The organism is Mesorhizobium sp. M8A.F.Ca.ET.165.01.1.1 (assembly GCF_004792065.1).
Lineage (GTDB): Bacteria > Pseudomonadota > Alphaproteobacteria > Rhizobiales > Rhizobiaceae > Mesorhizobium.
In genome coordinates this window covers 113453-166804 of record NZ_SRTH01000010.1, presented here as the reverse complement: position 1 = coordinate 166804, position 53352 = coordinate 113453, and the positions used below count along the sequence as shown (strand labels likewise).

Annotated in this window: 61 protein-coding genes and 1 tRNA gene (1 of these 62 running past the window's edge); 29 read left to right on the top strand and 33 right to left on the bottom strand. The window is 63.2% G+C overall.

What is annotated here, in order from left to right:
- Window positions 1-91: 91 nt before the first annotated feature.
- Window positions 92-520 (top strand): DUF6481 family protein, encoded by a 429-nt coding sequence (locus EN808_RS24200; protein ID WP_127873285.1) that lies wholly within the window; start codon window positions 92-94, stop codon window positions 518-520.
- 163 nt (window positions 521-683) lie between these two features.
- Here EN808_RS24200 and sugE read toward each other — a convergent pair whose 3' ends face one another.
- Complete coding sequence (sugE, locus tag EN808_RS24195) at window positions 684-998, bottom strand: quaternary ammonium compound efflux SMR transporter SugE (protein ID WP_127873286.1); 315 nt, start codon at window positions 996-998, stop codon at window positions 684-686.
- A gap of 200 nt (window positions 999-1198) precedes the next feature.
- Entirely contained in the window at window positions 1199-1324 is a 126-nt protein-coding gene (locus EN808_RS37655) for a hypothetical protein (RefSeq protein ID WP_127278273.1), read from the bottom strand.
- 251 nt (window positions 1325-1575) lie between these two features.
- Between EN808_RS37655 and EN808_RS24185 the strand changes: the two genes are divergently transcribed.
- Both EN808_RS24185 and EN808_RS24180 read left to right on the top strand, forming a co-directional pair.
- Window positions 1576-2535, top strand: coding sequence for a cation diffusion facilitator family transporter (locus tag EN808_RS24185; RefSeq protein WP_135917065.1), 960 nt, complete (start codon window positions 1576-1578; stop codon window positions 2533-2535).
- Between the two features lie 114 nt (window positions 2536-2649).
- Window positions 2650-3054 (top strand): GFA family protein, encoded by a 405-nt coding sequence (locus EN808_RS24180; RefSeq protein ID WP_135917064.1) that lies wholly within the window; start codon window positions 2650-2652, stop codon window positions 3052-3054.
- A 245-nt stretch (window positions 3055-3299) separates the two neighbouring features.
- Here EN808_RS24180 and EN808_RS24175 read toward each other — a convergent pair whose 3' ends face one another.
- Window positions 3300-4553, bottom strand: coding sequence for a DNA recombination protein RmuC (locus EN808_RS24175; RefSeq protein WP_135917063.1), 1254 nt, complete (start codon window positions 4551-4553; stop codon window positions 3300-3302).
- Between the two features lie 103 nt (window positions 4554-4656).
- Here EN808_RS24175 and def point away from each other — a divergent pair, with 103 nt between their 5' ends.
- From def to truA, 4 genes are read left to right on the top strand one after another with little or no spacing between them, the layout of a single operon-like run.
- Window positions 4657-5187, top strand: a complete 531-nt coding sequence (gene def / locus EN808_RS24170; protein WP_135917062.1) for a peptide deformylase — start codon at window positions 4657-4659, stop codon at window positions 5185-5187.
- 5 nt (window positions 5188-5192) lie between these two features.
- Complete coding sequence (gene fmt / locus EN808_RS24165) at window positions 5193-6146, top strand: methionyl-tRNA formyltransferase (protein WP_135917061.1); 954 nt, start codon at window positions 5193-5195, stop codon at window positions 6144-6146.
- The gene (locus EN808_RS24160; protein WP_127280837.1) at window positions 6143-6649 is read left to right on the top strand and encodes an N-acetyltransferase; all 507 of its coding nucleotides are present in this window, start codon (window positions 6143-6145) and stop codon (window positions 6647-6649) included. Before fmt ends, EN808_RS24160 begins: the two co-directional genes overlap by 4 nt.
- 23 nt (window positions 6650-6672) lie before the next feature.
- Entirely contained in the window at window positions 6673-7422 is a 750-nt protein-coding gene (gene truA, locus EN808_RS24155; RefSeq protein ID WP_127873290.1) for a tRNA pseudouridine(38-40) synthase TruA, read from the top strand.
- Between the two features lie 30 nt (window positions 7423-7452).
- Here the strand turns inward: truA and EN808_RS24150 are convergent, their stop codons facing one another.
- Window positions 7453-8085 (bottom strand): transporter, encoded by a 633-nt coding sequence (locus EN808_RS24150; protein ID WP_135917060.1) that lies wholly within the window; start codon window positions 8083-8085, stop codon window positions 7453-7455.
- 5 nt (window positions 8086-8090) lie between these two features.
- Entirely contained in the window at window positions 8091-9284 is a 1194-nt protein-coding gene (gene dapE / locus EN808_RS24145) for a succinyl-diaminopimelate desuccinylase (RefSeq protein WP_127873291.1), read from the bottom strand.
- Between the two features lie 124 nt (window positions 9285-9408).
- Between dapE and EN808_RS24140 the strand changes: the two genes are divergently transcribed.
- A complete protein-coding gene (locus EN808_RS24140) occupies window positions 9409-10452 on the top strand; it encodes a 2-dehydropantoate 2-reductase (RefSeq protein WP_135917059.1) in 1044 nt (347 codons plus the stop codon).
- Here the strand turns inward: EN808_RS24140 and EN808_RS24135 are convergent.
- The 4 genes from EN808_RS24135 to dapD form a co-directional block, all read right to left on the bottom strand.
- Window positions 10352-11128, bottom strand: a complete 777-nt coding sequence (locus tag EN808_RS24135; RefSeq protein ID WP_135917058.1) for a hypothetical protein — start codon at window positions 11126-11128, stop codon at window positions 10352-10354. The two genes, EN808_RS24140 and EN808_RS24135, sit on opposite strands and share 101 nt — an antisense overlap.
- A gap of 75 nt (window positions 11129-11203) precedes the next feature.
- Complete coding sequence (locus EN808_RS24130) at window positions 11204-11587, bottom strand: DUF805 domain-containing protein (RefSeq protein WP_245458575.1); 384 nt, start codon at window positions 11585-11587, stop codon at window positions 11204-11206.
- Complete coding sequence (locus EN808_RS24125; RefSeq protein ID WP_127276048.1) at window positions 11580-11942, bottom strand: DUF805 domain-containing protein; 363 nt, start codon at window positions 11940-11942, stop codon at window positions 11580-11582. The genes EN808_RS24130 and EN808_RS24125 overlap by 8 nt, the downstream gene beginning before the upstream one ends.
- A 73-nt stretch (window positions 11943-12015) precedes the next feature.
- Window positions 12016-12870, bottom strand: coding sequence for a 2,3,4,5-tetrahydropyridine-2,6-dicarboxylate N-succinyltransferase (gene dapD, locus EN808_RS24120; RefSeq protein ID WP_135917057.1), 855 nt, complete (start codon window positions 12868-12870; stop codon window positions 12016-12018).
- 143 nt (window positions 12871-13013) lie between these two features.
- On the opposite strand from dapD, the gene EN808_RS24115 reads away from it, so the two are divergent.
- Complete coding sequence (locus EN808_RS24115) at window positions 13014-13859, top strand: LOG family protein (RefSeq protein WP_135862990.1); 846 nt, start codon at window positions 13014-13016, stop codon at window positions 13857-13859.
- A gap of 123 nt (window positions 13860-13982) precedes the next feature.
- Here the strand turns inward: EN808_RS24115 and EN808_RS24110 are convergent, their stop codons facing one another.
- Window positions 13983-14687: a pyrimidine 5'-nucleotidase gene (locus EN808_RS24110; protein ID WP_135862578.1), complete on the bottom strand. Its 705-nt coding sequence runs from the start codon at window positions 14685-14687 to the stop codon at window positions 13983-13985.
- A 162-nt stretch (window positions 14688-14849) separates the two neighbouring features.
- Between EN808_RS24110 and EN808_RS24105 the strand changes: the two genes are divergently transcribed.
- The 3 genes from EN808_RS24105 to EN808_RS24095 are packed head-to-tail and all read left to right on the top strand — an operon-like array spanning window position 14850 to window position 17418.
- Window positions 14850-15611: a GGDEF domain-containing protein gene (locus EN808_RS24105; RefSeq protein WP_127276044.1), complete on the top strand. Its 762-nt coding sequence runs from the start codon at window positions 14850-14852 to the stop codon at window positions 15609-15611.
- Window positions 15608-15982, top strand: coding sequence for a hypothetical protein (locus EN808_RS37120; protein WP_245511989.1), 375 nt, complete (start codon window positions 15608-15610; stop codon window positions 15980-15982). Before EN808_RS24105 ends, EN808_RS37120 begins: the two co-directional genes overlap by 4 nt.
- Window positions 15979-17418, top strand: a complete 1440-nt coding sequence (locus tag EN808_RS24095) for a GMC family oxidoreductase (RefSeq protein ID WP_135917056.1) — start codon at window positions 15979-15981, stop codon at window positions 17416-17418. The genes EN808_RS37120 and EN808_RS24095 overlap by 4 nt, the downstream gene beginning before the upstream one ends.
- Window positions 17419-17493: 75 nt before the next feature.
- Here EN808_RS24095 and EN808_RS36405 read toward each other — a convergent pair whose 3' ends face one another.
- Window positions 17494-17661: a hypothetical protein gene (locus EN808_RS36405; RefSeq protein ID WP_189524160.1), complete on the bottom strand. Its 168-nt coding sequence runs from the start codon at window positions 17659-17661 to the stop codon at window positions 17494-17496.
- A 95-nt stretch (window positions 17662-17756) separates the two neighbouring features.
- On the opposite strand from EN808_RS36405, the gene EN808_RS24090 reads away from it, so the two are divergent.
- The gene (locus EN808_RS24090) at window positions 17757-18248 is read left to right on the top strand and encodes a MarR family transcriptional regulator (RefSeq protein WP_127276042.1); all 492 of its coding nucleotides are present in this window, start codon (window positions 17757-17759) and stop codon (window positions 18246-18248) included.
- 18 nt (window positions 18249-18266) lie between these two features.
- On the opposite strand, the gene EN808_RS24085 is transcribed toward EN808_RS24090, so the two are convergent.
- The 3 genes from EN808_RS24085 to EN808_RS24075 all read right to left on the bottom strand — a co-directional run bounded on the left by EN808_RS24085 (window position 18267) and on the right by EN808_RS24075 (window position 21376).
- Window positions 18267-19235, bottom strand: coding sequence for an amino acid ABC transporter permease (locus EN808_RS24085; protein ID WP_127276041.1), 969 nt, complete (start codon window positions 19233-19235; stop codon window positions 18267-18269).
- Window positions 19232-20536, bottom strand: coding sequence for an FAD-binding oxidoreductase (locus tag EN808_RS24080; RefSeq protein WP_135917055.1), 1305 nt, complete (start codon window positions 20534-20536; stop codon window positions 19232-19234). Before EN808_RS24080 ends, EN808_RS24085 begins: the two co-directional genes overlap by 4 nt.
- A 75-nt stretch (window positions 20537-20611) precedes the next feature.
- Entirely contained in the window at window positions 20612-21376 is a 765-nt protein-coding gene (locus EN808_RS24075; protein WP_245525121.1) for a transporter substrate-binding domain-containing protein, read from the bottom strand.
- Between the two features lie 255 nt (window positions 21377-21631).
- On the opposite strand from EN808_RS24075, the gene EN808_RS24070 reads away from it, so the two are divergent.
- Window positions 21632-22237 carry an Lrp/AsnC family transcriptional regulator gene (locus EN808_RS24070; protein WP_245511988.1) on the top strand — a complete coding sequence of 202 codons (606 nt, stop codon included), beginning with the start codon at window positions 21632-21634 and terminating at the stop codon, window positions 22235-22237.
- A gap of 105 nt (window positions 22238-22342) precedes the next feature.
- Here EN808_RS24070 and EN808_RS24065 read toward each other — a convergent pair whose 3' ends face one another.
- Complete coding sequence (locus EN808_RS24065) at window positions 22343-22975, bottom strand: TetR/AcrR family transcriptional regulator (protein ID WP_135917053.1); 633 nt, start codon at window positions 22973-22975, stop codon at window positions 22343-22345.
- Between the two features lie 103 nt (window positions 22976-23078).
- Between EN808_RS24065 and EN808_RS24060 the strand changes: the two genes are divergently transcribed.
- Window positions 23079-23483, top strand: a complete 405-nt coding sequence (locus EN808_RS24060; RefSeq protein ID WP_135917052.1) for a VOC family protein — start codon at window positions 23079-23081, stop codon at window positions 23481-23483.
- 102 nt (window positions 23484-23585) lie between these two features.
- Here EN808_RS24060 and phhA read toward each other — a convergent pair whose 3' ends face one another.
- Entirely contained in the window at window positions 23586-24422 is an 837-nt protein-coding gene (gene phhA / locus EN808_RS24055) for a phenylalanine 4-monooxygenase (protein WP_135917051.1), read from the bottom strand.
- 140 nt (window positions 24423-24562) lie between these two features.
- Between phhA and EN808_RS24050 the strand changes: the two genes are divergently transcribed.
- From EN808_RS24050 to EN808_RS24040, 3 genes are all read left to right on the top strand, one after another.
- Entirely contained in the window at window positions 24563-25039 is a 477-nt protein-coding gene (locus EN808_RS24050) for an Lrp/AsnC family transcriptional regulator (protein WP_135882734.1), read from the top strand.
- Window positions 25040-25147: 108 nt separating this feature from the next.
- Window positions 25148-26716, top strand: coding sequence for a magnesium-protoporphyrin IX monomethyl ester anaerobic oxidative cyclase (gene bchE / locus EN808_RS24045; RefSeq protein ID WP_135917050.1), 1569 nt, complete (start codon window positions 25148-25150; stop codon window positions 26714-26716).
- Window positions 26717-26793: 77 nt separating this feature from the next.
- The gene (locus EN808_RS24040; RefSeq protein ID WP_135917049.1) at window positions 26794-27252 is read left to right on the top strand and encodes a RidA family protein; all 459 of its coding nucleotides are present in this window, start codon (window positions 26794-26796) and stop codon (window positions 27250-27252) included.
- A gap of 26 nt (window positions 27253-27278) precedes the next feature.
- On the opposite strand, the gene argB is transcribed toward EN808_RS24040, so the two are convergent.
- The 3 genes from argB to EN808_RS24025 form a co-directional block, all read right to left on the bottom strand.
- Window positions 27279-28172, bottom strand: coding sequence for an acetylglutamate kinase (argB, locus tag EN808_RS24035; RefSeq protein WP_127276050.1), 894 nt, complete (start codon window positions 28170-28172; stop codon window positions 27279-27281).
- Window positions 28173-28331: 159 nt separating this feature from the next.
- Window positions 28332-29831 carry an amidase gene (locus EN808_RS24030; RefSeq protein ID WP_135917048.1) on the bottom strand — a complete coding sequence of 500 codons (1500 nt, stop codon included), beginning with the start codon at window positions 29829-29831 and terminating at the stop codon, window positions 28332-28334.
- Between the two features lie 109 nt (window positions 29832-29940).
- Window positions 29941-30369, bottom strand: coding sequence for an SgcJ/EcaC family oxidoreductase (locus EN808_RS24025; RefSeq protein WP_135917047.1), 429 nt, complete (start codon window positions 30367-30369; stop codon window positions 29941-29943).
- Between the two features lie 183 nt (window positions 30370-30552).
- Here EN808_RS24025 and EN808_RS24020 point away from each other — a divergent pair, with 183 nt between their 5' ends.
- The 4 genes from EN808_RS24020 to msrB all read left to right on the top strand — a co-directional run bounded on the left by EN808_RS24020 (window position 30553) and on the right by msrB (window position 33320).
- Window positions 30553-31092 carry a sigma-70 family RNA polymerase sigma factor gene (locus tag EN808_RS24020; protein WP_127280228.1) on the top strand — a complete coding sequence of 180 codons (540 nt, stop codon included), beginning with the start codon at window positions 30553-30555 and terminating at the stop codon, window positions 31090-31092.
- Window positions 31089-31811, top strand: a complete 723-nt coding sequence (locus EN808_RS24015) for an anti-sigma factor (protein ID WP_135917046.1) — start codon at window positions 31089-31091, stop codon at window positions 31809-31811. The genes EN808_RS24020 and EN808_RS24015 overlap by 4 nt, the downstream gene beginning before the upstream one ends.
- Before the next feature lie 219 nt (window positions 31812-32030).
- Window positions 32031-32588 carry a fasciclin domain-containing protein gene (locus EN808_RS24010; RefSeq protein ID WP_135917045.1) on the top strand — a complete coding sequence of 186 codons (558 nt, stop codon included), beginning with the start codon at window positions 32031-32033 and terminating at the stop codon, window positions 32586-32588.
- Between the two features lie 228 nt (window positions 32589-32816).
- Complete coding sequence (gene msrB, locus EN808_RS24005) at window positions 32817-33320, top strand: peptide-methionine (R)-S-oxide reductase MsrB (protein ID WP_135882740.1); 504 nt, start codon at window positions 32817-32819, stop codon at window positions 33318-33320.
- 222 nt (window positions 33321-33542) lie between these two features.
- Here the strand turns inward: msrB and EN808_RS24000 are convergent, their stop codons facing one another.
- Complete coding sequence (locus EN808_RS24000) at window positions 33543-35099, bottom strand: DHA2 family efflux MFS transporter permease subunit (RefSeq protein WP_245520811.1); 1557 nt, start codon at window positions 35097-35099, stop codon at window positions 33543-33545.
- Window positions 35100-35212: 113 nt separating this feature from the next.
- Window positions 35213-36403 carry an HlyD family secretion protein gene (locus EN808_RS23995; RefSeq protein ID WP_135917044.1) on the bottom strand — a complete coding sequence of 397 codons (1191 nt, stop codon included), beginning with the start codon at window positions 36401-36403 and terminating at the stop codon, window positions 35213-35215.
- 128 nt (window positions 36404-36531) lie between these two features.
- On the opposite strand from EN808_RS23995, the gene EN808_RS23990 reads away from it, so the two are divergent.
- Both EN808_RS23990 and EN808_RS23985 read left to right on the top strand, forming a co-directional pair.
- The gene (locus EN808_RS23990; RefSeq protein WP_135862562.1) at window positions 36532-37251 is read left to right on the top strand and encodes a TetR/AcrR family transcriptional regulator; all 720 of its coding nucleotides are present in this window, start codon (window positions 36532-36534) and stop codon (window positions 37249-37251) included.
- Between the two features lie 147 nt (window positions 37252-37398).
- A complete protein-coding gene (locus tag EN808_RS23985) occupies window positions 37399-38220 on the top strand; it encodes a tetratricopeptide repeat protein (RefSeq protein WP_245525120.1) in 822 nt (273 codons plus the stop codon).
- Window positions 38221-38260: 40 nt separating this feature from the next.
- On the opposite strand, the gene EN808_RS23980 is transcribed toward EN808_RS23985, so the two are convergent.
- The 4 genes from EN808_RS23980 to EN808_RS23965 all read right to left on the bottom strand — a co-directional run bounded on the left by EN808_RS23980 (window position 38261) and on the right by EN808_RS23965 (window position 40826).
- Window positions 38261-38962: a hypothetical protein gene (locus tag EN808_RS23980; RefSeq protein ID WP_135917043.1), complete on the bottom strand. Its 702-nt coding sequence runs from the start codon at window positions 38960-38962 to the stop codon at window positions 38261-38263.
- A gap of 72 nt (window positions 38963-39034) precedes the next feature.
- Complete coding sequence (gene yihA, locus EN808_RS23975; RefSeq protein ID WP_127278556.1) at window positions 39035-39694, bottom strand: ribosome biogenesis GTP-binding protein YihA/YsxC; 660 nt, start codon at window positions 39692-39694, stop codon at window positions 39035-39037.
- On the bottom strand, window positions 39691-40329 hold the full coding sequence (locus tag EN808_RS23970; protein WP_167531531.1) for a CatB-related O-acetyltransferase: 639 nt from the start codon (window positions 40327-40329) through the stop codon (window positions 39691-39693). Before EN808_RS23970 ends, yihA begins: the two co-directional genes overlap by 4 nt.
- Before the next feature lie 122 nt (window positions 40330-40451).
- Entirely contained in the window at window positions 40452-40826 is a 375-nt protein-coding gene (locus tag EN808_RS23965) for a hypothetical protein (protein WP_245525119.1), read from the bottom strand.
- A 116-nt stretch (window positions 40827-40942) separates the two neighbouring features.
- Here EN808_RS23965 and EN808_RS23960 point away from each other — a divergent pair, with 116 nt between their 5' ends.
- Genes EN808_RS23960 through EN808_RS23950 form a run of 3 tightly spaced genes read left to right on the top strand, consistent with a single transcriptional unit; the run spans window position 40943 to window position 44236 of the window.
- Window positions 40943-41407: a MarR family transcriptional regulator gene (locus EN808_RS23960; protein ID WP_135917042.1), complete on the top strand. Its 465-nt coding sequence runs from the start codon at window positions 40943-40945 to the stop codon at window positions 41405-41407.
- On the top strand, window positions 41400-42692 hold the full coding sequence (locus EN808_RS23955) for an HlyD family secretion protein (RefSeq protein WP_135917041.1): 1293 nt from the start codon (window positions 41400-41402) through the stop codon (window positions 42690-42692). The genes EN808_RS23960 and EN808_RS23955 overlap by 8 nt, the downstream gene beginning before the upstream one ends.
- On the top strand, window positions 42689-44236 hold the full coding sequence (locus tag EN808_RS23950; protein WP_135862558.1) for a DHA2 family efflux MFS transporter permease subunit: 1548 nt from the start codon (window positions 42689-42691) through the stop codon (window positions 44234-44236). The genes EN808_RS23955 and EN808_RS23950 overlap by 4 nt, the downstream gene beginning before the upstream one ends.
- Window positions 44237-44433: 197 nt before the next feature.
- Here the strand turns inward: EN808_RS23950 and EN808_RS23945 are convergent, their stop codons facing one another.
- The 4 genes from EN808_RS23945 to rpmH form a co-directional block, all read right to left on the bottom strand.
- Window positions 44434-44994 carry a fasciclin domain-containing protein gene (locus EN808_RS23945; protein WP_135917040.1) on the bottom strand — a complete coding sequence of 187 codons (561 nt, stop codon included), beginning with the start codon at window positions 44992-44994 and terminating at the stop codon, window positions 44434-44436.
- Between the two features lie 171 nt (window positions 44995-45165).
- A complete protein-coding gene (gene yidC / locus EN808_RS23940; RefSeq protein ID WP_135862554.1) occupies window positions 45166-46986 on the bottom strand; it encodes a membrane protein insertase YidC in 1821 nt (606 codons plus the stop codon).
- Between the two features lie 14 nt (window positions 46987-47000).
- Window positions 47001-47354: a ribonuclease P protein component gene (gene rnpA, locus EN808_RS23935; protein WP_127278550.1), complete on the bottom strand. Its 354-nt coding sequence runs from the start codon at window positions 47352-47354 to the stop codon at window positions 47001-47003.
- A 14-nt stretch (window positions 47355-47368) separates the two neighbouring features.
- Window positions 47369-47503, bottom strand: coding sequence for a 50S ribosomal protein L34 (gene rpmH / locus EN808_RS23930; protein WP_008833937.1), 135 nt, complete (start codon window positions 47501-47503; stop codon window positions 47369-47371).
- A 278-nt stretch (window positions 47504-47781) separates the two neighbouring features.
- Here rpmH and EN808_RS23920 point away from each other — a divergent pair, with 278 nt between their 5' ends.
- On the top strand, window positions 47782-49269 hold the full coding sequence (locus tag EN808_RS23920; protein ID WP_127873310.1) for a HAMP domain-containing sensor histidine kinase: 1488 nt from the start codon (window positions 47782-47784) through the stop codon (window positions 49267-49269).
- A 268-nt stretch (window positions 49270-49537) separates the two neighbouring features.
- Window positions 49538-49614 (top strand) — tRNA-Arg (locus EN808_RS23915).
- Between the two features lie 256 nt (window positions 49615-49870).
- Here EN808_RS23915 and EN808_RS23910 read toward each other — a convergent pair.
- From EN808_RS23910 to EN808_RS23895, 4 genes are all read right to left on the bottom strand, one after another.
- Window positions 49871-50710 (bottom strand): DUF3313 domain-containing protein, encoded by an 840-nt coding sequence (locus EN808_RS23910; RefSeq protein ID WP_135917038.1) that lies wholly within the window; start codon window positions 50708-50710, stop codon window positions 49871-49873.
- A gap of 226 nt (window positions 50711-50936) precedes the next feature.
- Window positions 50937-51566, bottom strand: a complete 630-nt coding sequence (locus EN808_RS23905) for an isoprenylcysteine carboxylmethyltransferase family protein (protein WP_189524159.1) — start codon at window positions 51564-51566, stop codon at window positions 50937-50939.
- Between the two features lie 103 nt (window positions 51567-51669).
- Entirely contained in the window at window positions 51670-52944 is a 1275-nt protein-coding gene (locus EN808_RS23900; protein WP_127278791.1) for an ATP-binding protein, read from the bottom strand.
- A gap of 1 nt (window position 52945) precedes the next feature.
- Window positions 52946-53352: the 3' portion of a response regulator gene (locus tag EN808_RS23895; protein ID WP_127278796.1), read on the bottom strand. 280 nt of this gene lie beyond the right edge of the window; 407 of the gene's 687 nt are visible here — the last part of the coding sequence; the start codon falls outside the window, past its right edge — the gene reads right to left on this strand; it ends in the stop codon at window positions 52946-52948.

Sequence of the window (53352 nt, the reverse complement as noted above, 5' to 3'; positions counted from 1 at the left end):
GGAATTTCATGGCTGCCATACCGTTTTGGCGCTTGAACTCCCGGTTTTCACGCGTATGTAAGCCTCGCGAATAGACTTCAAGGAAGTGGACTTGGCTATCTACAGGGAAAAAGACATTTTCGAGCGGCGCAATGCCGCGACCGAGGCAAAGAAGGCGCTTCTGGAGCGCTTCAAGTCAAAGCCGGCAGCAGACGATCCCGCGGTGCTGGCACGACAGGCCGAACGCAAGGCAATTCTTGCGGCACGTGAGATCCGCGAGGCCGAAAAGGCCAAGCTGAAGCAGGAAAAGCTGGCGCGCGAGGCGATCGAGAAGGCCGAGCGTGAGGCAGCAGCTGAAGCGGCGCGCATTGCCGCCGAAGAGGCAGCGGAGGCGGAAGCAAAGCTTCGGGAGGCTGAAGAGAACGAGCGTATTGCTCGCTTGCTTGCCGATGAAGCCGAGCGCAAGGCAAAGCGCGACGCGCGCTACGCAGCACGCAAGCAGCGCACCGGCAGGACTCCTCCCGGCTTTACGGGTCGCTAAGAGCGCACTCGCCTCGACGGATGACCAACAAGGGACGCGCCAAGGCGCGGCCCTTTTTTCGCTTGTCCATGTCGCCGACCGGAAGCCCCTGCATCCGGGATGTCGGCTTGGACATCCGGGGATATCGGCTCGGTCGATGTCGCCCGCCGGCGGACAAGGCCGTTCAGGCCGCGAATTTCAGCCCCATGATGCCGCAGACGATCAACGCGATGCAGCCGAGCCTGATCGCCGTGGCGGGCTCGCCCAGCAGCCAGATGCCGAGCAGCGCCGTGCCGACGGTGCCGATACCGGTCCATACCGCATAGGCGGTGCCGACAGGCAGCGCCTTCAGCGCCAGGCCGAGCAAGGTGAGGCTGACGATCATCGACGTGACCGTGAGCACGGTTGGAACCAGCCTGGTGAACCCGTCGGTGTATTTGAGGCCGATTGCCCAGCCGATTTCGAACAGGCCGGCGAAAAACAGAAAAGTCCAGGACATCGCAACGCTCCATCGGAGCATCCAGGCTTCCGGCCTTGGCTGCTCACTCGACAATGGCGGGTCGTCCCGGCCGAATTTTCGGAAAGTGCGAGGTCGTCCCCGCGCCATCGATATAGGGCTGTCCGAATGCCCGATCAACACGTGCCGGCGGCATTGTCGAATGCCGCCGGTGAAATCCCGCCGCGCCGGGTTGCCGGGACTTACTTTTCCTTGAGCCTCATTGCCTTGACCGGCGGCGCCTTCAGGGCCGGAGCGGCTACAGGCTTCTTGGCGTCTTTCTTCGGTTTGCGGGCTTCCTTGCCTGCCTTCATCGCACCTTTAGCCATGATTCGTTCCTCCAGTTGCGGGAAACGGAGTGAAACAAGACAAGCGTCTCTAGGCAAGGGGCTGTTTCCGTCCCGCCACCACTGCCAGTGCCCGTATCAACCGCTTTTCCGGCCCCCAATGGCCTCGGGCGGGCAACGCCGAGGCCTGAACGGATCGACGGGTTATGCGTTCAGGATGGATATGGAGCTTCAGCGCGCGGGTGGCTAAGCTCCCCGGCACAAGCTCGCGAGTATCGGAGGCGGCGAGGAAGATGGCAGGGCACGGCGGCTCCAGAACGGTCATCTATGCGGCGCTTGCCGGCAATCTCGCCATAGCGCTGACCAAGTTCGCCGCCGCCTTTTTCACCGGCAGTTCGGCAATGCTGTCGGAAGGCGTGCACTCGCTGGTCGACACCGGCAATGGCGGCCTGCTGCTTTACGGCATGCACCGCGCCGCGCGCCCTGCGGACAGTACGCATCCGCTCGGCCATGGCCGCGAACTCTATTTCTGGAGCTTCATCGTCGCCCTGTTGGTCTTCGCGCTGGGCGCCGGCGTGTCGTTCTACGAGGGCGTCGTCCACATCTTGGCGCCGGAGCCGGTCTCCAACGTCAAGGTGAACTATATCGTTCTGGGCCTGTCCTTCCTGTTCGAAGGCAGCTCCTGGCTGGTGGCACTGAAGGAATTCCGCAAGCAGAAGGGAAGGCAAGGCTGGCTGCGGGCCGTGCAATCGAGCAAGGACCCAAGCGTCTATACGGTGCTGTTCGAAGACAGTGCCGCGCTGCTCGGCCTGACCGTCGCCTTTGCCGGCATCCTGGCGGCGGAGATTTTCGAGATGCCCGAACTTGACGGCGCCGGCTCGATCGGCATCGCGCTCATCCTCGGCGCGACGGCAATCTTCCTGGCGCGTGAAAGCAAGGGCCTGCTCATCGGCGAGCCGGCCTCACCCGAGGTGCAGAGGAAGGTACTGGCGATCGTCCAGCAGGATCCGGCGGTGCAGCGGGCGAACGGTGTGCTGACGGTGCATATGGGACCGGAAGAGATCGTTGCCGCCCTGAGCGTCGAATTCGAGGACCATCTGGCGGCGCCGGAGATCGAGGCCTGTGTCGAGCGCATCGAGGCGCGGCTGAAGAAGGAAATGCCTGAAATCGCGCGGCTGTTCGTCAAGCCGCAGACGTCAGGCACCTGGGAAAAGCGGCGCAAGGTGATCGAATCCGCGTCAGGAGAAAGTTGAGCATGACCCCGAAACCCTCTTCGTGATCATGCCCTGGCCTCTGGACCAGCGCCGCGCCGTTGCCTCGCATCCCCGCGTCGCTAAGATCAGCCGATCGATTTTGGAGGAATGACGATGAAGATAGACGGCGGCTGTCATTGTGGTGCCATCACCTACGAGGCGGAGGTCGACCCGGAAAAGACCTCGATCTGCCACTGTACCGATTGCCAACAGCTGACCGGTACGGCCTTTCGCGTCACCGTTCCCGCGCCGCAGGATCACTACCGGATCACCAGGGGCGCGCCGAAAATCTATATCAAGACCGTGGCGAGCGGCGCCAAGCGCGCCCAGGCTTTTTGTGCCGACTGCGGCTCGCACCTTTATGCGACATCGGTCGGCGACGGTCCGAAGGTCTATGGGATCAGGGTCGGGACCTCGCGGCAGCGTCAGGACCTGGTCCCGAGACACCAGAAATGGCACCGGTCGGCGCTGCACTGGCTTCCGGAATTCGAGGGCATGACGACGGTGGAAGAGCAGTAGGGTTAGTAGGCTCCCACAAGACCTCTGCGATTAGCGAAGCCTCCTATCGCTTCGTCATCCTCGGGCTTGACCCGAGGATCCATGCCGTGACCTTGCCGAAGGATGCCGTGGAACGGAATTCTGCACTGTTGCGGCGCGCCGCGGTCGCGGCATGGATTCTAGGGTCTGCGCGCGTCGCTCCGCTCCTTGCTCCGCCCTAGAATGACGATGGGATAGACGCTTCGCTAATCTCTGGCGTCGAGCGACTACTCTCCATCTTCGACAACCCTCAGCCTCAGCTGTCCCGTCTTGGAATCAGCCACGCGCGGTGCGGCCTCCACCTTGGCGGGGGCGCCGTGTGGGACGTCGGGCTCGCCTTCTCCGAACTCCAGCGCCTCGATCTTCTGGCCGCGCTTGGTCACTTTCGAGGTCGAGACGAGGATGTCTTCGATGTCCTTGGCCGACTGGCCGAAATGGCCCTGCAATTTGCGCACCCGCTCGTCGACGCGCTGGACATCTTCCATCAGCCTGATGACTTCGCCCTGGATCAGATGCGCCTGCTCGCGCATGCGGGCATCCCTGAGGATCGCCTGGATGACCTGGATCGACAGCATCAGCAGCGAAGGCGAGACGATGATGACGCGGGCGCGGTGCGCCTTCTGCACGACCGCCTCGAAATTCTCATGGATTTCGGCGAACACCGATTCCGACGGCACGAACATGAAGGCCGTGTCCTGCGTCTCGCCCTGGAGCAGGTATTTTTCCGAAATGTCGCGAACATGGACCTCGATGTCGCGGCGAAAGGCCTGGGCCGCGACCTTCTGCAGGTCGGCGCCGTCGGCGGCGCGGATGGCATTCCATGCTTCCAGCGGAAATTTGGCGTCGATGGCAAGTGACGGCGCGCCGTTCGGCATTTTCACCAGGCAGTCCGGCCGGCTGCCGTTCGACAGCGTCGCCTGGAATTCATAGGCCCCATGCGGCAGGCCGTCGGCGACGATCGCCTCCATGCGCGACTGGCCGAAGGCGCCGCGGGTCTGCTTGTTGGAGAGGATCGCCTGCAGCTGCACGACCTGGCCGGCCAGCGACTGGATGTTGCCTTGCGCGGTGTCGATGACCGCCAGCCGCTCCTGCAGTTTCGCCAGGCTCTCATGCGTGGATTTGGTCTGCTCGGTCATGGTCTGGCCGATGCGGCCGGTCATGGCGTCGAGGCGCTGGCCGATCGATTGCGTCAATTCGGCCTGCCGGGCGCCGAACACTTCGGCGATGGCCCCCATGCGGCCCTGCATTTCAGCCTGCGACTGCAAAATACCAGCCATGCGTGTCTCGGCGTCGCGGGCATGGTCGGCGGCCTCCGCGGCGGCGACCCCGCGCGCCTTGGCCGACCGCCACAGCGCAACGACGAGCGCCACGAACAAGCCGAGAAACAGCAAGGCGCCGAAGGCCAGCGCGTGACCCAGCGTGATTGTCGAGGCGCCGAGCCGTACGACAGGCTCCGAAAAGATGGTGCTGAGATCATTCATGTGGACAGCATAGCCGATTCGGCGGGCTGGCACAGATCAAAACGTGAACGAGGCTCAGGCGCACCGGTTGACGCCTTTCCTTGGAGGTCTTAGGTGAAACGCCATGCCGATCAAGCCGCTCATCATCCTTCCCGACCCCATCCTGCGCCAGGTTTCCAAGCCGGTGGAGCGCGTCGACGCGTCCTTGCGCAAACTGGCCGACGACATGCTGGCGACCATGTATGACGCGCCCGGCATCGGGCTGGCGGCAATCCAGATCGGCGAACCGCTGCGCATGCTGGTGATCGACCTTGCCAAGGAAGACGAAACGCCGGCGCCGCATGTCTTCATCAACCCGGAGATTCTCGAAAGCGCCGACGCGCGGTCGGTCTACGAGGAAGGCTGCCTGTCGATCCCGGATTACTATGCCGAGGTCGAGCGCCCGGCTTCGGTGCGGGTCAAATATCTCGACCGCGACGGCACGCTGCAGGAGATGGAGGCCGAGGGCCTGATGGCGACCTGCCTGCAGCACGAGATCGACCACCTCAACGGCGTGCTGTTCATCGACCATATCTCCAAGTTGAAGCGCGACATGGTGGTGAAGAAGTTCAGGAAGCTCGCCAAGGACAAGGCGCCAGGCAAACTGGTGGGATAGGGGAAATGCCCCTTCGTGTCATCTTCATGGGTACGCCGGGGTTTTCGGTGCCGACGCTGCGCGCCATTGCCGAAGTGGGACATGATGTCGCCGCCGTCTACACGCAGCCGCCGCGCGCCGCGGGCCGGCGCGGGCTCGAGCTGACGCCGTCGCCGGTGCAGCGCGAGGCCGAGCGGTTGGGTATCGAGGTGCGCACGCCGGCATCGTTGAAAGGCGAGACCGAACAGGCCGCCTTTACAGCGCTTGGCGCCGATATCGCCGTGGTCGTCGCCTATGGTTTGCTTCTGCCCAGGGCGGTTCTGGAGGCACCCCGGCTCGGCTGCATCAACGGCCATGCATCGCTTTTGCCGCGCTGGCGCGGCGCCGCCCCCATCCAGCGGGCCATCATGGCAGGAGACCTGGAAAGCGGCATGATGGTGATGCGCATGGAGGAGGGCCTGGACACCGGACCGGTGGCATTGCTTGAAAAATGCGCCATCGACCCCGATATGACAGCCGGCGATCTGCATGATCGATTGATGAGCGTTGGCGCTGCCCTGATGGTGGAAGCGCTGGCACGGCTGGAACGGAATACCCTGACATTTACCGCGCAAGCGGCCGAAGGGGTGACTAACGCCAGGAAAATCGATAAATCCGAGACGCGCGTGGACTGGACGCGGCCTGCGGCCGATGTCCACAATCACATTCGTGGCCTGTCGCCCTTTCCCGGCGCCTGGTCCGAAATTGAATTTGGCGGCCGCATGGAACGGCTGAAACTGCTTCGCTCGACGCTGTCCGAAGGCCTGTCGCCTTCGGAAGATTTGGGCGAGTCGGGAGGAATTCTCGATGACCGGCTGACGGTCGCCTGCGGAAAAGGCGCGATCAGGCTGGTCGAAGTTCAACGTGCGGGCGGAAAGCCCGCCGCCGCGTCGGAATTCCTGCGCGGAGCCAAGATCGAAAAAGGACTGAAATTCTCATGAGCATGATGTCGATACGCGCGGCGACGCCGCGGGACCGCGAGGCCATCCGCCTCGTCGAGGAACACGCTTTCGGCCAGCAGGCGGAGGCCGGACTGGTCGACGCGCTGGTGACCGGCGGTGATGCCGTCGTCGAACTGGTGGCGGAAGAAGACGGCCAGGCCGTTGGCCACATCCTGTTTTCGCGCCTGTTCGTGCAGAACGGCGGCAAGAGTTTTGCCGCCGTGGCGCTTGCCCCGCTGGCGGTGGAGCCGTCTTTTCACGGCTCCGGCATCGGTGGCGCGCTGATCCGCGAGGCCCATATCCGGCTCAAGGACGCTGGCGAGACACTGGCCGTTGTGCTTGGTGATCCGGCCTATTACGGCCGTTTCGGCTATAGCCACGCCCGGGCTGAAAAGTTCGACAGCGAATACCAAGGCGAGGCGCTGCAGGCGCTGGCCTGGGGCGACGCACCCGAAGCCGGCAGACTGGTCTACGCCTCCGCCTTCACCGCTCTCGCCGCCTAGGCGAGAGCGTATAGCCGACCGGCATGCCGCGTTTTCGCCTCGACATCGAATATGACGGCAGCCTGTTTGCCGGCTGGCAGCACCAGGCCGATCAGCCTTCGGTGCAGCAGGCGATCGAACAGGCGATCGAGAAATTCTGCGGCGAGGCGGTCCGGCTGCGCGCCGCCGGCCGCACCGATGCCGGCGTGCACGCCACCGCGCAGGTGGCGCATGTCGACCTTGCCAAGGCGTGGCCCGACGACAAGGTGCGCGATGCCATCAATGCGCATCTGCAGGCGGCGGGCGCGCGCATTGCCATCCTGAAAGCTGCAGTCGTTTCCGACGACTTCGATGCCCGTTTCTCGGCCACCGGCCGGCACTATCTCTACCGTGTCCTCAATCGGCGCGCGCCTTCGGCACTGGAACAGGGCAAGGTGTGGTGGGTGCCGAAGCGGCTCGATGCCGCCGCCATGCACGAGGCGGCGAAGCTCCTGCTCGGCCGGCACGACTTCACCACTTTCCGCTCCACCCAGTGCCAGGCCAACAGCCCGGTCAGGACGTTGGAGCGGCTCGATGTCAGCCGAACGGGTGACGTGATCGAGGTGAGAGCCTCGGCGCGGTCCTTCCTGCACAACCAGGTGCGCTCCATGGTCGGCTCGCTGAAGCGGGTCGGCGACGGCGGCTGGACATCAGGCGACCTCAAGGCCGCGCTCGAGGCGCGAGACCGCGCCGCCTGCGGCCAGGTGGCGCCGCCCGATGGGCTTTTCCTGATAGGCGTCGATTACCCCGGATAGACACCAACTCTGCCCTGGTAGAACCGGGCTCTACCCCGGATAGAGTCCCGAGAGGCTCTGAGCCCCGACATCGTCTGGCACGGCGATGCCGAGCAGCATCTGCAGCCCGAACAGCACCAGCAGCGAAGCGATGAACATGCCGACGAAAACGGCGGTGCCGATGGCCGCGCCCTTGCCGATCGTGGCATTGGTCATGCGCCAGGTCAGCACCATCGACAGGGAAAATAGGAGCAGCGACACAAGGCTCGAGACCTGGCTTGTCGATGACAGGAAAAGCCTGATCAGCGCCGAGGGCAGCATCAGCCAGGCGGTGATGGCCGAGGCCCAGTTGCTGGCGACGACATAGTGGACGAAGCGCCCGCCAATGCCGGCGCGCGGCGCCACCAAGGCGAGCGCGACCAGCGGCAGCACCCAGGAGCCGATATCGACCGTCGCCAGCCGCACCAGCATGGAGAAGCGGCCGGCGAAGGCATCGGGATCGCCGATCTGGTTGGCGATGCCGACCCAGCCGACGATCAGCGCCGGAGCCGCGATGATGATGGCGAAGAACGAATTCCAGAAGCCGTCGGCCGACAGGTCGAGCAGGCGCAGCCCATCGGCCTTGCCGAGCATCAGCCGCCAGGCGCCGGTCAGCGAAGCTTGGGTTTCGTCCGCCGAAAGCATGCCGGTCAGCCCTGTCCGAACCAGTCGTCGATGAAGCGCTGGTAGATTCGCGTCAGCGTTTCCAGATCGGCAATGGCGACGCGCTCGTCGACCATGTGCATGGTCTTGCCGACCAGGCCGAATTCGACCACCGGGCAATAATCCTTGATGAAGCGCGCATCCGATGTGCCGCCGGAGGTGGACAGCGCCGGCTTTTTGCCGACCACCGCACCAACGGAGCCGCTCAGCGTCTCGACCAGCCTGTCGTCGCGGGTCAGGAAGACATGGCTCGGCCGGTCGCGCCAGACGAGGTCATAGTCGACCGGCGTCTTCTTGCCTGGCCTGTACTTCTTGCGCCCCGCCGCCTGATCGAGGCGGTTGTGGATTTCGGCCTGGACCGTCTCGGCCGTCCAGCTGTCGTTGAAGCGGATGTTGAAGGTGGCGGTCGCCTTGGCCGGAATGACGTTGGTGGCCGGGTTGCCGACATCGATGGAGGTCACCTCCAGATTGGTCGGCTGGAAATCCTTCGTGCCCTTGTCGAAGACCGGGTGCAGCAAGGCATCCACCAGGCTCATCAGGCCGCGCACCGGATTGTCGGCAAGCTGCGGATAGGCGGCATGGCCCTGGCGGCCATTGACGGTGATGCTGCCCGACATCGAGCCGCGCCGGCCGATCTTGATCATATCGCCAAGCGTGTCCGGATTGGTCGGCTCGCCGACGATCGAGGCGTCCCATTTCTCGCCTTTCGATGCGGCCCATTCGAGCAGCTTGACCGTACCGTTGATGGCAGGCCCTTCCTCGTCGCCTGTGATCAGCAACGACACCGAGCCCTTCGGGCCGCCATTTGCCTCGACATGGCGCGCCACCGCGGCGATGAAGCAGGCAATGCCGCCCTTCATGTCGACAGCGCCGCGGCCATACATCTCGCCATTGGCGATCTCGGCGGCGAAAGGCGGGTGCGTCCAGGCGGCTTCGTCGCCGACAGGCACCACGTCGGTATGGCCCGCGAACATCAGGTGCGGGCCGTTGCCGGAGCGCCGTGCATAGAGGTTCTCGATATCCGGCGTGCCCTCCTCCGAGAACACTGGCCGGTCGACCAGGAAGCCGAGCGGTTCCAGCATCGCCTCCAGCGCGCTCAGCGCGCCGCCTTCGGCTGGTGTCACCGAGGCACAGCGGATGAGAGAGGCGAGGTTTGCGGCGGGATCAGTCGGCAGCGTCATGGCAAAAGCGATAGTCGAAAGCGAAAGGCCTGTCACGGCCAGACGTAGGGGCCAGCCCCATGGCCGACGATACCGCCGACATTATGGTTTTCATGTCGTATAGTCGACCGATGCGGAGCAAGAGATGGAAAACGGGGAAAAGAGGATCGTCATTGCCGGCGCCGGCAGCATTGGCTGTTATGCCGGCGGCTGCCTGGCACTCGCCGGGCGGCAGGTTGTCCTGCTCGCCCGACCGCGCATCGAGGCAGCGCTGCGGCAGGGCGGATTGCGCGTCAGCGACCTCAAGGGCCGCGATCGACTGATCAAGCCGGAATCGTTCGCCGTCACCGTGGATCCCGCTGTCGCCTTGCCGGTGGCCGATGTGATCCTGGTTACAGTCAAGAGCGGCGCGACGCAGGATATGGCGGCCCTAATCAAGGCCCATGCCCGTCCCGATGCCGTGGTGGTGAGCCTGCAGAACGGCGTCGACAATGCCGACAGGCTGCGCGCGGCGCTTGGCCGGCAAACGGTGCTGGCCGGCATGGCGCGGTTCAATGTCGTGCAATCGCCGGACGGCGAACTGCCGCTGCGCGTCCACCGTGCCAGCGACGGCAAGGTAATGGTTGAAGATGGGGACGCCGGCCTTGCCGGCCTTCTCGACGTCGAAGGCCTCGCCGTCGAAGCGCATGGCGACATGAAGGCCGTGCTGTGGGGCAAGCTTCTGATGAACCTGAACAATGCGCTGGTGGCGCTGTCGGGCCTGCCGCTGGCGACCGAACTCGCCGACAGGCGCTGGCGGCTGATCCTCGCCGGCCAGATCGATGAGGCTCTCCGGGCGATGAAGGCCTCGGGCATCGAGCCGGCGCGCATCGCCGGCCTGCGCCCTGCGCTGCTGCCGAAGGTGCTCAGGCTGCCCGACTGGCTGTTCAAGCTCTTGGCGCGGCGCATGCTGGCGATCGACCCCGAGGCGCGTTCGTCGATGTGGGATGATCTGCGGCGCGGCCGGCCGACCGAGATCGACGACCTGCAGGGTGCTGTCTTGCGGCTCGCCGAAAAAGCCGGCACGCAGGGGCCGACGGTCCAGCGGGTCAGCGCCTTGGTGCGCGCGGCGGAAGCCGAGCGGCTTGGCTTGCCGGGCCTAGTGCCGGAGAAGGTTCTGGCGCCGCCGGCCGGCCGTCGATCAACGTGATCTTCTGCCAGATCTTGCGCGACAGGTTGGACGCCAGGTTCTCGATGTCGTTGACGCCGTCGATGACGACGGCGTCATTGACGGACTGGGCGAACAGCGCCGCGATCTTGCCGGTGATCGACAGCATTTCGGAGCAATAATCGAGATAGCGCGCGAGATCGGCGGCATTGGTGATGCGGGCCGGCGAATGTGAGGTCGGCTTGAAACTGGCCGACAGCGCCGCCGGATCCTTGGTCAACTGGTGCATGTCGATGACGTGGATCAGCGAACGCAGGCCGTGCAGCTGGCGAAACACCTGCTTGCGCTTGATGCGCTCCTCTGTGCGGATCAGGGCAAGGAAACCGAGTACGGCGAGGATGATCATGTTGATCGTGGCTTCGATGCCTTGCACCGACTGCACCGCGTCGTCGGCCTGGGAGATGTGAATGAGCGGCAAGATGGTGCCGACGAACAGGAAGATCAGCGCGCCCGCGATCACGGCGGCGACGATGATGCCGCGCAGCCACCAGATCGGCGCTTCCAGTGCCTTAGCGGCCTTGGCCAGATCGCGCGACAGCGACACCAGTTCGGCGGCGACGCCGCGCAGCCCGGCGTCCGGGAAACGGTCGGCGACGCGGCCTTCAAGCCGCTCGGCGGTTTCGATGATCAGTTTCGGATCAAGCGTGCGGTAGCGCATGGCGAGATATCCGATCGGTCCCTAGAACATGATGCCGAAAAGTGCGGAGCGGCTTTCGGACGACATCATGCCTCTCTATCTCTTCGATTCAGCCGGCTCGTTGGTGCGCCGGCCATAGCGGTTGGGCCCAGGCTGCCCTGGAAACAGGCACAACACAAGGAAGGCGACGATCGAGACGACCGGCACGAACAGGATCAGCGCGGCAATGCCCGGCTTGTCGAGGTCGTGCAGACGCTTCACCGCCAGCGCGATGTTCGACCACAGCGAGGCGATGAAGGCGATGAAGAAGATGAACGACCACATATTGCTCTCGGCCGAGCCCTCCGGCACCAGCGTGAAGCGGTACAGCGGGAACGCCTGGATGATGGCGACGAGCAATCCGCCGAGAAAATAGGCCGCGCGGCTGACGCGGCCCGATGTCTTGAAGAAAAGCCAGTTGAGATCCGATCTTTCAGGCAAGCGGGTCCGATCCATATTGGTTGGCACCCTTGGTGCCTTCGAGGATGCCGAGTTCGACCAGCAGCCAGATGCCGCCGATGAAGGGTACGAGGCCGATCAGCGTCCACCAGCCCGACTTGTTGCGGTCGTGCCAGCGTTTGGCATAGAGGGCAATCGCGAAATAGATCGATGCCAGCGCGAAGAGGATGCCGATGATGCCGATCTGGGCACCGCTGGCGGTGGTGAAACGCGTGCCGAGGATCGCATCGAGAATGAAAGCGATAATGCCGATCACGATGAATACGCCGATGCCGGCCCAGAACTTGGCTCGGTTGATGCGGCCATCAAAGCTTGTGAGCAGATACTTCCAGTCCATGTCACCCCCTCCATGTTGAACCAGCGCGACCGATCGTCGCGCCGGCGGAAGGTGCGCCTGACCGGGGCAAAGATCAATCGCGCAGCAATTCGTTGATCGAGGTCTTGGACCGGGTCTTGGCGTCGACCCGCTTGACGATGACGGCGCAATAGAGACCTGGGCCCGGTTCGTTGTTTGGAAACGGCTTGCCCGGCATCGATCCAGCGACGACGACGGAATTCGGCGGCACCTCGCCATAGAAGACCTCGCCGGTGGCGCGGTCGACGATCTTGGTCGACTGGCCGATGAAGACGCCCATGCCGAGCACCGAGCCCTCGCGCACGATGCAGCCCTCGACCACTTCGGAACGCGCCCCGATGAAGCAATTGTCCTCAATGATGGTGGGACCGGCCTGCATCGGCTCCAGCACGCCGCCGATGCCGACGCCGCCCGAAAGGTGGACATTCTTGCCGATCTGGGCGCAGGAGCCGACAGAAGCCCAGGTATCGACCATTGTGCCGCTATCGACATAGGCGCCGACATTGACGAAGGACGGCATCAAGACGGCGCCTGGCGCCACATAGGCCGAACGGCGCACGATCGACGACGGCACGGCGCGGAAGCCCGCCTTTTCGAAGTCGACGGCGCTCCAGCCGTCGAACTTGGACGCCACCTTGTCCCACCACACGGCCTCGCCGGGGCCACCCTTGATGATCTCCATCGGATTGAGCCGGAAGGAGATCAGCACGGCCTTCTTCAGCCACTGGTTGACGTGCCATTTGCCGTCGGTCTGCCGCTCGGCGACGCGGGCGGTGCCGCGGTCGAGCAGGTCGAGCGCCGACTGGATGGCGTCGCGCACCTCGCCGCGGGTCGCGGTCGAAATGGCGTCGCGTTCCTCGAAGGCCTTGTCGATGGTCTTTTCGAGGCTCGCCAGATCGGGCTTCGACATGAATTTGCTCCATTACCAAGCTGTTAAGGGGCTGCGCCTTAACCTGTTTAAAAGTCGCGCGGACCCTATGTTAAGGCTCAATGGGGGTCAATCGCGACTGCGTCACGGGACGACGCAAGTAAAGGAATGGACGGGTGGATTCGATGACTCCCATGGAAAAGGCGGGATGGACGCCGCTGCCGCATTCGGATGAGGATCTGGAGCGGTCGAAAAGCGTGCCGGACACGCCGCAGACGCGCGCCGAAACCTACCGCCTGGCCTGGAACGATCCCGACTTCATGACCCGGCGCGAACTGCGCGCGGTCAGGCTGCAACTGGAACTGCTGAAGCCGGAAATGATCCTGGCCGAGCGCGGCATCCGTTCGACGGTGATCCTGTTCGGCGGCGCGCGCCTGCCGGAGCCCGGTGGCGAAGCCTGGGCGGCCAAGAACGAGACGCAGAAGAAGAACCTCGAGGAAAACAGCAAATACTACGAGGAGGCCCGCAAATTCGCCCGCCTCTGCTCGCGGCAGTCAGCCACGTCATACTATCGCGAATATGTCGTGGTGACCGGCGGCGGACCCGGCGTGATGGAAGCGGGAAACCGCGGCGCCGACGATGTCGGCGCGCCGTCGATCGGGCTCAACATCGTGCTGCCGCACGAGCAGGCACCGAACCCCTATGTGACGCCGGAGCTCTGTTTCAATTTCCACTATTTCGCCATCCGCAAGATGCACTTCGTCATGCGCGCCAAGGCCGTGGCGGTGTTTCCCGGCGGCTTTGGCACGATGGACGAGTTCTTCGAGACGCTGACGCTGATCCAGACCGGGCGCATGGAGCGCGTGCCGGTGATCCTGTTCGGCAAGTCCTTCTGGAAGCGGGCGATCGACCTCGACTTCCTCGCCGAGCAAGGCACCATCAGCCCGGGCGATCAGGACATCATCGATTTCGTCGACACAGCCGACGAAGCCTGGGGCATCATCAGCCGCTTCTACAAGCTGGGGGAATAGGAATTGGGGGAATTTGGGAAACGAAATGAGGAACTGGGGAAATGAAGAATTGACGAAAAAGGGGCATGGTCTTGCGTCCCTCCTCAATTCCTCAATTCCTCAATTCCTCAATTCCTCAATTCCCTACTCCCTTGCGACTATGGTCGTGAGGAAAGTGGCGAGATCGTCGGTGACGAAATCGACGTCATCCTCGTTGGCCGGGTCGCGTTCCCAGATTTCGGAGAATGTCGGTTCGAAATTGCGCGGGACCACGAGAACCGTGGTCATGCCCAACGACTTCGGCACGGCCAGGTTGCGGGCGAGATCCTCGAACATCACCGCATTGTGGCCGGTGACGGCGTGCAGCTCGGCGAACTTCTCGTAGGTCTGGCGCGCCGGCTTGGGGTTGAGGTCGGCGGCGACAATATCGAAGATGTCGTCGAAATGGTCGAGGATGCCGAGCTGGCGCGCGGTGCGCTCGGCGTGCCTGCGGTCGCCATTGGTGAAGATGAACTTGCGACCGGGAAGCTGCCGGATGGCGGTGCCGAGAACGGGATCGGGCACCAGCCACGAATAGTCGATGTCATGGACCTTCTCGAGGAAGTCGTCGGGATCGATGCCGTGGCGCGTCATCAGCCCGTTCAGCGTCGTGCCGTATTCGAGATAGAGCTCCTTCTGCAGCTTGCGCGCCTCCTCGCGCGGCAGCGCCAGCAGCTCCCCGACATAGGCGGTCATCTTGACGTCGATCTGCGAGAACAGATTCGAGTGGTGCGGATAGAGCGTGTTGTCGAGGTCGAACACCCAGTCGGTGACATGGGCGAAGCGGGCGGGATCGGGAAGCGTCGTCATGCGCTCCTTATGGCATGAAACAGGGATTCCGAAAGGGACTTTATCCACAACTTCTGCCCGTTGAGGTTGCAGAAATGGCCTCACGGTTCAAATTTTAACCGTCCGGGAAAGGTGGCCTTCAGGGCTTGCTGGCACAGAGACAAGTCCTGAGGGGAGTTCGCGATGAACAGCATTATTCTCAAATCCGCCGCCATCGCTTTCGCCTCCGTCGCCGCCTCTCTCATGCTGACGTTGATTGTCGTCCCAGCCATGGGATTCCCCATAACGCGCACGATCTGGCTGACCTCGACGCTCTGTCCGCTGGTCCTTGCCTGGGCCGCATGCGCCAGCACGTTCTGGCAGAGCGACAGGCTGAAAAACGCGCATCGCGAGCTTGCCCGTGCTCATGCCCAACTCGCCGCCGCGCACCGCCGCCTGGCGGAAAAGGCGAGCCGCGACGACATGACCGGCATGCTCAACCGGGAAAGCTTCTTTGCCGCGCTGGACGGCTCCCGGCGCAAGTCCGACCGCGGCGCCCTGCTGATCATCGACGCCGACCACTTCAAGACGATCAATGACAATTTCGGCCACCTGACCGGTGATGACGCGCTGCTGTTGATCGCCAGCGCCATCGAGCGCGGCGTGCGCAGCGGCGACGTGCTCGGCCGCATCGGCGGCGAGGAGTTCGGCGCGTTTCTGACCGGAGCCACGGAACAGGAGGCCAAGCGCGTTGCCGAGCGGATCCGCCGCGAGGTCGAACTGATCCGCTTCCGGCCGGTCGATGAACGGACCATTCCGTTGACCGTCAGCATCGGCGGCACTGTCTGCGGCGAGGATGTCAACGTATCGGAGCTGATGCGCGCCGCGGACCGGCGCCTCTACCAAGCCAAGCATGCGGGCCGCAACCTGACGATCCTCGATACCGATATTTCCGAAGCGGCATGAGCAGACCGGGCCGGCACACCTGGCCCGTTAAAAAATTTCTAACCCTGTTTGCATCCGGTTGTGCCGCTTGTCGGCACTTTCCCCGCCTTGATGCCATGCTTGGCACGATACTGGCTTCCGTGACGATGTGTGTGCCGTTCGGGGAATGTCATGCGCGCATCGAAGCCCTAGCCGAGAGACCTGCCATGAGTTTCCTCATAAAAAAAATGTCGCGCCGCACGCTCGTGCAGGCGCTGATCGCCCTACCTGCCCTGTCGTTGTTCCGCAAGCTGCCTGATGCCGACGCCACCCATGCCGGTTCATCCCGGGCCGATCCTGACGAGATCGTCGAGGTCAATGGCTGGATCCTGAAGCGGAGCGACCTGGCATGATCTTCGACAGCTACGAGGCGTATCGCGCCGCCAACTTTGTGCCAAGGGTCTGCATCCTTGGTTCCGGTCCGGCCGGCACAACGATCGCCAGAAAACTTGGCGCTGCCGGCATTCCGGTCGTGGTGCTGGAAGCCGGTCCGCGGGAATTCAGCGACGACTCGCAAGACTTCTACCGCGGCACCACGGTCGGCGATTTCTATTTCGATCTCGACACCACCCGGCTGCGGTTCATGGGCGGCAGCTCCAATCACTGGGCCGGTTGGTGCCGCGTGCTCGACAAACTGGATTTCGAGCCCAAGGCCTGGGCGCCCGACACCGGCTGGCCGATCCGCCGAGCCGACATCGAACCCTACCTCTCGGAAGTGCGCGCTATCCTCGACCTTCCCGATTTCCGGCCTGATGTGCCGATTTCGGACGACATTCGCTGGGTGCAGTTGATCAAGAGCCCGGCGGTGCGGTTTGCCGAAAAATTCGCCGACGAACTCGACAAGAGCAAAAACATCGCCGTCGTGCTCAACACCTACGCCACCGAGCTTGCCGGAGACGGCAAACGCGTGACCGGCGCCAAGCTGTGGTCCAACGGACAGGACGCCGGCTCGTTCAGCGCTGACTATTTCATCGTCTGCACCGGCGGGCTGGAGAATTCGCGGCTGCTTTTGTGGTCGAACCAGCGCTCCAACGGCGGCGTCGTGCCGAACGCGACGGCGCTTGGCCGCTACTGGATGGAGCATCCGACCTTCGAGGGCGGCAACGCCATCCTGGCCGACTATGGTGCGTTCGAGGTCGATGCCGTCAAGGAGGCCTTCTTCTCGCCGATGCCTGCCGCGATGGAACGTCTCAAGATCATGAATTTCGGCATCCGGCTGATCGAGACGCCCTATCCGGGCGTCAAGAGCCTCATCGCCGACCTAGCCTGCACGGCGCCGCATATGGCGGAATGGGTATCTGGCAAGCTCGACCAGAACCTGCGTTGCGCCGCTCAGCTTTATGTCGCCTGGGAACAGGCGCCGCTGGCTTCGAACCAGATCGAGTTGTCGAAGACCGAGGTCGACCATGCCGGCGTGCCGCGCATCGAACTGCACTGGAAGAAATCGAAACTGGAACAACGCACCCTTCTCGAAGGCCTGAGGCTGTTCGGCACGACGCTTGCCCAGAAAAACCTGGGCCGGGTGCGCATTGCCGACTGGATCTCGAACGGCGAGGATTATCCGACCAACGAAGAGACGGCGGGCCATCATCATATGGGGGGCACGCGCATGGGCACGGATGTCACCAGGAGCGTGGTGGACGCCAATTGCAAGGTGCATGGCATGGACAATCTCTATGTCGGCGGCTCTTCCGTGTTCTGCACGTCGGGCCAAGCCAACCCGACGACGACGATCACCGCGCTCGCCTGCCGGCTGGGCGACCATCTGAGCAAGGTGGTCACGGTCTGAGCGGCCTCCACGAAGCCGTCGTCCTGCCAAGCCACGACCGGCAGGGCCGGCGCCAAGGATGGCGCCGGCAGAGGCTCAAAAGCCGTAGACGGCGATCCGGACCAGCACGGCGGCGGCGGCCAGCGACACCAGCAGGATACCGAGACCGATCGGAGAGCCCCAGCCATACCATTCCATGGCCAGCTTGGCGTATTTGAATTCTTCCTCGCGCGAGAGAGGCGTACGCTGTTGAATCAAACTCATTTTTCATATCCTTGCCCGGGAGCGGCTCTTGCCTTGTCGGGGGCGTAGCCGCATATTGCTATAATGGTCTAAATGTTAGACGGATTGATAGTTAGATGATCGAAGTAAATTCGTCAAGCCGGAATCGAGCCGAACTGACGACAGCCATCGGTCTTGCCATCATGCAGTGGCAGGACGCGACGCAGGCCTATGACGAGGCGGTGGGGATGAGACTCGGCCTCAACATGGCCGAGCGCCATTGTATCGGACTGCTCCACGGCGGCCCGCAATCGGCCGGCGCGATCGCGACCGCGACCGGGTTGACGCCGGCCGCGGTGACCGCGCTGATCGACCGGCTGGAGGCGCGCGGCCTCTTGACGCGCACGCGCAGCCTCGAGGACAGGCGCAAGGTGGTCATCGAGGCAACGGAGTCAACACGGGAGCTGTCGGCACGCTATTACGGCGCCATCGCGCGGGAAGGGGAGAAGCTCATTGCCACGTTCAGTGACGCGGAGCTTGCCACCATTCGGCGCTTCGTCACCGCCGCGCTCGACCTGCAGCGCGACCAGCTCATGCGGCTGAAGGCCGAGGCGCCGCAGCCGCGCTGATCTAGAGGGTCAGACCACCTAGCGTCCTGATCGGCCGAAGCGCCGTTCGAGATAGGCTTGGCCGAATTCCAGCGCGATCGACAGAATCCAGTAAATCATCGAGGCGGTAATCAGCATCTCGATATGGCGGAACTCCGTCTGGCCCATCGTGCGGGCGAGATACATGATCTCCCAGACGCCGACGACGGAGACCAGCGAGGAATCCTTCAGCATGGCGATGAACTGGTTGCCGGTCGGCGGGATGATGACGCGCATGGCCTGCGGCAGGATGACGAGCGCCATGGTTTGGCCGGGGCTTAGGCCGAGCGCCGTGGCGCCTTCGCTTTGACCGCGCGGGATGCTTTCGATGCCGGCGCGGAAGATCTCGGTCATGTAGGCGCCGTAACACAGCGACAGCGCGACGATACCCGCCGGCACCGCGCCGATCACGTAACCGATCTGCGGCAGCCCGAGATAGATGATGTAGATCTGCATCAGCAACGGCAGGCCGCGAAACAACGATGTGTAGAAGGTGGCCAGCCCGTAAACGATGCCGTTCCCGGTCAACTTGGCGATGGCGCCGACCAGTGCGATCAAGGTCGCGATCAGGATCGAGATCGCCGAAATGTAAAGCGTCGTGGTGACGCCCTGGGTGATCAGGAAGCCGACTTTCCTGGCGATGAAGGCGAGGGAGAGGTCGAAGGAATAGAAGAACAGCATCAGCAGCACGAACAGCTCGATCCAGACGCCGACGATCTGCTGGCGTCGGGGCAGGAGCAGAAGCAGCTTGCAATTCACCAGCACCAGCAGCGCGATCAACACGGCCGAGAGGGCTCGCGACAAGGCTGGGTTGGCCTGCAGCCAGTCGGACGCAAGCGGCATCAATGAGCCGATCCAGCTCGACTTGATGCCCATGGCGTAGAGGGCTGCGGCCAGCAGCGCCGGAAAAAGCGCGGCCGCGGCGCGGCGGGCGAGCCCTGGATGGGAGAGCATCAGCCTGCCGATCATGCCGTCACCTTGTCCTTGGCGATGGCGTTGCGTTCCCGCCACCAGTCCTGCGCTTGCAGTTTCCAATAGGTAAGCTGCGCGGCGGCCAGGCCGGCGGCGCCGCCGGCCCAGCTCAGTCCGAAGGGCGCGAACTGCCGGTACCGGTCCGAGGCGCCCAGAATGCCCTCGGCGACAATTTTTCCGGCAATCGCCGTGGTGTTGAGCCCATGGCCGCCGAAAGCGGTGCAGTACCATATGCCTGGCCGCAGCTCGCCGATCTGGGGCATCAGATGCCGGGCATAGGACATCAGCCCCGACCACGCCAGTTCGGTCTTGAGGCCGGCAAGCTGCGGGTAGGTGCCGACCATCTCGCGGCGCAATTCGCGCGCCAACGCGTCGGCGGAAGCGGCGCGCGTGGTGATCCGCCCGCCCCACAGGAGACGATTGCCATTCTCGACCAGGCGATAATAGTCGCCGGCCCGCCTGTTGTCGCCGACGGCGTCCGTCGTGGCGACGGCTTGCGCAATGAGGCGGGGAGCCGCCTCGGAAACCATGACATAGGTGGCGATGGGCAGGAAGGCGCGGTAGAGCTGGCCGAAAACCGGGCCGGTATAGCCGCCGGTCGCGAGCACGATCCGGGGCGCCCGAAGCGTGCCCTGTCTGGTGCGAAGTATCTTTTGCGGCCCCGAGAGGTCGCACTGCACGACCTCGGAGCTTTCATGGACCTCGCCGCCAAGCCGCTCGATCTCGTCGGCAAGGCAACGCAGATAGTTGAGCGGATGGATGTGAAAGGCGTTTGGGTCACGCAGGCCCTGGTGGTAGCGAGCGGACTTCAGCACCGATCGGACGTCTTCTCTCTCGAGATACTGAAGTTCATAGCCGTGGTCGCGGGCCATCTGTTCGGCATAGGCCTTCAGCGCATCGCCGTCGTCGTAGCGCAAGACGCTGAGCAGGCCGGCACGCGGCTGGGCGGCCGATATTGCGAGCGTCTCGATGGTGTCGCGCACGAATTCGACGCCTTCGATCGACAGCCGGTGCAGGTCGCGCGCGGCCTCCCCGCCGACACGTGCGGCGATATTGTCGCCGCCGGTGGCGAAGCCGGGCGTGACGAAACCGCCATTGCGGCCCGAAGCGCCGAAACCGACGAGCTGGGCTTCCAGCACGGCGACATGCAGTCCGGCGCGCGCCAGCTGCAGCGCCGTCGTCAGCCCGGCCAATCCGGCGCCGACGACGGCCACGTCACATTGCGCCTCGCCTTGCAGCGGAGGCCTCGTCTTCCGGTCGGTCAGGGTGCGGGCGTAGTAGGTATCCGGATAGGCCATCGACGACTTTGCGGTGAGGGGGCATGTATTTGGTGGGTGACCGCCGGCTGCCGAGGGGCAGCCGGCGGAATGACTTTACTTGGCGCTGTAGTCCTTGCCGTACCACTTCGTGGTCAGCGCGGCGAGCGTGCCGTCCGTCTTCATCCCGGTGATGATGCCCGCGACCTTCGCGGTCCACTCCGGATCCTTCTTCTCGGCGATGACGACGAGCGGCTCGCGGAAGGCGTACTCGCCTTCGAGGATCTTCACGGGATAGCCGTTCTTGATGGCGTTCTGCGCCGTCTGCTCCGGTGCGATCACGGCATTCAGGCGCACGCCGTCGCCAAGCCGCAGGTCGTCGAAGGGAAGCATGGAATCCGCGTAGGTGCGGACCTCGCCCGGCTCCAGCTTGTATTCGATGGGAGCCAGGCCGGGTGCGTCGATTTCGAGCTTGCGGCGGATGAAATCCTCCGAGGTGGTTGCCGTCTCGACGCCGATGATCTTGCCGTTGAGATCGGCGACCGACTTCGCGCCGCTGTCCTTGTGCAGGACGTAGACATAGGGGCTGTAATAATAGATGCCGACAAAGTCGATCACCTTGGAACGGGCCTTGGTCGGCGTGACCGATCCGACGCCGAGGTCGTAGCGTCCCTGCCAGCGTCCGCCGGTCAGCGTCGCCCAGTCGGGCGTTTCGAACGAGACCTCGACACCAAGCTGCTTGCCGATCTCGCGCGAGACATCGATGTCGAAGCCGGCGAGTTCGTTGCTGTCGTTGAGAAAGCTCTGCGGTGGCCAGGCCGCGTTGGTGGCGATGACCATCGCCTTTTTCGACGTGACGCGGTCCAGGGTTTCCCCGGCCATGGCCGCCGTTGTGATCGCGAATGTCGCGGCGGCAAGAACGGCTAAATCGAGCAGCTTTTTCAAAGTTATCCCTCCCTTGTGGTTGAAACTGATAGGATGCGTAACGTCGGACCTCAGCGCTTTCGGCCACAGGTTCAACGCGGATCGGTTTGTGCCCACCACAGCCGAAGCTCGTTCCCCCTGATGGACCGGCGTTTGTGACCCCAGACAGTCAGGTCGCAAAAAGAAGGGTTCCACCCGGCGAAATGCGGGATAATGGCGATCGCGCAGTCATTGCGTGCCTTGAGACGGCAAAGTGCCGGATATGTTCGCCTTGTTCCGTTCGCTAAGGCCGGTCTTCCGGATTGTCGCGGGGGCGGTTCAGCCGATAGGATCGCGGCGGTTACAGCGCGGATCGAGCGAGAGGATTTGTTTGTGGAATTGACCGAGAAGGATCGTCAGCTGCTCGCGCTGATGCAGAAGAATGCGCGTGAGCCGGTCGCGTCACTGGCACGTCAGCTCGGCGTATCGCGGACAGCGCTGCAGGAGCGGATCCAGAAGCTGGAGGCCGGCGGCATTATCGAAGGCTATAGCGTGCGGCTGACCAAGGAGGTGGCCCAGAACGCCGTCCACTGTTTCACGCTCGCCGCCCTGAACAACAAGAGCTATCCGGACGTCTCCAGAAAGATCAAGGCGATGCCTTCGATCCAGGCGGTCTACGCCATCACCGGCGAGTGGGACCTGATCATCCACCTTGCCGCCGAGACGCTCGAGAAGCTGAACCGGGAGGTGAATGCCGTGAATGAAATCAGCGGCGTCGTCAAAACCGCTTCCCATGTGGTGATGGAGACGAAGTTCAACCGGACCATCTACGCCTTGTAGGAGATGGCGGGATGTCCGGCGGCGGGCATCACCGTCTCGAGGTCGAAAGGCATATGGTGGGCATCGTTGCTCCCGACCGTGAACAAATGTCGGCAGAGGACGAGACTATTTCGGTTGGACCCCATAGGCGACAAGAAACGCCTCGACCGAGGCATCCGCGTGCCGTTCAAGTTCGGCTTTGGAACGCGGGTTGCTCCCCGTGAACATGGCTTCATTCATGGGGATCCAAAGGATCATCCCAAAAAGATGGCTGGCCGCCAGACGGGGATCACTGGTTTGCATCAGCCCCCGATCGGTGAGCTTTTGAAAGCAGGACGCCGTCGAGGCAAGCATGCGCTCAAAGCCTTTTTCGTACCAGCCGCGGCCAAGCTGCGGCATTCGATCCGTGTTGGCGATGATCAGGCGGCGCAGCTTCAACAACTCGTCGTCCATGAGCATCGTTATCAAGCGCCGAGCAAGCTGCTGCAGGCCGCCTTGCATGAATCTCGCCTCGGAAAGCAGTGTCGTCACGGACTCGATGATGTCGTTGACCTGGCCAGCGGTTGATAGAACGACTTCACCGAAAAGCGTCTCCTTGTCGGTGAAATGCTTGTACACGGTCTGCTTGGAAGCTCCCGCCCTGGTGGCGATTTCCTCCATGCTGGTTCCATCATAGCCCTTGGCGATGAACGCCGCCGTGGCCGCCTGGATGATTTCACGATCCTTGCGTGCCGATCTGGTCTCCCCCTTGATTTCCATGGCGCCCCTTTGACCAGTACTAGACGGTACCGTTCTCTCGTGATAGTCGTCAAACGGTACTGGACTGACTAGTACCTGTCAACGAAGGCGAGGCTTTAGACCGATGACCAAGATGATCTTCATAAATCTGCCGGTGCGCGATCTGCAGGCAGCCACCAATTTTTATCTCGCGATCGGGGGCACGCTCAATCCGCAGTTCTCGAACGACCAGGCCAGCTCGATCATGTTCTCGGACTCCATTGGCGTCATGTTGCTTTCGCATCAGTACTACAGCCAGTTCACCGCGCGGCAGATCGGCGACCCCAGGCGTGAAAGCCAGATGCTGATCGCGCTCACCGCCGACAGCAAGGACGACGTCAACGCCATGATCGAGAAGGGCGTGGCGGCAGGCGGACGCGCTGATCCCAATCCGGCGCAGGATCTCGGCTTCATGTTCAACCGCCACATCGAAGACCCTGACGGCAATGTCTGGGAGTTCCTGTGGATGAACCCCGCCGCCCTGCAATAGCCTGCCGGGATCAAAGCGTCTGAAGCGCGTCGCGTCGAAACGGAGTCATGCGACGCGCTTTAGGTCTTTGTTTTTATGTCGTATTCCCAAAACCGAAACGGACTAGACCGTCGCCGGGTCGAGCGCCGGCTGGCCCTTGCGGCGCGTGACGATCGCCTCGAAATCCGCGCTCTGGAAGGCATCGCGCAAGGCGTCGAAGGACGGCAGCACGAAATAGGCGCGCTGGAACTTGTCGATCTCGTAGCCGGTGCGCATCACCGTTTCCAGGTCGAACGGCACATGGTGGGCGTCCTTGCCCTCCACCGCGAATTGCAATTCGGTGAACGACGACATCAGCCCGGCGCCGAAGGCTTTCAGCGGCTGGCCGGCTTCCCGCATCAGGCCATACTCGGCCGTGTACCAGTAGAGCCGGGTGATCATCTCGTCGCCGCCGAGCGCGATGATGTCGCCGGCCTTCCTGCCATACATCTGCATGAAATCGGCGAACACCGGCTGCGACAGCACCGGCACATGGCCGAAGAAATCATGGAACATGTCCGGCTCGACGATATAGTCGAGTTCCTGCCTGGTGCGCAGCCAGTTGGTGACCGGGAAGCGGCGATTGGCGAGGTGATCGAAGAACGGGGCCGCCGGAATGAGGCCGGGCACGGCGACGATCTCCCAGCCGGTCAGCTTGCGCAGCCTGGCGCTGACGTCGGCGAAATCGGGAATGGCGTCGAGCAGGCCGAGCTTCTCCACGCCGTCGAGATAGGAATGGTGGGCGAGCTTGCGCGTCAGCCTGGTCTGGCGGTCGCACAGCGTGCGCCACACCGCCTGCTCCTCGCCGCTGTAGTCATAGCCCTGTGCCACGGTGAAATCGGCGCGGCAGACCGAATAGTCGCCGCGCAACCCTTGCGCCGCGCAGTCGCGGGCATATTCGGCAACGCTCATCGTCGTCATATGTCTTCTCCCTCGCAAAGCATCGATGGCTGCGGTGCCGAAAGTGTAGCCCAACTTACCGAGGCAAATTGGTTTTGATCGTAGATCGAGCGGCATATTCGAGATAACATTCACTCAAAATCGACACAAGGAGAGTGAAAATGCCTCAGTTCGATGATTTCGAGATCAGGATGCTCGATGTCCTGCAACGCGACGGGCGCAAACCTGTCTCCGAGCTGGCGCAGGAGATCGGCCTCTCCACCACGCCCTGCGCGCGGCGCTTCGAAGCGCTGCAGGAAGCCGGCATCATCAAGGGATTTGCCGCCGTGATCAGCCGCCGCGCGGTCGGCCTGATGGTCGAGGTGTTCATCCAGGTGCGCCTCGTCAGCCACAGCGACGGCTCTCCCGAAAGCTTCATTGCCTCTGTCCAGCGCATGGACGAGGTGTCGTCGTGCTGGACGATGACCGGCGACCACGATTTCCTGCTGCATGTCATGGTGCCATCGGTCGACGAGCTCAACGCCTTCGTCATGCATCGGCTGATGCGGCTCGAGGGCGTGCGCGACGTCCACACCCAGCTGGTGCTGCAGAACATCAAGGGACCCGGCCACGTGCCGCTCGCGCATCTCAGGCGCTGACAGCGCTCACTCTTTTCTGCGGAAAAGCTGCGAGCAAACTGCTGAAACGGGCCAACCGGGCGGCACGATCGCCGGCCAGCATGCGGACCAACGTCCTGGAGGTCCGCTATGAAAATCGTCCTGATCAATCCGCCGCACACCGCCATCGGCAGCCGCGTGCCCGACGATCACCTGCCGCCACTCGGCCTGCTGGCCATCGGCGGCCCGCTGGTCGACGCCGGCCATGAGGTGCGGCTCGTCGATGCCGAGTTCGGGCCGATGCCGCTCGCCTCGGTCGTCGCGGAAGCCCTGAAGGACTGTCCCGACTTCGTCCTGATCGGCCATTCCGGATCCACTTCTGCGCATCCGACCGCCTTGTTGATCGCCGCGATGATCAAGGCGCGCGAACCTGCGACGATCGTCATCTATGGTGGCGTCTTCCCGACCTATCACTGGCGCGACATCCTGACTGAGACCGACGTCTTCGACTTCATCGTGCGCGGCGAGGGCGAGGCGACCGTGGTGGCGCTGGTCGAGGCGGTGGAAATGCGCCAGCCGCCGGCAAGCGTCGCCGGCATCGCCTATCGCGACGATCTGCGCCGGCCCTTCGCCACCCAGGCGGCGATGACCATCGCCGACCTCGACGCCTACCGCGTCGGCTGGGAACTGATTGACGTCAGCAGATACAGTTACTGGGGCGGCAAGCGCGCGGTGGTCATGCAGTTTTCGCGCGGCTGCCCGCATCTGTGCAATTATTGCGGCCAGCGCGGCTTCTGGACCCGTTGGCGGCATCGCGATCCCAAGAAATTCGCGCAGGAGATCGCCTGGCTACACCGCGAGCACGGCGTCGAGCTGATCAACCTCGCCGACGAGAACCCGACCGTCTCGAAGAAGGCCTGGCGCGCTTTCCTGGATGCGATGATCGCCGAGAACGTGCCGGTGCTGATCGTCGGCTCGACACGCGCCGACGATATCGTGCGCGACGCCGACATGCTGCACCTCTACCGCAAGGCCGGTGTTATCCGCTGGCTGCTCGGCATGGAAAACACCGACGAGCAGACGCTGCGACTGATCCGCAAGGGCGGCAGCACCTCGTCCGACCGCGAGGCGATACGGCTGCTGCGAAAGCACGGCATCCTGTCGATGGCGACCTGGGTGGCCGGTTTCGAGGATGAAGGTTTTCGTGATCTCTGGCGTGGTTTCCGCCAGCTCATCGCCTATGACCCGGACCAGATCCAGGCGCTCTATGTGACGCCGCATCGGTGGACGCCGTTCTTCCGCATCGCGCGGGATCGCAGGGTCATCCAGAAGGACGCCCGCCTGTGGGACTACAAACACCAGGTGCTGCACATGACGCGGCTCAAGCCATGGATGCTGTTCTTCTCGGTCAAGCTGATCGAACTCGCCGTGCAGTCGCGGCCGAAGGCGCTGGCGCGCATCCTGTTCCACCCGGATCCCGAGCAGCGGCATTCGATGCGCTGGTACACCAAAATGGGCCGCCGCGTCTGGTTCCGCGAGGTGTGGGGTTTCCTGGTGACCGACAACCGGGTGAAAGGCGGCCCGACGCTCGCCGAATTCTGGGGCGCGCCGCAGGATGCGGAGGAAGAGTCGATGACCTTTCAGCGCCCGGCGAAGAGACCATTAACGGCGCCTGCCGCCGAGCAGCATGCCTTTGGCGTCTCACCGCCGCCGGCCTGACCCGTCTCGCCCTGGCCGCCAGCGGACCTCGCGCTAATTTCTGGCGATCGGATGATGGTGGCCAGCAGGAGGAAGCGATGAAACTTGTCACGCATAAGAAGATGAAAGGTGGCCGGCCTATGCCTTGGGGGAAAGGCACCGTCGTGACCGGAGCCAAGGGGTATGTCTTCCTTGCCGGCAATACAGGCACGGCCGAGAATTATGACCCGTCGAGCGGCAAGGGGGGCGCCGTCGGCGACGCGGCGACGCAATGGCGTTCCATTCTGACGAACATCAAATCGGATCTGGAGGAGCTCGGCAGCTCGCTCGAATATCTCGTCAAGATCACCCAGTACGTCAAAGGGCCGTTTCCCGACGGAGGCGCGCTGAGCTCCCCAAATTTCCGGCTGGACGTGATGGACGAATTCTTCGCCGAGCACTGCCCGAAGCACTGCAGCTACAACAATCCGCCGCCCTCGGAAGTGATCGGGGTCGCCGCGCTCGCGCATCCCGATCTCGTCATCGAGATCGTGGCCGTCGCCGCTCTGCCGGACTGAGGATGCCGGGCTCCGAAGCGCAAATGTCAAGGCACGATCAGTGTACCGGCGCCGTGTTCGGTGAAGAGTTCGAGCAGCACCGAATGCGGCGTCTTGCCATTGAGGATGACGACGCCCTCGACGCCGCGCTCGATCGCCTCGATGCAGGTCTCGACCTTGGGGATCATGCCGCCCGAGACCGTGCCGTCCTTGATCAGCGCCTTCGCCTCGGTGACCGTCAGCTCGTCGATCAGCTTCTTGTTCTTGTCGAGCACGCCCGGCACGTCGGTGAGGAACAGCAGGCGCGAGGCCTTGCAGGCGCCGGCGATGGCGCCGGCGAAAGTGTCGGCGTTGATGTTGTAGGTGTGACCGTCGCGGCCGGGCGCCACCGGCGCCAGAACAGGGATCATTTCGGAGCGTGCCAGCAGGTCGAGCAGCGTGCGGTCGACCTCGACCGGCTCGCCGACGAAACCGAGATCGAGCACGCGCTCGATGTTGGAATCGGGGTCGATCATGGTCTTGCGCGCCTTTTCGGCGAACACCATGTTGCCGTCCTTGCCGCACAGGCCGATCGCCCATTCGCCCTCGGCGTTGATCAGTGCGACGATCTCCTTGTTGATCGACCCGGCCAGCACCATCTCGACGATCTCGACCGTCTTCTGGTCGGTGACGCGCAGGCCGCCCTCGAACTTGGATTCGATCCCCATCTTGTTCAGCATGGCGCCGATCTGCGGGCCGCCGCCATGGACGACGATCGGATTGACGCCGGACTGCTTCAACAGCGCGATGTCGCGGGCGAAGGCCTTGCCGAGCTCGATGTCGCCCATGGCATGGCCGCCATATTTCACCACGACCGTCTTGTGCTCGTAGCGCTGCATGTAGGGCAGCGCGCGCGACAAGAGTGCGGCCTGCATTTCGGCGGTGGCGGCGACGTCCGTCATCGGCGTGGTTCCCTGGCTTTTGGTTTTATGCATGCCGTTGTCCCCAAACCGCTGGCACTTTTGGGCGACATGCATCAGGTAAGGACGGCGGCGTCTTAGCGGGAATTGACGCGAGCCGCAAATGGCATTGCTGTCATATTCGAGCCGTTCACGGTGTCGTCATTGTGACGGCACCATCAGCGGCGCCCGCCGCTTCAGCCAGCCCGAGATCTTCTCCATCTGCGCGGCGAGCGACAAAAGCGTTTCCTCGTCGCCCGGGCGGCCGGCGGCCTGGATGCCGAGCGGCAGGCCGGCGTCCGTGACATGGACCGGTAGCGCAATCGACGGCTGGCCGCTGACATTGTGGATTGCGGGCCAGTGCGTGAACCAGAGGCTCTTGTCCATCAACTGGCCGAACAGTGGTTTGATCCTGAGCAGCGCCGTGAGATGCAGCTTGTCGAGCAGGGTTTCGATCAACTCGTCGGCGCCTTTGGGATCCATGGCGCCGCAGGCAAGCGGCGGGTGCGCGATGACGGGCATCAGCACCGCATCATAGCGCGCAGTATCCTCGATCAGGCGGCGCGAGGCGGCATGCAGCCGCTGCAGGCCGGCATAGACCTCGCCGGCCGAGACCATTTCGCCCAACCGGCCGAGCACCCGCGTGGCGCGCTCGATGTCGCCCGTCACGGAGCGGCCGACGCGCAGCGCTTCACCCCGCAACGAGCCGGCAACGGCGGAGGCGACCGTCGTGCAGAAATCGGCGAAGAAATCGCGGCCGATGAAGGGCAGCTCGATGTCCTCGACGGTATGGCTGCCCTCACGGGCGAGCGCCACGGCAATGTCGAGCGCCTTGAGCGTCTCGGCCGAAATCGGCAGGCCGAGCGGCGACTTGCGGTAGACGGCCAGCTTGAGCTTGCCGGGATCGCGCGCGGCAGCGGCCGCGAACGGACCCTTTGGCGGCCGCGCGGCATAAGGCGCCAGCGCATCTGGACCATGAGTGAGGTCGAGCAGCAGCGCACAGTCGCGCACCGAGCGGGTGACGGCGTGATCGACGACCATGCCGTACCAGCTTTCGCTTACCAGCGGCGACATCGGGACACGGCCGCGCGAGGTCTTGAGACCGACAAGGCCGCTGCAGGCCGAAGGCACGCGGATCGAGCCGCCGCCATCCGACGCATGCGCCGCCGGCACGACGCCGGCGGCGACCAGGGCTGCCGAACCGCCCGATGAGCCGCCGGTGGTGTGGCCGGTATTCCAGGGATTGCGGGTGATGCCGAAGGCTTTGGATTCCGTCATCAGCCGCAGCCCGTGCTCGGGCGAGGTCGAGGTGACGATCGGGATCAGCCCGGCGGCGAGATAGCGGTCGGTCATCACCGAATTGAAATCGGGCACCCATGCGGGAATGCGGCTGCCGCCATGCGAGGGCACGCCCTTGGCGGCGATGCCGAGATCCTTGATGGCAAAGGGGACGCCGGCCAGCGGCAAGGAGCGGTCGATGCTCTTCGCCCGCGCCCGCGCGGCGTCATAGAGCGTTTCGGCCGTGGCGTTGATTTCGGGGCGAGTGGCCTCGGCGCGGGCGATTGCCGCTTCGGTCAATTCGATCGCCGACACGTCGCCCTTGCGCACCAGAGCGGCGAGGCCGGTCGCGTCTTCTTCCCAAAGGATTCGTTCGACCGACATGCGCGCTCCCCCGTTGCCGCCAAGCTAGTCAGCGGCGATTCCGTTGGCAATCCAGGCCATAATGTCTCAGTTTGGAATTTGAGCGGCGAGTTTTTGTAAGACGCCTATCTCATGGAGTTGGAGGGGGAGCAACCGCCCCCGGAACAATGTCGGTATTCTGGGCAACCTTTATCCGCCAGCCCGACTGTTCTTCCTTCACAACAACCAGAAGCAGAATGCCTTTTCGCGTTCCGGCGGATGAGCCGTCCGGAGCGGATGCACCAGTCAGGATCCATGTATAATGCACCGATGCAATGCCGGAAGATAATTCAACAACTGACGAGACGGCACCTTCTAATCGGCTGTCGCGAAACATGGTTTCATGAGTTGCGCGGTGCGCCCTTTCGATCTCGGTGTGGTTCTTCCACCACATGCCCACGACATTGACAAAATTAGCGTCGTCGGCGAACAGCGCCGCGAAGTCGTCCATGTCATGTCTATTCCAAGCATCGGCAAAGGCAGTCGCGACATCCTCAGGTTTGGCGACTACCAATCTCATGCCAAATCTCCCTTGCTTTCCGCTAAAGTGTAGCATGTCGGGGTCATCGCCTCAAAAGCGATTGCCAATCTTTGAATTCAAACTGGGACACAGCCTCGAGGCAGGTGTGCGGACGCCGGAACTTTAGGCGCGCGGAATATTTCCGCGTTGCAAATACATCGCAATTGCCTAATTTGGACCCGCATGACGCCGCAGGACATCACCAAGCTGATCGTTCGGACTTCGATGAAGGATCGGGCTGCGTTCGACCTGCTGTACCGGCAGACCAGTGCGAAACTTTTCGGCGTGTGCCTTCGTGTATTGAACGACCGGGGAGACGCGGAAGAGGCGTTGCAGGAAGTCTTCGTCAAGATATGGACGAAGGCGGATCGTTTTGCCGTCTCCGATCTGAGCCCGATCTCCTGGCTGGTGGCGATCGCGCGCAACCATGCGATCGATCGCATCCGAGCGCGGCGCAAGCCTGCAGTCGATATCGATACCGCGCTCGACGTGGCCGATCCGGCGCCGGGACCAGAAGCCATGGCGGTGGCGGGCGATGAGACCGAACGCATCCACCACTGTCTCGATGAACTGGAAAAGGACCGGGCGGCGGCCGTCCGCGGCGCTTATCTCAAGGGCGAAAGCTATGCCGAACTGGCGGAACGTCACGGCGTGCCGTTGAACACGATGCGTACCTGGCTGCGCCGCAGCCTGATGAAGCTCAGGGAATGCCTGGAAAGATGACGCTGGCAGAGGACAATGGACCGGAACGTGGAGGCGACGACCTGTTCGCCGCCGAATATGTTCTTGGCGTTCTGCCGGCGGAAGAGCGGCAGATCGCATCCAGGCGCATCGACAGCGAGACAGAGTTCGCGCGGCTCGTCGATGGTTGGGAAGTTCACCTCTCGCCGTTGGGCGCCGGCTATCCGGAGATCGAACCGCCGGCTTCGGTGAAGCCGGCGATCGACCGCCGGCTGTTTTCATCCACCGCCGCCGCGCCCGCCGAACCGCGCGCCGGCCTGTGGTCCAGCCTCGCCTTCTGGCGTGGTCTCGCCGTGGCGGCTGTTGCCGCGCTGGCGCTCTATGTCGCCGTTCCCTACGTCAATCGGCCGGCTGAACAGCCGCAGGCGCGACTGGTCGCCTCGCTGGCGGCCGACGGCAGCGACGTCAAATATCTCGCCGTCTATGAATCCGAACGGCATGAAGTCAGCCTTTCGCATGTTTCCGGCGCGCTCGCCTCCGGCAAGGACTTCGAACTGTGGATGATCGAGGGCAAGAACGCGCCGGTCTCGATGGGCGTCATCCCGGCCGGTGCGACGGCACACATTGGGGTCTCGCCCGCCACGCAGCAGAAACTCGCGCAGGGCGCCGTGCTGGCCGTCAGCCTCGAGCCTGCCGGAGGCTCGCCGACCGGCCAGCCGACCGGCCCCGTTGTTGCCGCGGGCGATCTGAAGGGCATCTGATCGACCCTTCGGATTGTGACAAGGTAGAAATTACCCAGTCTATCTCCATCACATATGTCTAATAGGCCCGTAAGCCGGCAAACCGCCGTGCTCGAAAAATTTATCCCGCAATGCAGATAAATCTAAAAACCAGGAAATAGTCTGAAACTCACGCATCTGTGTTCCGTATCTCCTCGCGTCCCCAAAAATGGGAAGAGAAACCCGAGGAGTCCAGATATCATGCGTAGATTCGCCACCCTTTTGCTCGCCGGTACGATCGCTGTCTCCGCGCTTGCCACGGCTGCTTATGCTGAAAACCCGATGGTCGGCGGCGCCGCCATGTTTGCCAACAAGACCATCGTCGACAACGCCGTCAATTCCAAGGATCACACGACGCTGGTCGCCGCCGTCAAGGCCGCCGGCCTGGTCGAGACACTGCAGGGAGCCGGCCCGTTCACCGTCTTCGCGCCGACCAACGAAGCCTTCGCGGCACTGCCGGCCGGCACGGTCGACACGCTACTCAAACCCGAGAACAAGGACAAGCTCACCAAGATCCTGGCCTGCCACGTCATCGGCGCCAAGGCGATGGGGGCGGATGTGGCCGCAATGGCCAAGGCCGACGGCGGGACGCACAAGGTCAAGACGGTCGGCGGCTGCGAGCTGTCGCTCAAGGCCGATGGCGGCAAGGTCACCGTCACCGACGAGAACGGCAATATCGCCAATGTGACGATAGCCGACGTCGAACAATCCAACGGCGTCATTCATGTCATCGACAAGGTTCTGCTCCCGAAAATGTGATGGGACCGAAAATGTAACAAGGCGCTTGCCGCGGACGAACCCGCTGCAAGAGCTCTCCGTCGATCGCGTCGTCTCGCTCCCGTGATCCGCAATCGGCACGCCTGCTCCGCGCCGTTCCACGGTCAGCCGTGAACGGCGCGGAGTGTCGTTTGAGGGCAACCGTCACCGGCTTTTGACTTTTGCGTGGCGGGTATAATTTGGCAAAACGGACGACAGGAGGAACTGGTCATGAACCGTCGCGACTTTCTTTTGAGCGGTGCCGCCGCGATCGGCGTCGTCGGTGCCGCGGCAATGGTGCTTCGCATGGGCAGCCCGCAGGCCGCCCAGGCGGCCGAGAAATTCGAGGTCACCAAGACCGACGACGAATGGAAGGCCATCCTGTCGCCGGCTGCCTTCGACGTGCTGCGCAAGGAGGGCACCGAGTATCCAGGCACCAGCCCGCTGCTCAACGAACACCGCAAGGGCATCTTCGCCTGCGCCGGCTGCGACCTGCCGGTCTATCCCTCGGAGACGAAATTCGATTCCGGCACCGGCTGGCCGAGCTTCTGGCAAGAGATCGCGAATGGCATCGGCAAGACCGAGGACCGGTCGCTGGGCATGACCCGCACCGAAGTGCATTGCCGCCGCTGCGGCGGCCATCTCGGCCACGTCTTCGACGATGGCCCGGCGCCGACCGGCCTGCGCCACTGCATCAACGGCGTCGCGCTGACCTTCAAGCCCGCCACCGCCTGACGTTAGAGCAGTTCAGCGATTGGTAGAATCGCTGAACTGCTCTAACTATTTGTTTTTACGCAATTCCGGACGGAAAACCGCTACACACTTTTCCTGGAATTGCTCTAGCAAGGGCAATAAAAAACTCCGGGCTTTGCGGCCCGGAGTTTTTTGCGCTGTCAGCGTTTCAGGCGTGGACTGGAGGAGCTTCCTGAAACCGCTGCCGCGTATGGTTCTTTTGTTTCAGTGCCCGCCGCCTCCGCCACCACCGGGCGCGGCCGGCTTCCTGATCAGCATGGTGAACAGGCCAAGCGTCGCGAACAGCACCGTGAGCATGTAGAACACGTCCATGAAAGACAGCAGCGCCGCCTGTTGATGGACCATGCCCGACAATTTGGAGATCGCCGCACTGGTGGCGTCCAGGCCTGATGTCTGCTCGAAGTTGAGCGTCATGTTCTGCAGCTTCTGCTGGGCCGCCGCGCTGCCCCACTGCACGTGCTCGCCGAGCCTTGCGTAGTGGAAGGCATTGCGGTCGATCAGCACGGTGTTGATGAGGGCAAGGCCGACCGCACCACCGAGATTGCGGGTGAGGTTGAACAGGCCGGATGCATTCTTCAACCGGTCCGGCGGCAAGGTGCCGAGCGCGATGTTGTTGATCGGCACCATGCACAGCATCATCGAACAGCCGCGCAGGATCTGCGGGATGAGCAACTCATAAAAATCCCAGTCGGCGGTCAGGTGGGTCATCCACCATGTGCCGGTAGCGAAGCCGAAGAAGCCGATCATCATCATCAGCCGCAAATCCATCTTGCTCGACAGGATGCCGGAGATGGGCGCGGTGAAGAACATGGCCAGGCCGCTGACGAACAGCGCTTCGCCGATCATCATCGAATCGTAGCCGCGGATGCGCCCCAGGAAGACCGGATAGAGATAGGTCAGGCCATAGAGGCCGATGCCGATGACGAAGGAAAACAGCGAGCCGAAGGCGAAATTGATGTTGCTGAACGCCTTGAGGTCGACGATCGGTTCCTCGGCGGTGAAGACACGCCAGAAGAAGATCACCGCGCCGATGGTCATGATGATGGCGCAGATGAACACGGCCTGGTCTTGCAGCCAGTCGTTGTTCGGACCCTCTTCCAGCACGTACTCCATGCAGCCGAGGAAGGCGGCCATGCCGGCGAGGCCCCACCAGTCGAACTTCGAGAACAACTTGAGATTGGGCTTGTCGAAATCGATCAGCGACCAGGCCGCGGTCGCCACCAGAATACCGGGCACGACATTGACCAGGAACAGCCAGTGCCATGAAAAGGCGTGGCTGATATAGCCGCCGACGGTCGGGCCGATGGTCGGCGCCAGCGTCGCCACCAAGCCGATCATCGGCGAGACGATGGCGCGGCGCGACGGCGGGAAGATGGTGAAGGCGGCAGCGAAGACGCTCGGGATCATGCCGCCGCCGATGAAGCCCTGCACGGCGCGGTAGACGATCATCTGGTCGATGTTGGTGGCGGTCGCGGCCAGCGCGCTGGCCGCGGTGAAGCCCGCGGCCGCGACGGTGAACAGCACGCGCGTCGACAGCATCCGGCTGAGGAAGCCCGACAGCGGGATCATGACCACCTCGGCGATCAGATAGGCTGTCTGCACCCACGGGATCTCGTCGGAACTGGCGCTGAGGCCGGCCTGGATTTCGGCCAGCGAGGCCGAGACGATCTGGATGTCCAGGATCGCCATGAACATGCCGAACACCATCGCCAGGAAGGCAATGACGCGTCGCGTCGAAATCGTGTCGGGAACCGCCGGCATGGCCGGTGGCGATCCTGCGGTGATGGTTGCGGTTGCCATGTCCTAAGCCTCCTTGAGGCAGGCCGGGCGGCCAGGTGCTTCAATCAGCCACCAAGCCGCCCTCCGAAAAGCGATCAGTTACTGGTCGCGGCAGGCGCCGTGCGGCTGTCGACGGCGACGACGACGCTCAAGCCGGCGCGCAGCTTGCCGGTTTTCAGCGCATCGGCCGGCACATCGATGCGGACCGGCACGCGCTGCACCACCTTGGTGAAGTTGCCGGTGGCGTTTTCCGGCGGCAGCAGCGAGAACACCGCGCCCGACGCCGGCGCCAGCGAGGAGACGGTTCCCTGGATGGGGTGGCCGTCGATGGCGTCCACCGAGATGTTGACCTTTTCGCCGGGAACCAGCCGGGCAAGCTGCGTCTCCTTGAAGTTGGCGACGATGTAGAGCTTGTCCATCGGCACGACCACGGCGAGCTTCTGGCCGGGGCTGACCAGATCGCCCTGTTCGACGGAGCGGTTGCCGACGACGCCGTCATACGGCGCCTTGAGCACGGTGAAAGAGAGATCGCGCGCGGCCTTGTCGCGGCCGAGCTGCAAGGAGGCAAGCGTGCTCGCCGATTCGGCACGCTGTGCCTCGAGCACGCCGATATTGGCCTGCGCAGCGGCGATCTGCGCGTCGGCGCCGACGAGAGCGGCCTTGGCCTGGTCGAGCGCGGTCTGGGCGTCGTCCAGCTGTGCCTGCGTGCCGACATGTGTCTTGACCAGTTGAGCGGCGCGCTGCTGGGCGCGGCCGGCATTGTCGGCGGCGGCCTGGTCGGCGACCTTCTGCGCCTGCGCCTGCTGCAGGGAGGCCTGCGCGGCCTTGGTCTGCGCGTCGATGCGGTCGAGCGTCTTGGCCAGTGTGGCGATCTGCGCCTCGGCCTGGGCAACGGCGATCTTGTAGTCGCCGGCATCGATCGTCAGCAGCGGATCGCCGGCCTTGACCTGCTGGTTCTCGCTGACCAGGAGCTGATCGACATAGCCGGAAATTTTTGGCGAGACGAACGCCATGTCGGCCTGGACATAAGCATCGTCCGTGGAGATCATGAAGCGGCCCGTGGTCCAGTAATCATAGCCGTACCAGGCGCCGCCGCTCAAAAGGGCAAGGCCGATGATCGGCAGCAGGAAAGAGCGCACCGAGCGCTTCTTCTTGGCCGGAGCTTCAGCCTCCGGCGGCGGTGCGACGACTGGCTGGACATGCACATCGGGCGCTTCCGTCGCCGGGGCAACCTTGGCGTTGGGGAAAGGGCGGACTTCGGCGGTGACGGACGTATTCGAGGACATGACATCTCTCTAAAGTTATAATACTGAACCGTTCGGTTCGATCTGGGCGTTGACATAGCGCGTAAAGAGGACCATATCAAGGGGCAATCGAACCGGTTGGTTCGAATTATTTTCGGGGTGTGATTTTTATGGTTGAGACTGTGCGCAACGCCGAAGCCGACCAGTGCGAGGATCTGCTGGATGGTCTGCGCCGTGGCCGCCCGGCAGCCGGACAGGATCCGGTCAAGCGCAGCCAGATTATCGACGGTGCCCGCCGCGTCTTCATCGAAAAGGGCTTCGAGGCCGCCTCGATGAACGACATCACGCGCGAGGCCGGTGTCTCCAAGGGCACCATCTATGTCTACTTCGCCAACAAGGAAGAGTTGTTCGAGGCGCTGATCGAGGAAGAGCGCGGCACCATCTTCAAGAACATGTACGACATGCTCGACCGCGCCGACGATTTGCGCCAGACGCTGGTCAAGTTCGGCAAGGTCCTGTCGATGAAGATCACCTCGGCCAGGGTCATCCAGGCGCAGCGCACGGTTATCGGCGCCTCCGACAGAATTCCGGACATGGGCGCGCGTTTTTACGAACGCGGGCCCAAGCGCGGCCATGACAAGGTGGTGGTCTTCCTCAACGCCGCCATCGAGCGCGGCCTGCTCGAGATCGACGATGTCGACCTCGCCGCCTATCAGTTCACCGAACTATGCCTGGCCGGTCTTTTCCGGCAGTGCATCTTCGCCTACCGCACCAAGGCACCGACCCAGGACGAGATCGATCACATTGTCCGGTCGGGCGTCGGCATGTTCCTCAAGGCCTACGGCACCGAAAGGCTGGCAGAGGAAGAAAACAGCTCACACTCGCCCTGACAGGAATCTCCGAAACGGCCGTCCAGTGGCCGATTTTTTGCGGAGGGCGGCTTGACCTCAAGGCGCGGAGCGTCAACGTCTGGATCTGGGTAGAACCGATCATTCGGCGGGCATGGTTCTCGTTCGCGAGCGTGAGGGCAGATCGGGATGGGCGTTCCGAAGCTCCAGAATCAGATGCGACGCATCGTGGCGGACTTCAACGCCGGTCGCCACGAGCAGGCACGGCTGCTTTGCGGGGAGGCTCTTCGCGAGGCGGCTGACGACCCTGCCCTCAACCACCTTATGGCTGCCGTTCTTTTCGCCAAGGGAGAGATATCGGAAGCCCGCGCCCATATTCAGGCAAGTCTGGCGATCCGGGCTGACAACGCATCCGCTCAATTGCTCGCCGGCCGCTTGGAACGGGCGGCGCGGGATTTTGACCAAGCACTGTTCCATATCTCACGCGCCGCGGAATTGGCGCCTGGCGCCGCTGTGCTCATCGAGCAGGCGCGCACGCTCGATGAGGCAGGCGACCGGGCCCATGCGCTCGAGGTATGGCGACAGCTGACACTTGCCGATCCCTTTTCGGCGGAGGCGGCAGCACGCCTGGGCCGCATGCTGTTCGAGGACGGAATGCCCGCCGATGCGGCACCCTTGCTGGAGCGGGCCGTAAAGCGAAGCGCGCCCGCATCGGCATGGTTCGACCTCGCCCTTGTCAGGCAGGATCTGCATGATCATGTGGGGGCAGCGGCCGCCTATCGCAAAGCGCTGGAGATACGCCCCGACGACGCCGAGGCGGCGGTCAATCTGGGGGTAGCGCTTCAGGAAGCGGGCGATATGGACGCCGCGATCGAGGCCTATCGAACGGCCTACGGGCAGCGCGCCACAACCTTTGGCACCATCGCGATGGCCCTGACGTCAGCGCCGCACGGCAAGCTTTGGATCGATCGCGAAGCGTTGAAGGGCTTGCTTGGTAAAAACAAAAATTAGGTCGGGTCGCATTTGGAGCGGCGGCACTCGAATCGGAGCTCTAGCGGGCGCGTTTCACGCGAAACTGCTTACGGTAGACGCCGGGTTCGGCAAGAACCTCGGCGACGGTTTTTTCATAGGAGGCTTTGCGTGTGACATCGAAGCTTTCGAAAACGAGTTCGGGCGCGGCGCGCGGCACGGGAAAGCATTGCGCAACCGGCGTGCCCTTCGCCAGCACGCCGGAGAAACCCTGGTCGGTCCAAATCGCCGGGAAATTGATGCCGGCGTCCTGGAAGTGATCCGAATCGACGACACCAGTCACCAGGCGGAAAGGAAGATCATCGCGGTTGACCGGATGGGTGGCGAAGAGGGACCAGCCTTCCTCCAACTCGATCGTCCAGAAACTGTTGAATTTTATCGCCGCCAGGCCATTCGACAACGGTGCGCCGGAGAGCTGTTCGGCGACATGGAAGCTGAGCGGCGAACGCGGGTGGCCCTTCGTTGACGGCTCGGCGATGTCCCACCGCCATTCAAAGGCCCCGTTCTCAACTGTCACATCGCATGGCAGCAGGATCATGAAGCCATGTGTCATCGCATCAACGAAGGGCGGACACTGTTTTACTGTCCTGATCTCTCGCCCATGGATTTCCGAATAGGCTTTCGGAGGCATCTTGCGGAGCCAGTCAGGCAGCACGCCACGCGCGGGAACCGGCCGGGGCAGCATTTCGGCAAGCGCGGGATCACAACGAAAAACGATACGCATCCGGTTGCCCTCGAACGGCGCTGCGATGTTGACCGATAGCCAGGGCGCGGTCAACGTATGCGCGCACGACGACTAGCCGCCATTGGCCGCGAGCACGATGGCAGCCTGCAATTCCTCCAGGCCTTCGCCCTTTTCCGATGATGTCGCCAACACGAACGGGAACGCCGCCGGACGCTTCTTGATCTTTTGCAGCGTCTCCTCGATCAGCCGCGGCACGCCGGCGGCCTTGATCTTGTCGGTCTTGGTCAGCACGATCTGGTAGGATACCGCCGCCTTGTCGAGCAGCGACAGCACCTCGTCGTCCTTGGCCTTGATGCCGTGGCGGGCATCGATCAGCACATAGACCCGCTTCAGCGTGACGCGGCCCTTGAGATAGTCGAAGACCAGCTTGGTCCACTCGTCGACTTTCTCCTTGGGCGCGGTGGCGTAGCCGTAGCCCGGCATGTCGACCAGCGCCATCGGCGGCAGGTCGGTGCCCTCGCCTGAAAATCCGTCCGGCACGAAATAGTTGAGTTCCTGCGTGCGCCCCGGCGTGTTGGAGGTGCGCGCCAGCCCCTTCTGGTTGACCAGGGCGTTGATCAGCGACGACTTGCCGACATTGGAGCGGCCGGCAAAGGCGATCTCCGGCGGCCCTTCCGGCGGCAGGAACTTCATGGCCGGCACGCCGCGGATGAAGATCCATCCGCGCGTGAACAGGTCGGTTTGGATCGCGGTGCTGTTGGGAACGTTCAAGCTGCTGCCTCCAGTAGAGAGATATCGGCGCTCCTGATGGCGTCGAGATTGCGGCCGATCTTGTCCACCGGCCAGTCCCACCATGCCACCGCCAGCAGCCGTCGGATCGTCCTGTCGTCGAAACGCATCTTCACCACTTTCGCGGCGTTGCCGGCAACGATCGCATAGGGCGGCACGTCGTGCGTCACCACCGATTTGGCGGCGATGATGGCGCCATGGCCGATTTCCACACCGGGCAGGATCACGGCCTCCATGCCGATCCAGACATCGTTGCCGACCATCGTGTCGCCGCGCAGTTCCTTCGACCATGTCTGGGGGTCGAAACCCTTTTCCCAGCCATGGCCGAAAATGTTGAACGGATAGGTCGAGAAGCCGGACATGGCGTGATTGGCGCCGTTCATGATGAAGCGCGCGCCCTCGGCGATGGCGCAGAACTTGCCGATGATGAGCTTGTCGCCGATGAAGGGATAGTGATGCAGCACGCATTTTTCGGCGAATTTGTCCGGTCCGTCCGGGTCGTCATAATAGGTGAAGTCGCCGATCTCGATGTTCGGCTCTGTCACCAGAGGCTTCAGGAAGCCGACGCGCGTGTGCATCGGGATCGGGTGCTTGATGCCGGGGTTGGGTCCGTCCATGTCGAAGTCCGTCCAGGAAGTGATAGCCACGCGGATCCGCAATCCGCGCGCCTGGTCAAAATAACGTGATCCGCCCTATAGCACCAATCGGCTGACGAGCGAGCGTTCCTTGCCCGCCACGCTCATTTGTTGCCGCGGCAGATCACGATCGGGTTGGACAGCGCGCTGTCGAAACCACTGCCCTGATAGACCTGAACGTTCGACGCTCCGGGCGGCAGCATGAAGCTGCCTTCGACGACCTTCTGATCTCCCGCCATCGTGTGAAGATCCCAGCTAAACGTGCAGAACTGCGGCGGTGCCTTGGGTTCGACATGGCTGCAGTTGAGCTGCGCGCCGCCCAGCATGGCGGCGCCGCCGCAGCTGACCGCATCCTTCGCGGCAGCGGCGCCGGGGCACCCAACGAGAGCCGTGAGAGCCGCGATCCTGATCCATTCCATCGCCAAAATCCTTGCCGGCAAATCCACATCACCACGCGGCTTTTGCATGCCGTGGCCCATGCGTTTTTTCTTCCCCGGGGCTTAATCGGTCTTGCGCGGGGCGTCCAGCAGGATTATGTGCATGATGATAATAAGCATGCTCACGAAAAGTTGCCACCCGACCCCGACCTCCTCCCATGCCCTCTTCCCCCAATATCAGCTTCGTGCTGCACGACGTCGCGCGCCTGCTTCGCAAGCGGTTCGAGCAGCGGTCACGCGCATCGGGGCTGACCCGCGCCCAATGGCAGGTGCTGGCCTTCCTTTCGCTGCATGAAGGCATCCACCAGAACAAGCTCGCCGACCTCATCGAGATCGTGCCGATCACGCTCGCCCGGCTGCTCGACAAGATGGAGGCGCGCGGCTTCATCGAGCGCCGGCCCGATCCCGTCGACCGCAGGGCATGGCTGCTTTACCTGACACCGCGGGCCCGTCCGCTGCTCGAGATCATGCGCGGCAACGGCCAGAAAACACGAGACGAGGCCTTCGACGGCCTTTCGTCCGAAACACAGCAGCATCTGCTGCAAACCCTAAGCTTGATCAAATCCAATCTGCTCGCGGCTTGCACCCAGCCAGCCGTCGACCGGGAGAAAGTACATGGCTGAATCGACATCCCCCAAGAAGCCTGCCGGAGACGAAACACCGGCGGGTCGGACCGACCAGATTATCCAGCTCGACAGTGAGCGCGAACAGCGGCGGGCCAGCGCCGTCATCGAAAATGACGAACTGGAAGCGCCGGTCGCCCCGGAGCCGGCGGCGCTGGAGGCTCCGGCCAAGGAGCCGCCGCCACGGCAGGCCCCTGCCGCCGTCGCCCCTCCTGTTCCGGTCAAACCGAAGCGCAGTTTGACGCGGCCCGTCCTTTTTGCCCTGCTTCCCGTCGCGCTTGTCTTCGGCGGCTATTATTATGTCACCGGCGGTCAGCTGATGACGACCGACAATGCCTATATCCAGGCTCAGTCGCTCGGCGTCTCGACCGACGTCTCCGGCACGGTGCAGGAGATCGACGTGCATGAGAACCAGGCGGTCAAGAAGGGCGACGTGCTGTTTCGCCTGCGGCCGGCCTCCTTCGAGACCGCTCTCGCCGCCGCCCAGGCCCAGCTCGGCACCGTCCGCAACCAGGTGCTGACCCTGGAGGCGAGCTACCAGCAGTCGCTGTCGCAGATCGAGCAGGCGCAGGCCGACATTCCCTATTACGAAGCCGCCTTCCAGCGGCAGCAGGATCTGCTCAAGACCTCCACCGCCTCGAAGGCGTCTTTCGACAGCGCCCAGCACGATCTCGTCGCCGCGCGCCAGAAAGTGTCCGTCGCCAAGGCGCAGGCGCAGGCCACGCTCGCCCAGCTTGGCGGCGACGCCAACCAGCCGGTGGAGAAGAACCCCTTCTACCTCCAGGCCCAGTCGGGCGTCGACGACGCGCAGCGCAACCTCGCCGATTCCGTTGTCAAGGCACCGTTCGACGGCATCGTCACCAATGTCGACGCGCTGCAGGTCGGCAAGTACCTGCCGGCTTCGCAGCCGGCGTTCAGCCTGGTCTCGTCGACCGATCTGTGGATCGCGGCGGAACCGAAGGAAACCGAGCTGACCTATGTGCGTCCCGGGCAGACGGCGACGATCAGCGTCGACACCTATCCCGGTGCCGTCTGGCACGGCAAAGTTGCCTCGATCAGTCCCGCCTCGTCGTCGAGCTTCTCGCTGCTGCCGGCGCAGAACACCACCGGCAACTGGGTCAAGGTCGTGCAGCGCATCCCGATGCGCGTCACCATCGCTGACATCGACGGCAAACCACCGCTGCGCGGCGGCATGAGCGCCGTGGTCGACGTCGACACGGGCCATGCACGCGGCCTGCCGGACTTCGTCACCAATCTCATCGGCCTGTTCGGACAAAAGTCATGACCAGCGCGTCCGCGACAGGTGCCACGCCGGTGGTCGCCAATCGCGGCGCCATCACCGCCTGCGTGATCCTGGCCGTCATCATGCAGGCGCTGGACACGACCATCGCCAATGTCGCGCTGCCCTATATCCAGGGCAGCGTCTCGGCCAGCGCCGACCAGATCAACTGGGTGCTGACGTCCTACATCGTGGCGGCGGCGGTGATGACGCCGCCTTCCGGCTACCTTGCCAACCGCTTCGGCCGCAAGCGCATCCTGTTGACCTCGATCACCGGCTTCGTCGTCGCCTCGGTGCTGTGCGGTTTCGCGCAGTCGCTGCCGCAGATCGTCGGCTTCCGCCTGCTGCAGGGCCTGTTCGGCGCGGCGCTGGTGCCGCTGTCGCAGAGCATCCTGCTCGATATCTACAGCGTGGAAGAGCGCGGCTCCGCCATGGCGCTGTTCGGCGTCTCGGTGATGGTCGGGCCGGTGCTGGGGCCTGTCATCGGCGGCTGGCTGACCGAGAATGTCAGCTGGCGCTGGGTGTTCTACATCAACGTGCCGATCGGCGCGCTGGCCTTCGCCGGCGTGTCTCTGTACGTCTTGGAAACCAAGCTGGATTTCAAGGCAAGGCTGGATTGGCTGGGTTTCGGCATGCTCAGCATCACCATCGCCGCCTTGCAGATGTTTCTCGATCGCGGCGAGCAGCTCAACTGGTTCTCGTCATCCGAGATCCTCGTCGAGGCGCTGATCTGCGCTTCGGCCTTCTACATCTTCCTCGTCCACACCTTCACCGCCCGCAACACCTTCGTCAATCCGAGGCTGTTCCTCGACCGGAATTTCGCCGTCGGCATGATCTTCATCTTCATCATCGGCATCACCTATCTCGCCTCGCTGGCGCTGATGACGCCCTATCTGCAGACGCTGATGGGCTATCCCGTGGTGACTGCCGGCATCGTCATGGGGCCGCGCGGGCTTGGCACGATGGCCTGCATGTTCCTGGTCGGCAGGCTGATCGGCAAGGTCGACACGCGCTGGCTGCTGCTCATCGGCCTGCTGATCACCGCCTGGGCGATGTACGACATGACCGGCTGGACGCCTGACGTTTCGCAGTGGACCATCATCTCCACCGGCTTCATCCAAGGTGCGGGCTTGGGCTTCCTGTTCGTGCCGCTGACCACCATCACCTTCGCCACACTGGCGCCGGAGCGGCGCGCGGAAGGCACCGGTCTTTACAATCTGTCGCGCAACATCGGCTCCAGCGTCGGAATATCGGTGGTCACCGCGCTTCTGACGCAGAATGTGCAGATCAACCACGCCAACATTGCCACCTATGTGACGCCCTTCAACCAGGCGTTCAGCGATCCGGCGATCTTCCAGGCGATGAACCCTTATACCGCCGCCGGCCGCGCCGCGCTCGACGGCGTGGTGACGCTGCAGGCGACTGTTATCAGCTACATGAATGACTTCAAGCTGATGATGATCCTGTCGCTGGCGGCGATCCCGCTGGTGCTCCTGCTGCGCAAGCCGGGGACGCCGGCCAAGGTCGACCACAGCGCCGTCATGGAGTGATGTGGCGGAAGCGGTCGGGCTTCGAACGCCGAGGCAAAGCGCTCTCACCAAAAGAAACCGGGGCCCTGTGAGGGACGACAGGACCCCGGCCTCGCCGATACGGCTTCGCAAGAAACATGGCACCTCGTCATGAGGCGGGGATGGCGGACCGGGAAAGCCCCAACGATCCGCCGACGCCCCCTTTTCGCCGGAAGCCGCTACTTCGGCAACAGAACCTTGTTGACGACGTGAATGACGCCGTTCGACTGGTTGACGTCGGCGATCGTCACCTTCGACTCGCCGCCGGACTCGTCCATGATGTAGAGCTTGCCCTTCTTGACTTCGGCGGTGAGCGTGTCGCCCGAGACTGTCTTCATCTCGTATTTGCCGCCCATCGCCTTGGCCTTCTTCATCATATCGGCGCCCGAAATCTTGCCGGCCACGACATGCGCGGTCAGCACCTTGGTGAGCTTGTCCTTGTTTTCGGGCTTCAGCAGCGTGTCGACCGTGCCGGCCGGCAGCGCCGCGAAAGCTTCGTTGGTCGGGGCAAACACGGTGAACGGGCCGGCGCCCTGCAGCGTGTCGACCAGGCCGGCGGCCTTGACGGCGGCGACCAGCGTCGTGTGGTCCTTCGACTTGACCGCGTTCTCGACGATGGTCTTGGTGGCGTACATCGGCGCGCCGCCGACATTCGGGTTCTTGGCATAGGCCGGCGCGGCAATCGCCATGCCGGCGATGAGGGCTGATAGGGCGATGGTCCTGAATGTGGGCAAGCGCATGTGGTCTTCCTCCGGGTGAGGGCTGATCGGGATTGATAGCCTTTGAAACGCACACGCAGTCACGCCCCGCGCGTGATTGCAGTTTCGCCGATCACGGGATCGTGAAGCGATACCTGGTGCAAACAAAAAGGCCCGGACAAGCCGGGCCTTTTTGAGGAGGGAAGGTGCCGGCTATTCGGCCGGCGAAGGTTTCTTGCGGAACAGCGCCACCAGATTGTCCCACAGCTCGATCTTGGCGCCCTGGCGCTTCATGATCACGCCCTGCTGCAGGATCGACAGCGTGTTGTTCCAGGCCCAGTAGATGACCAGACCCGCCGGGAACCCGGCCATCATGAAGGTGAAGATGACGGGCATCCAGGTGAAGATCGCGGCCTGCGTCGGATCCGGCGGCGTCGGGTTCATGCGCATCTGCAGGAACATGGTGACGCCCATGATCAGTGGCCAGACGCCGATCATCAGCATGTGCGGCAGGGTGACCGGAACGAGGCCGAACAGGTTGAACAGCGAGGTCGGATCGGGCGCTGCCAGATCCTGGATCCAGCCGAAGAACGGCGCGTGCCGCATCTCGATTGTGATGTAGAGCACCTTGTAGAGCGAGAAGAAGACCGGGATCTGCAGCGCCACCGGCCAGCAGCCGGCGAGCGGATTGATCTTTTCGGTCTTGTACAGCTCCATCATAGCCTGCTGCTGCTTCATCTTGTCGTCCGCGTATTTCTCGCGAATCTCGAGCATCTTGGGCTGCACCTTCTTCATGTTCGCCATCGACGCGTAGGACTTGTTGGCGAGCGGGAAGAAGATGGCCTTGACGATGACCGTGGTGGCCAGGATCGCCAGGCCGAAATTTCCGAAGAATTTGTAGAGCGTGTCGATGAGCCAGAACATCGGCTTGGTGATGAAATAGAAATATCCCCAGTCGATCACCAAGTTGAACTGGCGAATGTGACGGTCAGTCTCATATGCGTTGATCTTGGCAACTTCCTTGGCCCCAGCGAAGATCTCCGTCTCGACTGTTGCGGATTGGCCGGCGTCGACATTGATTGCATCGGTCAGGAAGTCGGACTGATAGCGATGGCGACCATCCTCGAAAAAGGCATAGCGTGGCTGGAAAGGCTGCTTTTCGGTTGGCACGAGCGTCACGGCCCAGTATTTGTCGGTGATGCCGAGCCAGCCGTCGGTCGACTTGCCCGGGGTGACCTGCTTTTCAGATTCGATCTTGGCGTATTTATATTCGGCCAAGCCCTCGGTGCCGGTGACGCCGATCAAACCTTCATGCAACACGTAGGTACTGGCAACGGCCGGCTTGTCGTATCGCGTGACGCGGCCATAGTTGAACAGCGAAACGGCGCTGCTGCCCGAATTCTGCACCGTGTCCGAAACCGTGAACATGTAGTCGCTATCGACGGAGAAGGTGCGCTTGAAGGTCAGGCCCTTGTCGTTGGTGTAGGTGAGCGTCACCGGCGTCGACGGCGTCAGTGTCGGATTGCCGTCGACCGTCCACGCCGTTTCCGCGCCCGGCACCGTTCCGGTCTTGTCGTTGCCGACGAAGCCGATCTCGGCGAAATAGCCGGTGGGCAGCGCCTGCGGGTTGAGCAGTTCGATCTCGGGCGAATTCTTGTCGACGGTCTCGGTGTAGTGCTTGAGCTTGAGGTCGTCGAGCCGCGCGCCGGTCAGATTGATCGAGCCCTCGAGGCTCGGCGTGTCGATCTTGACGCGCCTGGAAGCCGCCAGCGCCTGGTCGCGGCCGGCCGCGGTGACGATGTCACCGCCGGGGGCGTTGGGAATGGCACCCGGGGCCGTGGTGCCCGGCGCCGGCGTCGATGCGCCCGGATTGGCGGCATCGGCCGCCTTCTTCTGGTCCTCGACGCGCTGCTGCTCGATGCGAGCCGCCTCGCGTTGCTGCTCGCTGCGCGGCAGGACATAAAAATACTGCCACAGCGCCAGGATCAGCACCGACAGGGCGATGGTGATGAAGAAGTTCCGGTTGTTTTCCATCGAGAGCCCTTGGCCTATCGTGTTCCGCGAATCCGGCGGGAGAGTTCGGCCTTCAACTGGCCGAAGGGGGCGCGCAGCGCATCATCGCGCCCGACGATGACATAATCATTGCCGGGCACCATGTCATCTGCGGCATGGACGCGGACGGCCTCTTTCAGCCGCCGCCTGACGCGGTTGCGCACAACAGCGTTGCCGACCTTCTTGGTAACGGTGTAGCCGACGCGCGGCACCCCGCCGTCGCCGCGGTCGAGGACCTCGACGAGGAAAAACCGTCCGCGTCGCTTTTCACCACGACGGACGGCCAGGAATTCCGCGCGTTTCAGAAGCCGCTTGGGATTTTGCCCCACTGGCTTGCCGGTTGCGGGCAACGATCTCGTCTCGCTTAGGCGCTGAGCCGCTTGCGGCCGCGGTTGCGGCGAGCTGCGACGACGCCACGGCCACCCTTGGTGGCCATGCGAGCACGGAAGCCGTGCCGGCGTTTGCGGACGAGTTTGGACGGTTGGTAGGTACGCTTCATTTGTTTTAATACCGCGGGGTGCGGCCCTTCTTGATTCTGTCACTTTGTAACAGGAGCTTTGCCGGGCCGGTTTTGGCGCGATCGAAACCGCGCCGGGACGAATGGCCCGAGCGTGAGCGGGCTTATAGAAAGAAGGGTTTTGGAAGTCAATCCGGCGTCGGCGCGCTAAAGACGCACCTCTTTTGGAGCAGTCTATTTTTCCGACCAAGGGAGAAATTGGCAAAAAAGCCGTAATCGCCTAATCTTGGCTGATCAAGTGATTGTGAAGATCGAGTCGCATGAGCGAAGCCAGCCAAGCAGGGGAAGGGACCGGAACGGCATCAGCCGCCGTCCGCACGGTACCCCTGTCGCGCGGTTTGTCGACGAAGCTGCTGCTGCTCACCATCGTTTTCGTGCTGCTGGCCGAAGTGCTGATCTTCCTGCCCTGGATCGCCAGCTATAGGTTGAGCTGGCTCAAGGAGAGGCTGAGCACGGCCGCCGCCGTGTCGATCGTGCTGGTGCAGGGCGAGTCGACCTCGCTGTCGCGCACGGCCCAGAACGACGTGCTGATGGCCATCGGCGCCAAGGCGATCGCGGTGCGCGACGGCGGTGTCTCGCGGCTTCTGGTGGTGGCCGACATGCCGCCACAGGTCGACGAACACATCGATCTCGCCAGCGTCGGCATGGTCAAGGGCATGACCGGCGCGCTGGACACGCTGTTTTTCGGCGGCGACAGGATGCTGCGGGTTTTTGGACCGGTCGGCGACAGCGACAAGGAGTTCGAGCTGATCATGCCGGACTACTCCCTGCGCAAGGCCATGCTCATCTATTCGCGCAACGTCGCCTTCGTCTCGCTCCTGATCTCGCTGTTCACGGCCATGCTGGTTTATGCCGCGATCGACCTGATCATGATCGGCCCGATCCGCACCATGACGCGTTCGATGCTGTCCTTTTCCCAGGCCCCTGACGATCCTGGGCGGATCATTCACCCCGCCGATCGCGCCGACGAGATCGGCGTGGCCGAACGCGAACTGTCGCAGATGCAGGAGCGGCTGCAAAAGATGCTGGCCGAGCAGAAGCATCTGGCCGACCTCGGCCTCGCCGTATCGAAGATCAATCACGATATGCGCAACATTCTGGCCTCGGCCCAGCTGCTGTCGGACCGCCTGCGCCAGGTCAAGGATCCGACCGTGCAGGCCTTCGCGCCGAAACTGGTGCGCGCGCTCGACCGCGCCGTCGCCTATTCGGAGGGCGTGCTTCATTACGGCCGCACGCAGGAGCCGCCGCCCTCGCGCCGCAGGGTGCGGCTGCGCCAGCTTGTCGAGGACGTGCACGGCCTGCTGGCGATCGAGGAGGGCATCGAGTTCATCAACGCCGTCGAGACGGCGTTCGAGGTGGACGCCGATTCCGACCAGTTGTTCCGGGTGCTCACCAATCTTTGCCGTAACGCGGTGCAGGCGATGGCGGCCGATACCGAAAGCGCCGTCGTGCGCCGGCTGGCGGTCTCGGCCGAGCGCATGGGCAGTGTCAGCCGCATCGCCGTCACCGACACCGGCCCCGGCCTGCCGCCGAAGGCGCGCGAAAACCTGTTCGCGGCCTTCCGCGGCTCCGCGCGCAGCGGCGGCACCGGTCTTGGCCTGGCCATCGCGCATGAACTGATCCGCGCGCATGGCGGCACTGTGGAATTGGTCGAGTCGATTGGCGGGCGCACGACATTCGCCGTCACCATCCCCGACCAGCCGGTGCGCCTCGACCAGGCCCGTGGCAGCCTGCGCCGCCCGGCCTGACGGCTTCCCGGCCGTTTACTGAGGATTACTCGCCTTCCGGACCCGCCGCTCTTCCCTGACCTTGCCCGATTGTCCGCCGTCTGGATTCAGGCTGATCCCACGGCTCGAAGTGCCGGGATCGGCGCCAGCATCGCTGGATGACAGGCTTGCGACAAAACTTTTGCCGGATCGGCTTGCTTTTCGCAAATTCAGTCGTTAGGGAACTGCACACATTCGCGGCCGGTCTTTCGGATCGGATCGCGGGGCCGTCGAAAACATGGCCTGATGCGCGCCCGTAGCTCAGCTGGATAGAGCACCAGACTACGAATCTGGGGGTCAGGAGTTCGAATCTCTTCGGGCGCGCCATTTCGGTACAGAACTATGAGCGCCGACGCCGCCGATTCTTCGCTGGAAGCGGCAACGAGGGGTCGCAGCAGTTCCGAACTCGATCCTATGATCCATGATTGCGACCGCCGCCGCTGCCAATCTTGGACGTGCTTCTTCTAACTCTTTGTTTTTACGCAATTCCGGACGGAAAGCCGCTACACGCTTTTCCTGGAACGGCTCTAGATTGCTCGAAGTGCGGCAGAGCGCCGCTTCTCGCGACAAATATCCGCTATCGCTAGCGGGAGACCGCGGCGCCCTTGTCGGTCCAGGTGGGCGGCAGGCCGAAGCGGGCGGCGACCATTCCCGGAATGCCGGGAGCCGTTCCGAACGCCTTGCAGGCATCGTATTTCGGATCACCGCCGAGCGAGGCCCGCAGTCTTTGCATCGATGGTATCGCCGGCATTCCCTTGAACGGGTCCTTGCCCTTGAGCAGCATGCGGCTGAAGTCAGCGGCGAAGGCCGAAGAGAGGGAATACGCATCCCCCACCGTGGACACCCGAGCCTTGGTCGTGATTATGTTTGCACCGCGCGACCAGAGAATGGCTGCCTTCTGGGAACTGTCCTTGTCGACGGCCTCGGCCTCGATGGCCAGGCCGCCGAGGCCGATCGGAAGCCGGGGGACTGGAACGCCGAGCCCCGCCACCGAGGCGCCGAGCGACGCAACGACGGAACCCGCCGCCGCCGTACGATTGGTCGCAACGATGTCGGTGACGGTAGCGTGGACGATGAGGTCCGCCGGCAGGCTCGGGGCCACGACCTGGAAGCGGTCGCTAAGGTCGGTGCAGAGCGCCCGGTCGACCGCGTTGGCGACGAGCGCCAGGTCTTTGGGATCGAAGCCACTGCTGCCGATCTGCGTCGCGGTCGGTACAATGCGCACGGTCTGTGCGGCGAGCAACGGCGCCGGATCCACACGCAATCTCGCTTTTGCGAGGATGCCCGTGGATGGGCTCATTCCGGCGTAGGAACTGAGGGACGTGCCCTGGGGCAAGGGCACACTCGTGCACGCGGACAACCACAGGGCCGCGCAGAGCGCTGCTCGCGGCCGCATTTCAAGTCGTCGAAGCTTCAGGATCATTGTCAAATCGTCTGAACCGGCATCATGGGTTCAGCTCTAGCGGCCCCAGCGTTAATCGCGGTAAAGGCAGTGTAAAGTTGGGTAAAACCCACGATCGGCACGGATCTTCAGCCGGCGCATACGTCGCCGGAAGCGCCAGCGTGATGGTGCGGCCAGCGGGGCGTTTCGCCTCAGAACCGTACGCGGGCCGGAGGAAACTTGTTTCATCGGGCCGGCAGCCCAGCCATCAAAAGAGGTGCAGTATTGGTTTGAGGAGCTTTGCGGATTGCAACGACTCGATGAGTTCGGACCCGGGGATTGCAAGGAGAAAGCAGGAACTGTCGATAGCGGTACGCTTCAGCGCAACCGGGTTGAACGTCCTGGGCAATTGATGCGCGACGTCGCCAACGCTTCGTCCGAAGCGAGGGAGGAAGGCGGGCACCTCATGGCAATATTCCCGGTAGGCATCGCCAAAAAGCCCGTCAAGAGCAATCGATTCGCGGCCTGAGACATAAGCGAATACCAGATACCCAAACAGGAAGTAGAAGGCCGCAATCGCCACTGACCCGAAAATCAGGCCGATGCCGGCAAGCCCTAGGGAAGAAAAGAAGTACAGCGGATTGCGGGTGTGGTTATAAGGGCCGTTCGTTATGAGTTCCCGGTTCTTGCGTCCGCCTATATACAGCGATGCCCAGCACCGACCGGCGACACATATTATGATAAATGCGGAGCCAATAAGCTCCATGCCTTGGCGAGGAAGAGTCTCCGGCGGCCAGGCGCTCTGCGACAATACGACCGGCGTCAAAAGTAATGGCACGGCCAGCCAGAGGAACCGCATCCTCTTGCCCTGCTGAAACACCGTCGTGGTCACCGACATCAGTCCACTCTCTCGCATTTGAAGAACCGGGGTCACGGTCCAGCTTTAGCGATGCCAGCGTTAATGGCGGTAAAGGCAGTGTAAAGTTGGGTAAACCTTGCCATCAACCTCGATCGTTGGCCGGCTGCCGAGGAATCTCCAGCATGATGGCCAAGCCGCCGACGTCCGGCAGCGACGCGTATACGCGCCCGCCATGGCGCTCGATTGCCTGTCTCGCGATCGCAAGGCCAAGACCGTACCCGCCTCTGGGTGCCGCGTCGTTGCCGCGGGAGAATGGCTGGAAGATTCGTTCGAGTTCGTCTCGCCTGACGCCCGGCCCCTGATCCACGACGCACACCTTGAGGAGGTGTTCCGTGGTCTCGCATTGCACGATGATTTGCGAATGTTCGGCGGTGTATTTGACGGCGTTGCGAATGACGTTTTCCAGCGCCCGGCAGATCAGCTCGCCTTCGACCTCGGCAAGAAAGCTGTCGTCGACATTGGTGGTGATCGAAACCTGGCGTGCCTGGGCTTCGAACGCCGCGTCGCTCAGGATTTCGTTCAGGAGATCGATGACGTCCAGCCTCTGTGTCGACAGAGGGAGGCGGGAACCGGCCGTCAGCCTGGCGAGCGTCAGCACTTCGCCGACCAGCGCATCGAGCCGTTCGATCTCCCGGTCCATGCGATCCAGCATGGCATCGAGTTTGCCCGGACTCTGCCGAAGGACACCCCCAACGGCTTGCAGACGTGACAGCGGGGAGCGCAGCTCATGGGACACGTCGTGGAAAAGTCTCTGCTGTGCCTCCTGCAGCTCCTGCAACCGCGCAGCGCTGGAATCGAAATCATGCGCGAGCGCGGAGACCTCGTCCTTCCGGCCTGCCATCTTGTGTCCGATGCGGACGTCGAAGCGGCCATGGGCGAGCGCGCTCAGGCCGTCGCGAAGGTGCACGACGGGACGAATGAGATATCGGGCGAGCGCGGCCGCCGATATCGCGCTCGAAATCAAAATACCGAGCCCTGGTACGAACGGACCAAGCTTGTCGAGAATGACACTGTATTGCCGAGGCACGGAGATCCGGTAGCAACTCCCGTCCTTCAGGACGGTTCTTGTCTCCGCCGTGCTCCTATCGGTGCATGCGCCGGATCCCGCGATCTCGGAGATCGTGAGGCCGACCGGCACCGTGTCCTCGCTTGCACGGGCAAAGCGCCGAGCGGCATCTTCACCGTCCTTGACAAGGAGGTTTTCAGTCAGGTCGAGGACGACCGCCTGCTTCTGGCGTTCCAGTTTCGAAGCGGAAGGAAGCGTCTGAAAGAAGTCGAGCGTCAGGACTATGATCGCGACGGACGCGGCAAGCGTCAGCCAGGTTATCACGAAGAACTTCTTGAACAGCCGGGGCATGTCAGTCCAAAAGAAGTTGATAGCCTTGGCCGCGAACAGACCTTATCCATGACTGTCCATCGTCCCTGAGGCCGAGCTTCTGACGCACGCTGCTGATATGGACGTCGATGCGGCGATCGAACGGGGCTAGCGGCTTTCCAAAAGCCCGTTTCGAGATGTCTTGCTTCGGCACCAACTGACCGGCATGGCGAGCGAGAACTTCGAGCAGGCTGAACTCCGTACCGGTAAGCTCCAGCAACTGCCCGTCCCATTCGGCGGTTCTGTTGCTCGGATGGATCACCAGCCGTCCGGCTCTCAGCGTGTCAGTGGACGCGCCGACCGCGGGCTGGTTCGCACGACGAAGGATCGCGCGCACTCGGGCCGCGAGCTCTCCCGGCGAACAGGGTTTTGTCACATAGTCGTCGGCAC

What these genes read in the sequence shown, in the direction of transcription:
- sugE (WP_127873286.1), bottom strand. Translation starts at nt 998, where the DNA reads ATGTCCTGGACTTTTCTGTTTTTCGCCGGCCTGTTCGAAATCGGCTGG.
- EN808_RS37655 (WP_127278273.1), bottom strand. Translation starts at nt 1,324, where the DNA reads ATGGCTAAAGGTGCGATGAAGGCAGGCAAGGAAGCCCGCAAACCGAAG.
- EN808_RS24185 (WP_135917065.1), top strand. Translation starts at nt 1,576, where the DNA reads ATGGCAGGGCACGGCGGCTCCAGAACGGTCATCTATGCGGCGCTTGCC.
- EN808_RS24180 (WP_135917064.1), top strand. Translation starts at nt 2,650, where the DNA reads ATGAAGATAGACGGCGGCTGTCATTGTGGTGCCATCACCTACGAGGCG.
- EN808_RS24175 (WP_135917063.1), bottom strand. Translation starts at nt 4,553, where the DNA reads ATGAATGATCTCAGCACCATCTTTTCGGAGCCTGTCGTACGGCTCGGC.
- def (WP_135917062.1), top strand. Translation starts at nt 4,657, where the DNA reads ATGCCGATCAAGCCGCTCATCATCCTTCCCGACCCCATCCTGCGCCAG.
- fmt (WP_135917061.1), top strand. Translation starts at nt 5,193, where the DNA reads ATGCCCCTTCGTGTCATCTTCATGGGTACGCCGGGGTTTTCGGTGCCG.
- EN808_RS24160 (WP_127280837.1), top strand. Translation starts at nt 6,143, where the DNA reads ATGAGCATGATGTCGATACGCGCGGCGACGCCGCGGGACCGCGAGGCC.
- truA (WP_127873290.1), top strand. Translation starts at nt 6,673, where the DNA reads ATGCCGCGTTTTCGCCTCGACATCGAATATGACGGCAGCCTGTTTGCC.
- EN808_RS24150 (WP_135917060.1), bottom strand. Translation starts at nt 8,085, where the DNA reads ATGCTTTCGGCGGACGAAACCCAAGCTTCGCTGACCGGCGCCTGGCGG.
- dapE (WP_127873291.1), bottom strand. Translation starts at nt 9,284, where the DNA reads ATGACGCTGCCGACTGATCCCGCCGCAAACCTCGCCTCTCTCATCCGC.
- EN808_RS24140 (WP_135917059.1), top strand. Translation starts at nt 9,409, where the DNA reads ATGGAAAACGGGGAAAAGAGGATCGTCATTGCCGGCGCCGGCAGCATT.
- EN808_RS24135 (WP_135917058.1), bottom strand. Translation starts at nt 11,128, where the DNA reads ATGCGCTACCGCACGCTTGATCCGAAACTGATCATCGAAACCGCCGAG.
- EN808_RS24125 (WP_127276048.1), bottom strand. Translation starts at nt 11,942, where the DNA reads ATGGACTGGAAGTATCTGCTCACAAGCTTTGATGGCCGCATCAACCGA.
- dapD (WP_135917057.1), bottom strand. Translation starts at nt 12,870, where the DNA reads ATGTCGAAGCCCGATCTGGCGAGCCTCGAAAAGACCATCGACAAGGCC.
- EN808_RS24115 (WP_135862990.1), top strand. Translation starts at nt 13,014, where the DNA reads ATGACTCCCATGGAAAAGGCGGGATGGACGCCGCTGCCGCATTCGGAT.
- EN808_RS24110 (WP_135862578.1), bottom strand. Translation starts at nt 14,687, where the DNA reads ATGACGACGCTTCCCGATCCCGCCCGCTTCGCCCATGTCACCGACTGG.
- EN808_RS24105 (WP_127276044.1), top strand. Translation starts at nt 14,850, where the DNA reads ATGAACAGCATTATTCTCAAATCCGCCGCCATCGCTTTCGCCTCCGTC.
- EN808_RS37120 (WP_245511989.1), top strand. Translation starts at nt 15,608, where the DNA reads ATGAGCAGACCGGGCCGGCACACCTGGCCCGTTAAAAAATTTCTAACC.
- EN808_RS24095 (WP_135917056.1), top strand. Translation starts at nt 15,979, where the DNA reads ATGATCTTCGACAGCTACGAGGCGTATCGCGCCGCCAACTTTGTGCCA.
- EN808_RS36405 (WP_189524160.1), bottom strand. Translation starts at nt 17,661, where the DNA reads ATGAGTTTGATTCAACAGCGTACGCCTCTCTCGCGCGAGGAAGAATTC.
- EN808_RS24090 (WP_127276042.1), top strand. Translation starts at nt 17,757, where the DNA reads ATGATCGAAGTAAATTCGTCAAGCCGGAATCGAGCCGAACTGACGACA.
- EN808_RS24085 (WP_127276041.1), bottom strand. Translation starts at nt 19,235, where the DNA reads ATGATCGGCAGGCTGATGCTCTCCCATCCAGGGCTCGCCCGCCGCGCC.
- EN808_RS24080 (WP_135917055.1), bottom strand. Translation starts at nt 20,536, where the DNA reads ATGGCCTATCCGGATACCTACTACGCCCGCACCCTGACCGACCGGAAG.
- EN808_RS24075 (WP_245525121.1), bottom strand. Translation starts at nt 21,376, where the DNA reads ATGGCCGGGGAAACCCTGGACCGCGTCACGTCGAAAAAGGCGATGGTC.
- EN808_RS24070 (WP_245511988.1), top strand. Translation starts at nt 21,632, where the DNA reads ATGGCGATCGCGCAGTCATTGCGTGCCTTGAGACGGCAAAGTGCCGGA.
- EN808_RS24065 (WP_135917053.1), bottom strand. Translation starts at nt 22,975, where the DNA reads ATGGAAATCAAGGGGGAGACCAGATCGGCACGCAAGGATCGTGAAATC.
- EN808_RS24060 (WP_135917052.1), top strand. Translation starts at nt 23,079, where the DNA reads ATGACCAAGATGATCTTCATAAATCTGCCGGTGCGCGATCTGCAGGCA.
- phhA (WP_135917051.1), bottom strand. Translation starts at nt 24,422, where the DNA reads ATGACGACGATGAGCGTTGCCGAATATGCCCGCGACTGCGCGGCGCAA.
- EN808_RS24050 (WP_135882734.1), top strand. Translation starts at nt 24,563, where the DNA reads ATGCCTCAGTTCGATGATTTCGAGATCAGGATGCTCGATGTCCTGCAA.
- bchE (WP_135917050.1), top strand. Translation starts at nt 25,148, where the DNA reads ATGAAAATCGTCCTGATCAATCCGCCGCACACCGCCATCGGCAGCCGC.
- EN808_RS24040 (WP_135917049.1), top strand. Translation starts at nt 26,794, where the DNA reads ATGAAACTTGTCACGCATAAGAAGATGAAAGGTGGCCGGCCTATGCCT.
- argB (WP_127276050.1), bottom strand. Translation starts at nt 28,172, where the DNA reads ATGACGGACGTCGCCGCCACCGCCGAAATGCAGGCCGCACTCTTGTCG.
- EN808_RS24030 (WP_135917048.1), bottom strand. Translation starts at nt 29,831, where the DNA reads ATGTCGGTCGAACGAATCCTTTGGGAAGAAGACGCGACCGGCCTCGCC.
- EN808_RS24025 (WP_135917047.1), bottom strand. Translation starts at nt 30,369, where the DNA reads ATGAGATTGGTAGTCGCCAAACCTGAGGATGTCGCGACTGCCTTTGCC.
- EN808_RS24020 (WP_127280228.1), top strand. Translation starts at nt 30,553, where the DNA reads ATGACGCCGCAGGACATCACCAAGCTGATCGTTCGGACTTCGATGAAG.
- EN808_RS24015 (WP_135917046.1), top strand. Translation starts at nt 31,089, where the DNA reads ATGACGCTGGCAGAGGACAATGGACCGGAACGTGGAGGCGACGACCTG.
- EN808_RS24010 (WP_135917045.1), top strand. Translation starts at nt 32,031, where the DNA reads ATGCGTAGATTCGCCACCCTTTTGCTCGCCGGTACGATCGCTGTCTCC.
- msrB (WP_135882740.1), top strand. Translation starts at nt 32,817, where the DNA reads ATGAACCGTCGCGACTTTCTTTTGAGCGGTGCCGCCGCGATCGGCGTC.
- EN808_RS24000 (WP_245520811.1), bottom strand. Translation starts at nt 35,099, where the DNA reads ATGCCGGCGGTTCCCGACACGATTTCGACGCGACGCGTCATTGCCTTC.
- EN808_RS23995 (WP_135917044.1), bottom strand. Translation starts at nt 36,403, where the DNA reads ATGTCCTCGAATACGTCCGTCACCGCCGAAGTCCGCCCTTTCCCCAAC.
- EN808_RS23990 (WP_135862562.1), top strand. Translation starts at nt 36,532, where the DNA reads ATGGTTGAGACTGTGCGCAACGCCGAAGCCGACCAGTGCGAGGATCTG.
- EN808_RS23985 (WP_245525120.1), top strand. Translation starts at nt 37,399, where the DNA reads ATGGGCGTTCCGAAGCTCCAGAATCAGATGCGACGCATCGTGGCGGAC.
- EN808_RS23980 (WP_135917043.1), bottom strand. Translation starts at nt 38,962, where the DNA reads ATGCGTATCGTTTTTCGTTGTGATCCCGCGCTTGCCGAAATGCTGCCC.
- EN808_RS23970 (WP_167531531.1), bottom strand. Translation starts at nt 40,329, where the DNA reads ATGGACGGACCCAACCCCGGCATCAAGCACCCGATCCCGATGCACACG.
- EN808_RS23965 (WP_245525119.1), bottom strand. Translation starts at nt 40,826, where the DNA reads ATGGGCCACGGCATGCAAAAGCCGCGTGGTGATGTGGATTTGCCGGCA.
- EN808_RS23960 (WP_135917042.1), top strand. Translation starts at nt 40,943, where the DNA reads ATGCCCTCTTCCCCCAATATCAGCTTCGTGCTGCACGACGTCGCGCGC.
- EN808_RS23955 (WP_135917041.1), top strand. Translation starts at nt 41,400, where the DNA reads ATGGCTGAATCGACATCCCCCAAGAAGCCTGCCGGAGACGAAACACCG.
- EN808_RS23950 (WP_135862558.1), top strand. Translation starts at nt 42,689, where the DNA reads ATGACCAGCGCGTCCGCGACAGGTGCCACGCCGGTGGTCGCCAATCGC.
- EN808_RS23945 (WP_135917040.1), bottom strand. Translation starts at nt 44,994, where the DNA reads ATGCGCTTGCCCACATTCAGGACCATCGCCCTATCAGCCCTCATCGCC.
- yidC (WP_135862554.1), bottom strand. Translation starts at nt 46,986, where the DNA reads ATGGAAAACAACCGGAACTTCTTCATCACCATCGCCCTGTCGGTGCTG.
- rpmH (WP_008833937.1), bottom strand. Translation starts at nt 47,503, where the DNA reads ATGAAGCGTACCTACCAACCGTCCAAACTCGTCCGCAAACGCCGGCAC.
- EN808_RS23920 (WP_127873310.1), top strand. Translation starts at nt 47,782, where the DNA reads ATGAGCGAAGCCAGCCAAGCAGGGGAAGGGACCGGAACGGCATCAGCC.
- EN808_RS23910 (WP_135917038.1), bottom strand. Translation starts at nt 50,710, where the DNA reads ATGATCCTGAAGCTTCGACGACTTGAAATGCGGCCGCGAGCAGCGCTC.
- EN808_RS23905 (WP_189524159.1), bottom strand. Translation starts at nt 51,566, where the DNA reads ATGTCGGTGACCACGACGGTGTTTCAGCAGGGCAAGAGGATGCGGTTC.
- EN808_RS23900 (WP_127278791.1), bottom strand. Translation starts at nt 52,944, where the DNA reads ATGCCCCGGCTGTTCAAGAAGTTCTTCGTGATAACCTGGCTGACGCTT.